The 56,252-nt window shown below is 71.3% G+C and carries 51 protein-coding genes, 2 pseudogenes and 1 riboswitch (1 of these 54 running past the window's edge); of the genes and pseudogenes, 31 read left to right on the plus strand and 22 right to left on the minus strand.

Annotated features, from left to right (window positions below):
- Positions 1–536: 536 nt before the first annotated feature.
- Positions 537–729: pseudogene (locus AB0G10_RS00005) on the minus strand (IS21 family transposase); the annotation flags it as partial.
- A 489-nt stretch (positions 730–1,218) separates the two neighbouring features.
- Positions 1,219–1,357, plus strand: a riboswitch (SAM riboswitch).
- Between the two features lie 10 nt (positions 1,358–1,367).
- Here AB0G10_RS00005 and thrC point away from each other — a divergent pair.
- Positions 1,368–2,651: a threonine synthase gene (gene thrC / locus AB0G10_RS00010; RefSeq protein ID WP_360914043.1), complete on the plus strand. Its 1,284-nt coding sequence runs from the start codon at positions 1,368–1,370 to the stop codon at positions 2,649–2,651.
- 222 nt (positions 2,652–2,873) lie between these two features.
- Here thrC and AB0G10_RS00015 read toward each other — a convergent pair whose 3' ends face one another.
- Positions 2,874–3,314: a hypothetical protein gene (locus tag AB0G10_RS00015; RefSeq protein ID WP_360914046.1), complete on the minus strand. Its 441-nt coding sequence runs from the start codon at positions 3,312–3,314 to the stop codon at positions 2,874–2,876.
- Positions 3,314–3,826 (minus strand): GNAT family N-acetyltransferase, encoded by a 513-nt coding sequence (locus AB0G10_RS00020; protein ID WP_360914048.1) that lies wholly within the window; start codon positions 3,824–3,826, stop codon positions 3,314–3,316. The genes AB0G10_RS00015 and AB0G10_RS00020 overlap by 1 nt, the downstream gene beginning before the upstream one ends.
- Before the next feature lie 364 nt (positions 3,827–4,190).
- Between AB0G10_RS00020 and groL the strand changes: the two genes are divergently transcribed.
- Positions 4,191–5,813, plus strand: a complete 1,623-nt coding sequence (gene groL / locus AB0G10_RS00025; protein ID WP_360914051.1) for a chaperonin GroEL — start codon at positions 4,191–4,193, stop codon at positions 5,811–5,813.
- Positions 5,814–6,091: 278 nt separating this feature from the next.
- Here groL and AB0G10_RS00030 read toward each other — a convergent pair whose 3' ends face one another.
- Positions 6,092–10,831, minus strand: coding sequence for an Ig-like domain-containing protein (locus AB0G10_RS00030; RefSeq protein WP_360914054.1), 4,740 nt, complete (start codon positions 10,829–10,831; stop codon positions 6,092–6,094).
- A gap of 75 nt (positions 10,832–10,906) precedes the next feature.
- The gene (locus tag AB0G10_RS00035; protein ID WP_360914057.1) at positions 10,907–15,547 is read right to left on the minus strand and encodes an Ig-like domain-containing protein; all 4,641 of its coding nucleotides are present in this window, start codon (positions 15,545–15,547) and stop codon (positions 10,907–10,909) included.
- A 91-nt stretch (positions 15,548–15,638) separates the two neighbouring features.
- Between AB0G10_RS00035 and AB0G10_RS00040 the strand changes: the two genes are divergently transcribed.
- Positions 15,639–17,477 (plus strand): glycerol-3-phosphate dehydrogenase/oxidase, encoded by a 1,839-nt coding sequence (locus tag AB0G10_RS00040; RefSeq protein WP_360914060.1) that lies wholly within the window; start codon positions 15,639–15,641, stop codon positions 17,475–17,477.
- The gene (locus tag AB0G10_RS00045) at positions 17,474–17,758 is read left to right on the plus strand and encodes a DUF4031 domain-containing protein (protein WP_360914063.1); all 285 of its coding nucleotides are present in this window, start codon (positions 17,474–17,476) and stop codon (positions 17,756–17,758) included. The genes AB0G10_RS00040 and AB0G10_RS00045 overlap by 4 nt, the downstream gene beginning before the upstream one ends.
- On the opposite strand, the gene AB0G10_RS00050 is transcribed toward AB0G10_RS00045, so the two are convergent.
- Positions 17,730–18,368, minus strand: coding sequence for a metal-dependent phosphohydrolase (locus tag AB0G10_RS00050; protein ID WP_360914066.1), 639 nt, complete (start codon positions 18,366–18,368; stop codon positions 17,730–17,732). The two genes, AB0G10_RS00045 and AB0G10_RS00050, sit on opposite strands and share 29 nt — an antisense overlap.
- Before the next feature lie 29 nt (positions 18,369–18,397).
- Here AB0G10_RS00050 and AB0G10_RS00055 point away from each other — a divergent pair, with 29 nt between their 5' ends.
- A complete protein-coding gene (locus AB0G10_RS00055; RefSeq protein WP_360914069.1) occupies positions 18,398–19,507 on the plus strand; it encodes an FUSC family protein in 1,110 nt (369 codons plus the stop codon).
- A gap of 49 nt (positions 19,508–19,556) precedes the next feature.
- Positions 19,557–21,164, plus strand: a complete 1,608-nt coding sequence (locus tag AB0G10_RS00060; protein WP_360914072.1) for a PrsW family intramembrane metalloprotease — start codon at positions 19,557–19,559, stop codon at positions 21,162–21,164.
- On the opposite strand, the gene AB0G10_RS00065 is transcribed toward AB0G10_RS00060, so the two are convergent.
- Positions 21,161–21,457 (minus strand): co-chaperone GroES, encoded by a 297-nt coding sequence (locus tag AB0G10_RS00065; RefSeq protein WP_360917901.1) that lies wholly within the window; start codon positions 21,455–21,457, stop codon positions 21,161–21,163. The two genes, AB0G10_RS00060 and AB0G10_RS00065, sit on opposite strands and share 4 nt — an antisense overlap.
- Positions 21,458–21,626: 169 nt before the next feature.
- Here AB0G10_RS00065 and AB0G10_RS00070 point away from each other — a divergent pair, with 169 nt between their 5' ends.
- Complete coding sequence (locus tag AB0G10_RS00070; protein WP_360914075.1) at positions 21,627–22,871, plus strand: AI-2E family transporter; 1,245 nt, start codon at positions 21,627–21,629, stop codon at positions 22,869–22,871.
- A gap of 47 nt (positions 22,872–22,918) precedes the next feature.
- On the opposite strand, the gene AB0G10_RS00075 is transcribed toward AB0G10_RS00070, so the two are convergent.
- From AB0G10_RS00075 to AB0G10_RS00095, 5 genes are all read right to left on the minus strand, one after another.
- Complete coding sequence (locus AB0G10_RS00075) at positions 22,919–23,254, minus strand: DUF1416 domain-containing protein (RefSeq protein ID WP_360914078.1); 336 nt, start codon at positions 23,252–23,254, stop codon at positions 22,919–22,921.
- 2 nt (positions 23,255–23,256) lie between these two features.
- On the minus strand, positions 23,257–24,105 hold the full coding sequence (locus AB0G10_RS00080; RefSeq protein ID WP_360914081.1) for a sulfurtransferase: 849 nt from the start codon (positions 24,103–24,105) through the stop codon (positions 23,257–23,259).
- Positions 24,106–24,284: 179 nt separating this feature from the next.
- On the minus strand, positions 24,285–24,413 hold the full coding sequence (locus tag AB0G10_RS00085) for an Ms5788A family Cys-rich leader peptide (RefSeq protein WP_360914084.1): 129 nt from the start codon (positions 24,411–24,413) through the stop codon (positions 24,285–24,287).
- Positions 24,414–24,438: 25 nt separating this feature from the next.
- The gene (locus AB0G10_RS00090) at positions 24,439–25,176 is read right to left on the minus strand and encodes a DUF2993 domain-containing protein (RefSeq protein WP_360914087.1); all 738 of its coding nucleotides are present in this window, start codon (positions 25,174–25,176) and stop codon (positions 24,439–24,441) included.
- 45 nt (positions 25,177–25,221) lie between these two features.
- Positions 25,222–26,220 (minus strand): hypothetical protein, encoded by a 999-nt coding sequence (locus tag AB0G10_RS00095; protein WP_360914090.1) that lies wholly within the window; start codon positions 26,218–26,220, stop codon positions 25,222–25,224.
- A gap of 235 nt (positions 26,221–26,455) precedes the next feature.
- Between AB0G10_RS00095 and AB0G10_RS00100 the strand changes: the two genes are divergently transcribed.
- The 6 genes from AB0G10_RS00100 to pstB all read left to right on the plus strand — a co-directional run bounded on the left by AB0G10_RS00100 (position 26,456) and on the right by pstB (position 33,338).
- Positions 26,456–27,178 (plus strand): response regulator transcription factor, encoded by a 723-nt coding sequence (locus AB0G10_RS00100; RefSeq protein WP_360914092.1) that lies wholly within the window; start codon positions 26,456–26,458, stop codon positions 27,176–27,178.
- Between the two features lie 18 nt (positions 27,179–27,196).
- Complete coding sequence (gene mshD / locus AB0G10_RS00105; protein ID WP_360914095.1) at positions 27,197–28,069, plus strand: mycothiol synthase; 873 nt, start codon at positions 27,197–27,199, stop codon at positions 28,067–28,069.
- A 1,186-nt stretch (positions 28,070–29,255) separates the two neighbouring features.
- Positions 29,256–30,350 carry a phosphate ABC transporter substrate-binding protein PstS gene (gene pstS, locus AB0G10_RS00110; protein ID WP_360914098.1) on the plus strand — a complete coding sequence of 365 codons (1,095 nt, stop codon included), beginning with the start codon at positions 29,256–29,258 and terminating at the stop codon, positions 30,348–30,350.
- A 40-nt stretch (positions 30,351–30,390) separates the two neighbouring features.
- On the plus strand, positions 30,391–31,467 hold the full coding sequence (gene pstC / locus AB0G10_RS00115) for a phosphate ABC transporter permease subunit PstC (RefSeq protein WP_360914101.1): 1,077 nt from the start codon (positions 30,391–30,393) through the stop codon (positions 31,465–31,467).
- The gene (gene pstA, locus AB0G10_RS00120; protein WP_360914104.1) at positions 31,464–32,549 is read left to right on the plus strand and encodes a phosphate ABC transporter permease PstA; all 1,086 of its coding nucleotides are present in this window, start codon (positions 31,464–31,466) and stop codon (positions 32,547–32,549) included. Before pstC ends, pstA begins: the two co-directional genes overlap by 4 nt.
- A 12-nt stretch (positions 32,550–32,561) precedes the next feature.
- Positions 32,562–33,338, plus strand: coding sequence for a phosphate ABC transporter ATP-binding protein PstB (pstB, locus tag AB0G10_RS00125; RefSeq protein WP_360914107.1), 777 nt, complete (start codon positions 32,562–32,564; stop codon positions 33,336–33,338).
- 274 nt (positions 33,339–33,612) lie between these two features.
- Here the strand turns inward: pstB and AB0G10_RS00130 are convergent, their stop codons facing one another.
- A complete protein-coding gene (locus tag AB0G10_RS00130; protein ID WP_360917902.1) occupies positions 33,613–34,491 on the minus strand; it encodes an NUDIX domain-containing protein in 879 nt (292 codons plus the stop codon).
- Between the two features lie 59 nt (positions 34,492–34,550).
- Here AB0G10_RS00130 and AB0G10_RS00135 point away from each other — a divergent pair, with 59 nt between their 5' ends.
- Complete coding sequence (locus tag AB0G10_RS00135) at positions 34,551–35,534, plus strand: Gfo/Idh/MocA family oxidoreductase (RefSeq protein WP_360914110.1); 984 nt, start codon at positions 34,551–34,553, stop codon at positions 35,532–35,534.
- Between the two features lie 326 nt (positions 35,535–35,860).
- Here AB0G10_RS00135 and AB0G10_RS00140 read toward each other — a convergent pair whose 3' ends face one another.
- The 3 genes from AB0G10_RS00140 to AB0G10_RS00150 all read right to left on the minus strand — a co-directional run bounded on the left by AB0G10_RS00140 (position 35,861) and on the right by AB0G10_RS00150 (position 38,514).
- Positions 35,861–36,865 (minus strand): inorganic phosphate transporter, encoded by a 1,005-nt coding sequence (locus AB0G10_RS00140; RefSeq protein ID WP_360914113.1) that lies wholly within the window; start codon positions 36,863–36,865, stop codon positions 35,861–35,863.
- A gap of 3 nt (positions 36,866–36,868) precedes the next feature.
- The gene (locus AB0G10_RS00145) at positions 36,869–37,495 is read right to left on the minus strand and encodes a DUF47 family protein (protein WP_360914116.1); all 627 of its coding nucleotides are present in this window, start codon (positions 37,493–37,495) and stop codon (positions 36,869–36,871) included.
- Between the two features lie 86 nt (positions 37,496–37,581).
- Complete coding sequence (locus AB0G10_RS00150) at positions 37,582–38,514, minus strand: hypothetical protein (protein ID WP_360914119.1); 933 nt, start codon at positions 38,512–38,514, stop codon at positions 37,582–37,584.
- Positions 38,515–38,603: 89 nt separating this feature from the next.
- Here AB0G10_RS00150 and sigJ point away from each other — a divergent pair, with 89 nt between their 5' ends.
- Positions 38,604–39,488 (plus strand): RNA polymerase sigma factor SigJ, encoded by an 885-nt coding sequence (gene sigJ / locus AB0G10_RS00155; protein WP_360914121.1) that lies wholly within the window; start codon positions 38,604–38,606, stop codon positions 39,486–39,488.
- On the opposite strand, the gene AB0G10_RS00160 is transcribed toward sigJ, so the two are convergent.
- Positions 39,471–39,977 (minus strand): DUF402 domain-containing protein, encoded by a 507-nt coding sequence (locus AB0G10_RS00160; RefSeq protein ID WP_360914124.1) that lies wholly within the window; start codon positions 39,975–39,977, stop codon positions 39,471–39,473. The genes sigJ and AB0G10_RS00160 overlap by 18 nt on opposite strands.
- A gap of 155 nt (positions 39,978–40,132) precedes the next feature.
- On the opposite strand from AB0G10_RS00160, the gene AB0G10_RS00165 reads away from it, so the two are divergent.
- From AB0G10_RS00165 to AB0G10_RS00175, 3 genes are read left to right on the plus strand one after another with little or no spacing between them, the layout of a single operon-like run.
- A complete protein-coding gene (locus AB0G10_RS00165) occupies positions 40,133–42,040 on the plus strand; it encodes an ATP-dependent DNA helicase (RefSeq protein ID WP_360917903.1) in 1,908 nt (635 codons plus the stop codon).
- Positions 42,037–42,447 (plus strand): NUDIX domain-containing protein, encoded by a 411-nt coding sequence (locus AB0G10_RS00170; RefSeq protein ID WP_360914127.1) that lies wholly within the window; start codon positions 42,037–42,039, stop codon positions 42,445–42,447. Before AB0G10_RS00165 ends, AB0G10_RS00170 begins: the two co-directional genes overlap by 4 nt.
- A complete protein-coding gene (locus AB0G10_RS00175) occupies positions 42,444–43,265 on the plus strand; it encodes a hypothetical protein (RefSeq protein WP_360914130.1) in 822 nt (273 codons plus the stop codon). The genes AB0G10_RS00170 and AB0G10_RS00175 overlap by 4 nt, the downstream gene beginning before the upstream one ends.
- Positions 43,266–43,327: 62 nt before the next feature.
- On the opposite strand, the gene AB0G10_RS00180 is transcribed toward AB0G10_RS00175, so the two are convergent.
- Positions 43,328–43,702 (minus strand): DsrE family protein, encoded by a 375-nt coding sequence (locus AB0G10_RS00180; protein ID WP_360914132.1) that lies wholly within the window; start codon positions 43,700–43,702, stop codon positions 43,328–43,330.
- Between the two features lie 14 nt (positions 43,703–43,716).
- Between AB0G10_RS00180 and mtfM the strand changes: the two genes are divergently transcribed.
- Positions 43,717–43,821 (plus strand): small membrane protein MtfM, encoded by a 105-nt coding sequence (gene mtfM, locus AB0G10_RS00185; RefSeq protein ID WP_360914135.1) that lies wholly within the window; start codon positions 43,717–43,719, stop codon positions 43,819–43,821.
- Entirely contained in the window at positions 43,818–44,417 is a 600-nt protein-coding gene (locus AB0G10_RS00190; RefSeq protein ID WP_360914138.1) for an FABP family protein, read from the plus strand. The genes mtfM and AB0G10_RS00190 overlap by 4 nt, the downstream gene beginning before the upstream one ends.
- 406 nt (positions 44,418–44,823) lie before the next feature.
- Here the strand turns inward: AB0G10_RS00190 and AB0G10_RS00195 are convergent, their stop codons facing one another.
- Entirely contained in the window at positions 44,824–45,582 is a 759-nt protein-coding gene (locus AB0G10_RS00195) for an aminotransferase class IV (protein WP_360914141.1), read from the minus strand.
- Between the two features lie 21 nt (positions 45,583–45,603).
- Here AB0G10_RS00195 and AB0G10_RS00200 point away from each other — a divergent pair, with 21 nt between their 5' ends.
- From AB0G10_RS00200 to AB0G10_RS00245, 10 genes and pseudogenes are all read left to right on the plus strand, one after another.
- A complete protein-coding gene (locus AB0G10_RS00200; protein ID WP_360914144.1) occupies positions 45,604–46,038 on the plus strand; it encodes a Fur family transcriptional regulator in 435 nt (144 codons plus the stop codon).
- A gap of 8 nt (positions 46,039–46,046) precedes the next feature.
- On the plus strand, positions 46,047–47,075 hold the full coding sequence (locus AB0G10_RS00205; RefSeq protein WP_360917904.1) for a folate-binding protein: 1,029 nt from the start codon (positions 46,047–46,049) through the stop codon (positions 47,073–47,075).
- 19 nt (positions 47,076–47,094) lie between these two features.
- Complete coding sequence (locus AB0G10_RS00210; RefSeq protein WP_360914147.1) at positions 47,095–47,928, plus strand: 3-keto-5-aminohexanoate cleavage protein; 834 nt, start codon at positions 47,095–47,097, stop codon at positions 47,926–47,928.
- Positions 47,925–48,833 (plus strand): asparaginase, encoded by a 909-nt coding sequence (locus AB0G10_RS00215; RefSeq protein ID WP_360914149.1) that lies wholly within the window; start codon positions 47,925–47,927, stop codon positions 48,831–48,833. Before AB0G10_RS00210 ends, AB0G10_RS00215 begins: the two co-directional genes overlap by 4 nt.
- An 80-nt stretch (positions 48,834–48,913) precedes the next feature.
- Positions 48,914–49,258, plus strand: a pseudogene (locus tag AB0G10_RS00220) (helix-turn-helix transcriptional regulator); the annotation flags it as partial.
- A gap of 44 nt (positions 49,259–49,302) precedes the next feature.
- A complete protein-coding gene (locus AB0G10_RS00225; RefSeq protein ID WP_360914152.1) occupies positions 49,303–49,791 on the plus strand; it encodes a hypothetical protein in 489 nt (162 codons plus the stop codon).
- Positions 49,792–49,859: 68 nt separating this feature from the next.
- Positions 49,860–50,174 carry a DUF2516 family protein gene (locus AB0G10_RS00230; protein ID WP_360914155.1) on the plus strand — a complete coding sequence of 105 codons (315 nt, stop codon included), beginning with the start codon at positions 49,860–49,862 and terminating at the stop codon, positions 50,172–50,174.
- Between the two features lie 4 nt (positions 50,175–50,178).
- The gene (locus tag AB0G10_RS00235; protein ID WP_360914157.1) at positions 50,179–51,066 is read left to right on the plus strand and encodes an alpha/beta hydrolase; all 888 of its coding nucleotides are present in this window, start codon (positions 50,179–50,181) and stop codon (positions 51,064–51,066) included.
- A 100-nt stretch (positions 51,067–51,166) separates the two neighbouring features.
- Entirely contained in the window at positions 51,167–51,595 is a 429-nt protein-coding gene (locus AB0G10_RS00240) for a hypothetical protein (RefSeq protein ID WP_360914160.1), read from the plus strand.
- A gap of 30 nt (positions 51,596–51,625) precedes the next feature.
- Positions 51,626–52,426, plus strand: a complete 801-nt coding sequence (locus AB0G10_RS00245; RefSeq protein ID WP_360914163.1) for an EI24 domain-containing protein — start codon at positions 51,626–51,628, stop codon at positions 52,424–52,426.
- Between the two features lie 5 nt (positions 52,427–52,431).
- On the opposite strand, the gene AB0G10_RS00250 is transcribed toward AB0G10_RS00245, so the two are convergent.
- The 3 genes from AB0G10_RS00250 to AB0G10_RS00260 all read right to left on the minus strand — a co-directional run bounded on the left by AB0G10_RS00250 (position 52,432) and on the right by AB0G10_RS00260 (position 55,704).
- Complete coding sequence (locus tag AB0G10_RS00250) at positions 52,432–53,436, minus strand: LacI family DNA-binding transcriptional regulator (RefSeq protein WP_360914165.1); 1,005 nt, start codon at positions 53,434–53,436, stop codon at positions 52,432–52,434.
- Positions 53,437–53,447: 11 nt separating this feature from the next.
- Complete coding sequence (locus AB0G10_RS00255; protein WP_360914168.1) at positions 53,448–54,851, minus strand: GH1 family beta-glucosidase; 1,404 nt, start codon at positions 54,849–54,851, stop codon at positions 53,448–53,450.
- A gap of 97 nt (positions 54,852–54,948) precedes the next feature.
- Positions 54,949–55,704 (minus strand): maleylpyruvate isomerase N-terminal domain-containing protein, encoded by a 756-nt coding sequence (locus tag AB0G10_RS00260; protein ID WP_360914171.1) that lies wholly within the window; start codon positions 55,702–55,704, stop codon positions 54,949–54,951.
- 68 nt (positions 55,705–55,772) lie between these two features.
- Between AB0G10_RS00260 and AB0G10_RS00265 the strand changes: the two genes are divergently transcribed.
- Positions 55,773–56,252: the beginning of a UDP-N-acetylmuramate dehydrogenase gene (locus AB0G10_RS00265; RefSeq protein WP_360914174.1), read on the plus strand. 582 nt of this gene lie beyond the right edge of the window; 480 of the gene's 1,062 nt are visible here — the first part of the coding sequence; it begins with the start codon at positions 55,773–55,775; the stop codon falls past the right edge of the window.

The raw sequence follows: 56,252 nt of genomic DNA on the forward strand, positions 1-56,252 counted from the left end.
AACACCCCCTACAACCCGGCCGAACACCGCGCCCTGCAAAACCTACTCAACCAAACCCAACCCGCCGGTTGACACAGGGCACTCACGCCGAGGGCCCACCCCGGTCCGCTGGCCGCTACGCGTCCATCCCGCGCCCGCGGGCCGGGCGTCCTGAGTGAGTGGTTGCGCCCTCCTCCTGTCAGTCCCCACCACCGCAGGACTGTCTGGCCGCCCGTACCCGGCAGCAGCAGTCCCGGGCCGCACGCCGGCGCTGCGCCCGTTTTGTCGCTCTCCCGCGCGGCCGGTCTGTCCGGCTGTACGCCGCGGTTGTATGGACGCCCGTTTTGTCGCTCTCCCGCACAGCCGGTCTGTCCGGCTGTACGCCGCGGTTGTATGGACGCCCGTTTTGTCGCTCTCCCGTGCAGCCGGTGTGTCGGGCTGCACGCTATGGCTGGGTGGGCGTCCGTTTTGCCGCTCTCCCGCACAGCCGGGTGTTCGGCTGTCAACGACCGTGTGACCTTCCCCAGCTGACGGCCGGCGGATCTCCCGCCGGCGGTCACGGACACGTCGGCGACGTGCTCGAGGGTGATCGTCTTCTCGTCGTAGGTCAGGGCATGAGCCGGAACGCCGCCCGGGCGCCGCAGGTTCGCGTCGAGGCAGGCCGCGATCGTCGGCAGGGTCTTGTCGAAGACCGGGATCGCGACCCGCGAACCGTGACCAGGCCGGCCATGCGCACCACAACGACCTGCGGGCCGACCCGAAGCCGACCGGCATCCGCTCATGATCAGCGGGGCAGTGTCCGGCCGTCCCCCGGGAAGGGCATGACCATCAGCGGGCCGCTATCCGGCCGCCAGTGGCGGGAGTGGCGGGCTGATATTCGGCTGCACGTCACGGTTGTGTAGGCGCCCGTTTTGCCGCTTTCTTGTGCAGCCAGAGTGTCGGGCTGTACGTCATGGCTGTGTGGGCGCCCGTTTTGTCGCTCTTCTGTGCAGCCTGGCGGTGGGGGAATTGCTTGGGGTGGGGACTGATAGGAGGAGGGCGCAACCACTCACTCCGGTCGCCCGGCTCGCGGGCGCGGGATGGACGCGCAGCGGCCAGCGCCCCGGGCCGGGCCCTCGGCGTGAGCGACGGTCTGTGCCACCCACCCCGCTGCGACATCTTGAGAGTAGTCGCTCACACCTCGGGAACTCGGTGTGGTGATCGCGGTGTCTCGTCGTAAGCTTCGGGAAACAACTGAATACCTCATCCAGAGGGGCAGAGGGAACGGCCCGATGAAGCCCCGGCAACCACCGCGCGTGTCTCGATGACGAGGCCTTTGTCCGCGGCAGGTGCTAATTCCGTCCTCGTTACGGCAGGTCGCCGCGGGGAAAGATGAGAGGAAGGCCTCGATGACGTCTACCGTCAGCGCACCCAGCAGCACCACCACGTCGCCCGCTCGCGGGCTCGTCTGCCGCGCCTGTGGTGCCGAATACCCGCTCGCCGCGCAGCACGCCTGTTACGAGTGTTTCGGCCCGCTCGAGGTCGCATACGACGAGGCGGCGCTCGCGCGGGTGACCCGGGCCGAGATCGAGGCGGGTCCGCAGAACATCTGGCGCTACGCGGCGCTGCTGCCGGCCGGGCAGGACCCGGCCACCCGGGTGACCCTCGACCCCGGCCTGACCCCGCTCGTGAGCGCGCCGGCCCTGGCCGCCGCGGTCGGCCTGACCGCGCCGCTCTGGGTGAAGGACGACTCGCAGAACCCGACCCACTCGTTCAAGGACCGGGTCGTCTCGGTGGCGCTCACCGCGGCGAAGGAGCTCGGCTTCAACCGCTTCTCCTGTGCCTCCACCGGCAACCTGGCGAACTCGGTCGCCGCGCACGCGGCCCGCGCCGGCGTGCCGAGCATCGTCTTCATCCCCTCCGACCTGGAGCAGGGCAAGGTCGTCACGACTGCCGTCTACGGCGGTGACCTGGTCGCGATCGAGGGCTCCTACGACGACGTGAACCGGCTCTGCAGCGAGCTGGTCGAGACCGACGAGTTCGAGGACACCGCGTTCGTCAACGTGAACGTCCGGCCGTTCTACGCCGAGGGCTCCAAGACCCTGGGGTACGAGGTGGCCGAGCAGCTGGGCTGGCGCATCCCGGCGCAGGTCGTCATCCCGATGGCGTCCGGCGAGCTGCTCACCAAGATCGACAAGGCGTTCACCGAGCTCGTCGAGATCGGACTGGTCGAAGCGCCGGAGGGCGGCTGGACCGTCTTCGGCGCGCAGTCGGCCGGGTGCAACCCGATCGCGACGGCGCTGCACGCGGACACCGACGTGATCACCCCGGTGAAGCCGACCGGCATCGCGAAGTCGCTGAACATCGGCGACCCGGCGGCCGGGCCGTACGCGATCGAGGCCGTGAAGCGGACCGGCGGCTGGATGGACTACGCCGACGACGACGAGATCCGCGCGGGCATCCGCCTGCTCGCCGAGACCACCGGCGTCTTCGCCGAGACGGCCGGCGGCACCACCGTGGCCGTGCTGAAGAAGCTGGTCGAGAGCGGCAGGCTGGACCCGGCGAAGGAGACCGTCGTCTACAACACGGGTGAGGGTCTGAAGACTCTGGACGCGATCTCCGGCCAGGTTGGACCGACCCACACGATCAAGCCGTCGCTCAAGGGCGCGCGCGAGGCCGGCCTGCTCGGATAACTCTCCGTGACCGGTTCTCTGCCGGTTGTCGAGAAATACCCCTCCTGAGGACTTGCGATCCGATCTCCGGATGGGCAGGATGCTCTCTGCGGGAGGACGCGACGCCGTACGAGGCCCCTCACCTGGACATTGGCGACAATCTCCGAGGGACCCAACGATCCAGCGCTGACCCATATGGCTTCGTGCCGGAGGCGCTGTGCGTCCGTCCTCCCGACCAAATCCTCACGCTCTCCGCAGCAGGCGCTGCACCCACGGCCTCAGGGGCAGGACCTCGGGATAGTTCCCGTCACCCAGTCCGGCCCTCTTTTCAAAGAAATTGCGGACACCGTACGACTTCGTCAGCGTGATCGACCAGCCGCAGGCGATCCAGTACGCGGGCCAGAAGAGCGGGCCGAGCACGGCGTACTGGCTCGCGTGGTGGCTCTCGTGCTTGAGCAGCCGGGCCCGGCGCTCGTCCAGCAGCCACTCCGCGGTCCGCTTCGTGATGATCACCGAGCCGACCGTGAAGCAGGACGCCGGCGGCTTGGCGAAGCGGTAGCCCTCGGCGATGTAGATGCCGTCCGGGCCCTTCGTGAGCCGCGCACCGGTCGCCTTCGCGATGAGCAGGCCCGCCGCCGTGGTGCCGTTCACGGCGGTGAGGATCGAGCGGGTCCGCGGCTTCATCAGATCCGCCGGCGCATCTGCAGCTCGGTCAGCTGCGGGACGGTCGGGTGCGGCAGGCGCACCCCGGTGTCCGCGAACCCCAGCTTCTCGTACGCCCGGACGGCCCGCCCGTTGCCGACCACCACCTCCAGCATCAGCTCGTCCCGGCCGGCCGCGAGGGACCAGTCGGCCACCGCGTCGACGAGCCGGGCGAGGACCTTGCCGCCCCGGTGCGCCGGAGTCAGGTAGACCGCGAAGACGACGGTGCAGCCCGGCTCGTCCGGCAGCACCGTCCCGCCGGCGTGCCCGATCAGGGGATTCCCGCCGTCAACCGGCCCGGCGATGAACTGGGCCGTCTCGTTGCCGGTCGACGACTGCCGGATCCGTTGCCGGTAGCTCTCGTGCGGCCGGGCCGCCGCCTGCGCCAGGGTCTCCAGGAACGCGAGCGGGCTGTCGGCCAGCATCTCCAGGCGCAGCGCACGCATCCGGCCCGCATCCTCTGGTGTGACCCGGCGTACGGTCCAGTTCTCCATGACGTCCTCACTACAGCCCTCCGGGCGGTCCGGCAACCCTGACCAGCGCTTTCAAGATCCTTACGAGAATGCCGGGCCCGTTCGAGGGTTTCGCGGGAAGATGGGGTTTCTTGCACTCGCCACCGGGGAGTGCTAAACAAGTGATTGGCACTCGCGGCTAGTGAGTGCCAGCAGGTCGGGACGGTGGGGTTCCGGTCGCCGCGCTGCCATCGGCGCTGCGACACGAAACCGGTCGTCGCGGGCTATCCGGCTCGGCCTGAGGACGTCACATCGCCAGGTGGTGACGTCCACAGACGTTCCTCAACGTGCGGAGAGCGGGGCCGACGAGGCCCGGCACCGCGGATGTCCGGGAGGACAACGCCGTATGGCCAAGATCATCGCATTCGACGAGGAGGCTCGTCGGGGCCTCGAGCGCGGCATGAACCAGCTTGCCGACGCCGTCAAGGTGACGCTCGGCCCCAAGGGCCGCAACGTCGTCCTCGAGAAGAAGTGGGGCGCCCCCACGATCACCAACGATGGTGTATCCATCGCCAAGGAGATCGAGCTCGAGGACTCGTACGAGAAGATCGGCGCCGAGCTGGTCAAGGAGGTCGCGAAGAAGACGGACGACGTCGCCGGTGACGGCACGACGACCGCGACCGTCCTCGCCCAGGCGCTGGTCCGCGAGGGCCTCCGCAACGTCGCCGCCGGTGCCAACCCGATGGCGCTGAAGCGGGGCATCGAGGCTGCTGTCGCCAGCGTCTCCGAGGGCCTGCAGCAGCTCGCCAAGGACGTGGAGACCAAGGAGCAGATCGCCTCCACCGCCTCCATCTCCGCCGGTGACTCCACGGTCGGCGAGATCATCGCCGAGGCCATGGACAAGGTCGGCAAGGAAGGCGTCATCACCGTCGAGGAGAGCAACACCTTCGGCCTCGAGCTCGAGCTCACCGAGGGTATGCGCTTCGACAAGGGCTACATCTCGGCGTACTTCATGACCGACGCCGAGCGCATGGAGGCCGTCTTCGACGACCCCTACATCCTCATCGCGAACTCCAAGATCTCCGCGGTCAAGGACCTGCTGCCCGTCCTCGAGAAGGTCATGCAGTCCGGCAAGCCGCTGATCATCATCGCCGAGGACGTCGAGGGCGAGGCCCTGGCCACCCTCGTCGTCAACAAGGTCCGTGGCACCTTCAAGTCGGTCGCCGTCAAGGCCCCCGGCTTCGGTGACCGCCGCAAGGCCATGCTGGAGGACATCGCCATCCTGACCGGTGGCGCCGTCATCAGCGAAGAGGTCGGCCTCAAGCTCGACGCCGCCGACCTGACCCTGCTGGGCCAGGCCCGCAAGGTCGTCATCACCAAGGACGAGACCACCATCGTCGACGGTGCCGGCAACGCCGAGCAGATCCAGGGCCGGGTCAACCAGATCCGCGCCGAGATCGAGCGCTCGGACTCCGACTACGACCGTGAGAAGCTGCAGGAGCGCCTGGCCAAGCTGGCCGGCGGCGTTGCGGTCATCAAGGTCGGCGCGGCCACCGAGGTCGAGCTGAAGGAGCGCAAGCACCGCATCGAGGACGCCGTTCGCAACGCGAAGGCGGCCGTCGAGGAGGGCATCGTCCCCGGTGGTGGCGTCGCGCTGGTCCAGGCCGGCAAGACCGCGTTCGACAAGCTGGACCTGGCCGGCGACGAGGCGACCGGTGCGCAGATCGTCAAGGTCGCGCTCGACGCCCCGCTGCGTCAGATCGCCGTGAACGCCGGCCTCGAGGGCGGCGTCGTGGTGGAGAAGGTCCGCAACATCGAGGCGGGTCACGGCCTGAACGCCGCGACCGGCGAGTACGTCGACCTGCTGGCCGCGGGCATCATCGACCCGGCCAAGGTCACCCGCTCGGCGCTGCAGAACGCCGCGTCGATCGCCGCGCTGTTCCTCACCACCGAGGCCGTCGTGGCCGACAAGCCCGAGAAGAACCCGGCTCCGGCCGGCGCCCCGGGCGGCGGTGACATGGACTTCTGAGTCCAGTCGTAAAAAGGGCGGTCCGCTTCGGCGGGCCGCCCTTTTCGCGTCCGGCCCTGGTTCTCTGCTGCCGCTGCCGCTGCCCCCCTGCCCGATCTTGTGACTCTCTGCAGGACCGTTCCCGCAGGAAGTCACAAGATCGGGCGAAGCGGGGGCGGGGCGGGGCAGGGCGGGTGAGGCCCGATCTTGTGATTCTGTGCAGGACCGGGTCCGCAGAGAGTCACAAGATCGGGCGAGGGGCGAGGGGCGAGGGGCGAGGGGCGAGGGGTGGGTGGGGGTTAGGCCTTGTGGCGGCCTGGGCGGTGGCGGCCTGGGGTGGTGGCGCTGTGGAGGGTTGCCGTGTAGAGGACGCCTCCTAGGAGCAGGATCGCCACTCCGGTATTGAGGACCGAGGAGATGTCGGCGCCGGTTCGGGCCAGGTGGTCGCTCACCGTGACGGTCACTGTGGCGGTGGCGGTTCCTCCGTGGCCGTCGCCGACCGTGTAGGTGAAGGTGTCGGTTCCGGTGAAGCCGTCGTCCGGGGCGTAGGTGACGTGGCCGTTGCCGTCGATCACGGCGGTGCCGTGGCCGGCCTTGCCTACGCGCACCAGGGTGAGGTGGTCGGCGTCGGGATCGCTGTCGTCGGCGGCCGGCTCGATCGAGATGGGTTTGCCGGCCGAGGTGGCGTAGCGGTCGTTCGTGGCTGTCGGCGGGCGGTTGGCGCCGGCCACCGTCACCGTGATGGTGCCGTGCAGCACGGTGCCGGAGGCGTCGACGGCGTCGTAGGTGAACGTGTCGGTGCCCCGGAAACCGGCCTTCGGCGTGTAGGTGACGGTGCCGTCGCTGTTCAGCCGGGCGGTGCCGTTCTCCGGCGTACCGATGGATTTGATCTTGATCTGGTGGCCGCTCCTGTCGGTGCTCGGCATCGTGATGAGGAGCGGCTTGCCCGGCTCGCCGCGGACGGCCTTGTCCGGGGCGGCGGGCAGCACCGGCGCGGGCGTCACGGTGACCGTGACCGTCGACGTGACGGAGTGGCCGGCCGCGTCCTTCACGGTGTAGCTGAAGGCGTCCCTGCCGGTGAACCCGGTTTTCGGCGTGTAGCGGACCCGGCCGCCGACCACCCGGGCCGTGCCGTGCGCCGGCTTCCCGGCCGAGACGACGGTGAGCGCGCCGCCCTCCGGATCGGTGTCGTTGGCGGTGACGTCGATGTCGACGGCCTTGCCCGAGGTGGTGGAGGCGGTGTCCGGCGACGCCGACGGCAGCTCGTCGATCACCACGGTCACTGTCGCCTCGTCGGTCTCGCCGCGGTCGTCGGTGATCACGTAGGTGAACGTGTCGGTGCCGGTCGCCCCCTTCTCCGGGGTGTAGACCACCGTGCCGCCGGTCAGCCGGACCGTGCCCTTGCCGGCCCGGCCCACCGAGACCACGGTCAGCGTCTGGCCGGTGTTCGGGTCGATGTCGTTCGCCAGCACCGGCAGGGTGGTCGCCCGGCCCGGCTCGACCGGGAACCGGTCGTCGACGGCGATCGGCGGGGCGTTGTGCACCGTCACGGTGACCGTGGTGGTGTCGGAGAGCCCGGCCGGGTCGACCACGGTGTACGTGAACGCGTCGATGCCGACGAACCCGGGCGCCGGGGTGTAGACGAGCGTCCCGGCGGCGGTGCGGACCACCGTGCCGTGGGCCGGGGCGGTGGTCGCCGAGACGCTCAGGGCGTCGCCGTTCGGGTCGGTGTCGTTGTCCAGGACCGGGATGGTCACGGCGGTGGCCGAGTCGGTGGCGACCGAGTCGGCGCGGGCCACCGGCGCCACGTTCAGCACGGTGATCGTGGCCGTCGCGCCGGCGCTGCCGCCCCTGCCGTCGCTGACCGTGTAGTGGAACGAGTCGGGGCCGTGGTAGCCGGCCGCCGGCGTGTAGACGACCCGGCCGCCGACCACCCTCGCCGTGCCGTGCGCCGGCGGGGTGTCGACGGTGACGGTGAGCGGGTCGTCGTTCGGGTCGGTGTCGTTGGCCCGTACGTCGATCGTCACGGGCGCGTTCGAGGTGGCCGTGACCGTGTCGTCGCGGGCGACCGGCACCCCGTTCGCGACGGTCACCGTGATCCGGGCGGTCGCGGTCCCGCCCCGGCCGTCGGCGAGCGTGTAGTCGAACTGGTCGACGCCGGAGAACCTCATGTTCGGGGTGTAGGTGACCGTGCCGTCGGCGTTGCGGACCACCGAGCCGTTGCCGGCCGCCGTGGTCGACAGCACGCTGCGCGGATCGCCGTTCGGGTCGCTGGAGCCGGCCACCGCGTCCACCGTCACCGGGGTGCCGTACGCCGTGGTCGCGGTCTTGTCCACGGCGACCGGCGGCGCGTTCGCGACGGTGACCACCACCTGCGCGGTCGCGGTGCCGCCGTTGCCGTCCGAGACGGTGTACGAGAACGTCGCGTCGCCGGAGAACCCGGCCGGCGCGGTGTACCGGACCCCGGTGCCGTCGATCACGACCGTGCCGGTGCCGCCCGCCGGCTGGGTCACCGACAGCACCGAGAGGGTGTCGCCGTCCGGATCGGTGTCGTTGGCGAGCACCGGCACGGTCACGGTGCCGAGGTATCCGGTGACGCCGGTGTCGTCGGCCGCGACCGGGACGGTGTTGCCCACGTCGACCCGGACGTTGCCGGTCGCGGTGCCGCCGTTGCCGTCCGAGATCGTGTACGTGAACACGGCCGCGCCCTGGTACGACGAGGACGGCGGGGTGTAGTTCACGTCGTCTCCGCTGATCGTGACCGTGCCGGTGCCGGGCGCCGGCTGGGTCACCGAGAGCAGCGTGCGGGTGTCGCCGTTCGCGTCGGTGTCGTTGGCGAGCACCGGGACCGTGACCGGCCGGCCGCGCGCCGTGGCGATCTGGTCGTCGACGGCGGCCGGCGGGGTGTTCCCGGTGGTCACCGTGACGGTGGCGGTGCCGGTGCCGAGCTGCGGGTCGGTGAGCGTGTACGTGAAGGTGTCCGTCCCGCGCCAGCCCGGTTCCGGGGTGTAGGTGACCGTCTGGTCGGCGTTGACAACGGTCCACCCGTGCAGCGGCGCGGTGGTCACCGACACGGTGAGGGTGTTCGTGGCGTCGTCCGGGTCGGTGTCGTTGGCGCGTACCGGGATGGTGACCGGGGTGCCGCCGTCCGCGCCGGCGGTCTCCGGCTGGGGCTGCGGCGCGGCGTTCACCCGCAGGTCCGCGGTGGCGGTGTTGTCGGCCGGGGCCGGGTCGGCGCCGATCCCGGAGACGGTGAGGGTGGCGGTGGCCGTGGTGGCCGCGCTGCCGTCCGCCACGGCCGGCACGGTCACCGTGCCGGTGGATCCGCTCGCCAGCGCGCCGAGCGTGCAGGTGATCCGCTGCCCGGACGCCGAGCAGCCGGCCGGCTGGGTGACCGACGGGGTGACCCCGGCCGGCAGGTCCAGCACGGCGGTCGGCTCGGGTTCCATGTTCGGGCCGCGGTTGGTGACGCCGATCGTGTAGTTGACCGGGTTCGACGCGACGGCCCGCTGCACGACGGACGGCGACACGGTGACGGCGGCTCGCAGGTCGGTGTCCGGCTGCCGGACGGTCCGGGTGTCCGCGTCACCGATCCCGGTGAGCACGAGCGGGCTCGTGCTGCCCTGGTAGCTGGTGTTCGGCACGTTGACGATGTCGGCGCCCGGCCGGGTGCTGTCGTTCACCCGGACCCGGTAGGTGACGTACGTGCTCTGCCCGTAGGCGAGGGTGCCGAGACCGAACGTCACCTTCCCGCCCGCGTACGGGGAGTCGTCGCTCGCCACGCCGGCGACCGCGATCGAGCCGGGTACGAAGGTCGTCCCGGTCGGGATGGCGTCGATCAGCGTGGAGTTGCCCGCCGTGTCGGTGCCGTCGTTGCGGACCAGGATCCGGTACTCGATCTCGTCGCCGGGCAGCACGTCCCCGCCGTTCATGTCGGTCGGGGTGATCACGGTGACCAGTTTCGGGGCGTACAGGGTGGTGGTGAACGTGACGACGCCCGGATAGAACGTCTCGCCGCCGGCGTTCGTGGTCAGGGTCAGCGAGGCCGAGGTGGCGCCGTTGGCGAGCCTGCCGTTCGCGTTGTACTGGTCGATGTCGACGCCCATGAGGTTCGACCAGGCCGGGTCGCGCCCGGCGACCGCGGTGTCGGCCTCGCTGACGGTGCTGTTGAAGAAGTTGTTCGCCGGGTTCAGCGTGTCGCCCATCGCGTTCGTGTCGAGCTTGAGGGTGTCGCCGGTCTTGCCCAGGTCGCCCTCGTAGACCACGGTGCCGATGTCGGTGTCCACGGCGCCGCTCTGCCGGGTCTGGAAGCCGGCGATGTCGATGGTCAGCGACGTGGAGGCACTGCTGACCACGCCGAAGCCGTCGTAGATCCGCAGGCTGCGCATCGGCTGGCCGTCGTCGTGGTAGGCGATCGCCAGCGCCCAGCCGGCGTACCTGTCCCGCCCGGTGCCGGACTGGATGTTCGCCACCTCGTAGGTGCCGCTGCGCCCGCCGGAGACCAGCGATGTCACGTCGGCGACGGCCTGGTACGCCGTCAGCGACGTGGGCGCGTAGATCCGATCCCGGGTGATCGTGGTCCAGCCGCCCCCGGCCGGCGTCCGGAACAGCACCTTGCCCTTGTCGGCGGGGGTGGTGGCCGCCGTCCCGTTGGTGCCCGCCTTGGTGTCGGCGCTCCAGTACAGGGCGGCGTAGAGCACCGTGCTGCCGGCCGGCAGGGTGACCGTCGCGGCGCTGTGGTTGAAGGTGACCGGGTCGCTGTCGGTGTTGTTGTGCGCCATGTCGTAGCCGTTGTTGTTCAGCGACTCGTTCTGGCCGGTCGTCGCGCTCCCACCCTGGCCCGCGGTGCAGCCGGTCGCGGCCGCCGGGCAGCGCAGGTTGGCGTTGCCGCGCAACATGACCGCACCGTTGGCGTTGATCCCGAACTGCTGCACGAACGGATCGGTGATCGCGGCGCTGGCCTCCCTGGTCGTCACGGCCACACCGGTCAGGGCCAGGAGCGCGACAGCCGTCAGAAAAGCCGCGAAACGGTACGTCACCAGTCGGAGGTTATGGGCCCGGAGGTGCCGGGGTGACCGCTCTCAGGTGCGGATCGGTTGCAAATCCGGAGCGTCTCAGGAGCGGCTTCGCGGCCGGAAGGCGAGGTAGAGACCCGCACCGGCCAGCACGACCGCCGCGCCGAACCGGGCCACGGCGGCCGCGCCCGTGCCGGTGGCCGGTAGGGGCGAACCCTCCGCGGGGCCCGGCGACTGCTCGTCGCCCACCCTGATGACGACGGTCGCCCGGGCCACGTTCCCGTTGGCGTCCACCACCGTGTAGGTGAAGGTGTCGGTGCCGGTGAACCCCGGATCGGGCGTGTAGGTCACCGTCCCGTCGGCGTTGAGGACGGCCGTGCCGTGCTGTGGCGTGCCGACCGCGGTCACGGTGACCGGGCGGCCCTGGTGATCGGTGCGGGGCAGCGGGACCGCGACGCGCTCGCCGGGCTTGGTGATCGCGGCCCGGTCCGGGACGACGGGCGGGGCGGCGCTGCGGGTGGGCGAGACCGTGGGCGAAAGAGTGGGCGAAAGGGTGGGCGAGGCCGTCGCAGAAAAGGTGGGCGAGACCGTGGGCGAGGCCGTCGGAGAGGCCGGGCGCGAGGGCGTGGGCGAGACGGTGGGCGAGGCCGGAGCCGGGGGAGTGGTGACCGCCGGCGGCGGTGGGACCACGATCGGCGGGACGGGCGCCACCAGCACGGATATCGAGCCGGTCGCGGTGTTTCCGGCGCTGTCACGGACGACGTACGCGAAAAGCTCGGTCCCGGCGAAGGACGGATGCGGCGCATAGCGGACGGTCCCGGGGCCGTCGATCGCCGCGGCGCCGTGCGCGGGCGTGGACACCGAGACCACGGTCAGGGCGTCCGACTCCGGATCGGTGTCGTTAGCGGTCACCGGGATCGTCACGGCCGTCGCCGAGGCCGTCGAGGCCGCGTCGGGGGCGGCCACCGGCGGGCCGTTGATCGTGATGGTCACCAGGCCGTCGTCGGTCCGCCCCAGATCGTCGGTGACCTGGTAGGCGAAGGTGTCCTGCCCGGTGCTGCCGGGCGCCGAACGGTAGGTGAGCGTCCCGTCGGTGCGCAGCACCACGGCGCCCTTGCCGGCCGCGCCGGCCGACGCCACGGACAGCGCCTGCCCGGTGTTCGGGTCGTGGTCGTTCGCCAGCACGTCCAGCACGGTCGTGACCTGCGGATGCGCCACGAAGAAGTCGTCGGCGGCGATCGGTGCGGCGTTCCGTACGGTGATGGTGACGACCGCCGAGCCGGTCAGCCGCTCCGGATCCTCGACGGTGTATCCGAGGGTGTCGGTGCCGTAGAAGCCGGCCGCCGGGGTGTACGTGAGCGTGTCGTCGGCGTTCCGGACCACCGTGCCGTGCGCCGCCGCCGTCGTCCCGGCCAGGGTGACCGCGTCGCCGTTCGGGTCGTCGTCGTTGGCGAGCGGATCGACCGTGACGGCCGTGTCCGTGTCGGTGCTGATCGCATCGGCGCGGGCTGTCGGCGCCGAGTTCACGACGCCGATCGTCACGGTGGCCGTGGACGAGCCGAGGCCGTCGCTGAGCGTGTAGCCGAAGGAGTCGGCGCCGCGGTAGCCCGCCCCGGGCGTGTAGGTGATCGCGTTGCCGGGACCGATCACGGCCGTGCCGTGAGCCGGCGATCCGGTGACGGTCAGTGTCAGCGGGTCGCCGTTCGGGTCGCCGTCGTCGTTCGCCATCACGTCGATGACCCGCGGGATGCCGGCCTGCACGGTGATCGCGTCGGCGCGGGCCACCGGCAGGCCGTTCGCCACGGTCACCGTCACCCGGCCGGTGTCCGAGCCGCCGTGCCCGTCGTCGACCGTGTAGTCGAAGTGGTCCGTACCCGAGAAGGCGGTGTCCGGGGTGTAGCGGATCGTGCCGTCGGGCCGGACCACGGTGGAGCCGTGCGCCGGGTTCGTCGCGCCGCTCACCCGCAGCGTGTCCGCCGGGACGTTGGCGTCGGTCGCGTGGCTCAGCACGTCCACGTCGTCGCTCTGCCCGTAGGCGAGGCCGACGGCGAGGTCGGCCGCGACCGGCGGGTCGTTCAGCACGGTCACCGTGACGGTCGCGGACGAGGTGAGCCCGCCGCTGTCGCGCATCGTGTACGAGAACGTGACAGTCCCGGAGAACCCGGCCGGCGGCTGGTAGCGGACCAGGCCGCCGACGACGGTGGCGGGCGGGTCCACCGCGTCGACGGCCTTGGTGTCGATCAGGTTCGGATCGGTGTCGTTGGCGAGCACGTCGATCAGCGCGGTGGTCTGGAACGGGGTCGTGTAGGCGTCGTCGGCCGCCGTGGGCGCGGCGTTCTCCACGTTCACGTGGACGGTGCCGGTCGCCTGGCCGCCACGGCTGTCCTGGATCGTGTAGGTGAAGTCCGCCCGGCCGCTGAACGACGGATCCGGCGTGTAGAAGAGCAGCGGGCCGAGCTGGGTTACGGTCCCGGCGCCGGACTGCGGTTGACCGAAACCGATCACCGTGAGCAGGTCGTTGTTCGGGTCCGTGTCGTTGGCGAGCACCGCGACGGACACCGCCGTGGCCGGCGGGGCGTTGCGCTCGTCGTCGTTCGCGATCGGCGGGGCGTTCGCCGTGGTCACGGTGACCGTGGCGATGTCGGTCCCGCCGTACGCGTCGCCCGCCTCGTAGGTGAACGTGTCGACGCCGGCCCAGCCCGGTACCGGCGTGTAGGTGATCGTGTCGTCCGCCTCGACGACGGCGGCGCCGTGTGCCGGCATCGCGACGATCGCCGTGGTGCCGGCGCCGGTGTCGTTGGCCAGCACGTCGATCGACACCGGGCTCGCATGCGTCGTGGTCGCGCTGTCGTCGGCGGCGACCGGCGGCGTGCTGACCACCAGCGCCACGGTGGCCGTGTCGTCACCCGCCGCGGCGTCCCGGCCGCTGCCCTCCGCGGTCAGCGAGGCGGAGGCGGAGGACGCCGTGGAGACGTCCGCGACGGCCGGGATCGTGACGCTGGCCAGGTGGCCGGGGAGCAGCGGGCCGAGCGCGCAGGTGATCACCTGTCCGGCCGGCGTGCACCCGGCGGGCAGCGTGCCGGCGGTCAGCCCGGCCGGCAGGGTGAGCTCGGCGACGGCGGCCGGCTCCAGGTCCGGTCCGGCGTTGCGGACGATCCCGGTCCAGACCACGTTCTCCGGCAGGTCCGCGCGCCGGACGTACGGGGGCGCCACGGTCAGCGTGGCGGACAGGTTCGCTTCCGGCTGGAGGACCGGGGTGGCCGAGGCCGCGCCGGCCGAGGCGACGGCCACGCTCGTGGTGCGGCCGGTGTAGCCGACGTTCACCAGGTTGGCGACGGCGTGCCCGGCCGGGACGCCGGCGTCCACCCGGACCCGGAACGTGACGTAGGTGGTGCCCTGGTACGGGATGCTGCCGAGCCGGAACACGGCGGTGCCGGCGCCCGTCTCGCCGCCGTCGCCGTCGGCCGCGTCGGTGACCGGCACGCCCTCGATGCGCAGGGAGGAGGGGACGTACGTGGTCCAGACCGGGATCGGGTCGGTGAGCGTGACCCCGTCGGCGATGTCCCGGCCGTCGTTGCGGACCGCGATCCGGTACTCGATCTCGTCGCCCGGCACGAGCGCGCCGCCGTTCACGTCGGTCGCGGTCATCGTGGTGACGATCTTGGGGGCGTACAGGTCGATCGCGATGGTGATGACGCCCGGGTAGTAGGTCTCGCCGTTCGTGGTCATCGTGAGGGTCGCGCTGGTCGCGGCGTTGCCGAGCACCCCGGAGGCGTCGAACCGGTCGATGTCGACGCCGAACAGATTCCGGTGGTTCGGGGTGCGGCCGCCGACGATCGACCCGCCCTCGCTGACCGTGCTGTTGAAGGCGTTGGCCGCCGGGTTCGCCGCGTCGCTCAGCGTCTGGCCGTTCAGCTTGAGGGCGTCGCCGGTCTTGCCCAGGTCACCCTCGTACGCGACGGCGCCCACCTCGGCGCGCACGGTCCCGCTGTGCGGCGTCTCGAAGCCGGTCACCGGGATCGACACGCTGCCCGAGGCGATCGAGCCGAACCCGTCGTAGACCCGCAGGCTGCGCATGTCCTCGGCGGGGTTCGCGTAGGCGATCACCAGGGTCCAGCCGGCGTACCGGTCGGCGCCCCGCCCGGACTGGATGTTCGCCACCGAGTAGACGCCGTTGCCGGCCCCGGCGACCAGGGCGGTCACGTCGGCGAAGCCCTGGTACGGCCCGGAGGCGCTGATCGTGTAGACGCTGGTCGCGGTGATCGGGTTCCACGTGGAACCGGCCGGCGTACGGAAGAGGACCTTGTTCTTGTCCGCCGGGGCCGGCGCGGCCGCCCCGAGCAGGGAGCCCACCGCGCTGCCGGCGCTCGGATCGGCGCCCCAGTAGAGCCCGGCGAAGAGCACCGTGCTGCCGGCCGGCATGCCGATCGCCGCGGTGCTGTCGTTGAAGGTGGCCGGGTCGCCGTCCGCGTCGGTGAAGGCCATCGGATAGCCGTTGTCGTTCAGCTCCTCGCCGGTCGTCGAGCCCACACCGTTGCGGGCGTTCGCACAGGTCGGCGTGAGGAGGGTGACCGGGCAGGTGAGGTTCGCGTTGCCGCGCAGCAGGATCGCGCCGTTCGCGTTCACGTCGAACCGGGTGGTGAACGGCGACGTGATGGCGGCCGCCACCCGGGCCGGCGGCACCGTCGTCAGCATCACGGCCAGGACGAGCAACAGGATCCCGGCGCAGCGTCCCCGCACGCACCCACGCTAGGGAGATGCGCCGCGATGCGTACGGGAATGCCTTTTTTCGTCCGCGTGGGGTACACCCGGGGGCGCTAACCTGGGACAGGTGCGTGATCCCTCGGTTTCCCGGAACTCGGCCGGTCGTCTCTCACCCATCCGGCGGACGGCCGACCTGCGCCGGCTCCGTGACGAGCAGTTCGACGTCCTGGTCGTCGGTGGCGGCGTCACCGGCGCCGGCGCCGCGGTGGACGCGGCCTCCCGCGGGCTCAAGGTCGCCCTGGTCGAGGCCCGCGACTTCGCGGCCGGCACGTCGAGCCGCTCCAGCAAGCTGATCCACGGCGGCCTGCGCTACCTGGAACAGCTCGAGCTGCACCTGGTGCACGAGGCGCTGACCGAGCGTGGCCTGCTCGCCACCCGCCTCGCGCCGCACCTGGTGCGCCCGGTGCCGATCCTGGTCCCGCTCCCGTCCGCGAACATCGCCCGGCGAGCCTGGCAGCGGGGCTACTACGGGCTCGGCGTGGCGGCGTACGACGTCTTCGCCGGCGTCTTCGGCCCGGGCCGGGGCATGCCGCTGCACCGCCACCTCACCCGCGACGGCGCCCGCCACCTCTTCCCGAGCCTGCGCGCCGACAAGATCGCCGGCGCGATCCGCTACTTCGACGGCCAGGTCGACGACGCCCGGCTCGTGGTCAACCTGGGCCGGACCGCGGCGAGCCTCGGCGCCGCCGTGGTCACCAGCGCCCGGGTCACCGGCTTCGTCCGGGAGGCCCGCCAGGTCGTCGGCGTCCGGGTCCGCGACCTGGAAGCACCGGGCGCTGAGCCTTCCCGCGGCGGAAAACCCATGCCAAACCACATGAACGAGTTCGAGGTCCGGGCCAAGACGGTGGTCGCCGCGACCGGCGTCTGGAGCGACGACATGTCGCAGATGCTGCGCGACGTCGGCCTGCGCCCGGGCATGAAGGTCCGCGCCTCCAAGGGCGTGCATCTCGTCGTGCCCCGCTCGGCGATCACCGGCGAGGCCGGCCTGATCCTGCGGACCGCCACGAGCGTGCTCTTCGTGATCCCGTGGGGCGGCCACTGGATCATCGGCACCACCGACACCGACTGGCAGCTGGACCGGTCGCACCCGGCGGCCTCGGCCCGCGACATCCGCTACCTGCTCGACCAGGTCAACACGGTCCTCGACCGGCCGCTCACCACCGACGACATCGAGGGCGTCTACGCCGGCCTGCGCCCGCTGCTCTCCGGCGAGGCCGACTCGACGTCGAAGCTGTCCCGCGAGCACGCCGTGGTCGAGCCGATGCTGGGCCTGCTCATGGTCGCCGGCGGGAAATACACGACATACCGGGTGATGGCCGCCGACGTGATCGACCGCGCGGTGCGCCGGCTCGGCGGGCCGGCGCAGCCGTCCCGGACCGATCAGCTGCCGCTGCTCGGGGCGGACGGCTACGCCGCGGCCTGGCGCGACCGGCACGACCTCGCGCGGCGGCACGGCGTCACCGCGGGCGTGGTCGAGCACCTGCTGGAGCGGTACGGGACGATGACCATGCACCTGCTGGCGATGATGTCCGCCGACCCGCAGCTCGCGGCCCCGCTCGCCGGCGCCCCGGAATACCTCGCCGCCGAGGTGGCCTACGCCGCTCTCGCCGAGGGCGCGCTGCACCTCGACGACGTGCTGACCCGGCGCACCCGGATCTCCATCGAGACCACGCACCGCGGCACCGAGTCGGCCGAGCACGCCGCCCAGATCATGGGGGACGCGCTGGGCTGGGACGCCACGGTCCGGCAGAAGGAGGTCGAGCACTACCTGGCCCGGGTCACGGCCGAGCGGCAGTCGCAGACCATGCCCGACGACGCGACCGCCGACGCGGCCCGGATCGGGGTGCCGGACGTGCGCGGGCTGGCCGCCGACCGCCGGGTCGAGCTGCTCGAGATCGATCTTTGATCCTCGTCGACGAACCGCTCTGGCCGGGTCGCGGCTGCCTCTGGTCGCACCTGGTCAGCGACGTGTCGTTCGAGGAGCTGCACGCGTTCGCGGAGATGCTGGGCGCGCCGCCGAGGGCGTTCGACCGGGACCACTACGACATCCCGGAGTTCCGCTTCCGCCCGGCGCTCTGGCTGGGCGCGACCCTGCTGCCGTCCCGGGAGCTGGCCTCCCGGCTCCGGGCGGCGGGCCTGCGCCGCCCGAAGCACCTGGTCAGGCCAGCTCGTCCAGCTCGACTCTGAGGTTGGCCTGCGCCCGCTCCTCCCACTCGTCCCTGATCGGCTGGTGCCGGTAGATCGAGGGGAGCTTCAGCAGCTCGGTCAGCACCTGGCTGCGGCCGGCCCGGAACGCGTCGTCCGGCACGTGCGCGTACTCGCGGCGGATCGCGCTGGTGTAGACGGCGTACCGCTCCGGCTCGGCCGCCAGGATCGCCAGGTCGGCGTCGCAGAGCAGCTCGCCGTCCGGGTCGTCCTCCTCGGTGGCGTGCCCGGCGGTGAGATTGACCAGCCGGGCCACCTCGGCGGCCACCTCCTCCGGGGCGCCGAGGCTGAGCAGCAGGCCCTCGGCGAACTCGGCGCTGTCCCGCTCGTTGGCGTCGCCCAGCGCCCGGGGGTCGTAGACGGCGTCGTGCAGCCAGGCCGCGAGGCGTACCCGGTCGGGGTGCGGCGCCAGGCCGGCGAACCGGTCGACCACGTCCAGGACGGACGCGAGATGGGTCACGTCGTGGTAGTGGCGCTGCGGTTCGGTCCAGCGTCCGAGCAGGTAGTTCGCGGCGGCGTCGAGGTCGGCGTCGCTCGTCGTGGCGCCGGCGCCGCGCGCCGCCGCCCGGAATCGATCGGGCAAAGATGTCACAGTCGCATCCTGGCACGTAGGTTGAACCCATGATCGCCGCTCTGGCCCGCGGGCGTGCGGGTCTGATGCTCGCGCTGCAGGCGGGGCTCGCGGCCGGGCTCGCCTGGTTCGTGGCGCACGACCTGCTCGGGCGGCCGGTCCCGTTCTTCGCCCCGATCGCCGCGGTGATCACCCTCGGCTCCTCGGTGGGCCAGCGGCTGCGGCGGACCACCGAGCTGGTGCTCGGCGTGGCGGTCGGCATCGGGATCGGCGACGGGATCATCCTGCTGATCGGCACCGGTCCGGCGCAGATCGGCCTCATCGTGATGCTGGCCGTGCTGATCGCGACAGCGGTGGGCGGCGGCGCCCCGCTGATCGTGCAGTCGGCCTCCTCGGCGGTCCTGGTCGCCACCCTCACCACGAGCACCGGTCAGCCCTGGTCGCGCTTCCTGGACGCGCTCGTGGGCGGCGGGATCGCGCTGGCGGTGATGAGCCTGCTGCTGCCGCTGAACCCGCTCAGGGTGGTCTCCCGGGCCGCCGATCCGGCACTGCGCGCCTTCACCGGGGGACTGCACGAGGCGGCCGGGGGCCTGGCGGCCCACGACCCGGCGAGGGTCCAGGCCGCGTTGGAGAGTCTGCGAGCCGCCGAGGGTACGTTCGAAGCGTTCCGCTCGGCCATCGAGGCGGCCCGGGAGAACGTGGCGTTCGCGCCGGCGCGGTGGCGGAGCCGCGGGGCGCTGGCCCAGTACGTCGAGGGCGCCGCCCAGCTCACGTACTCGCTGCGGAACGTCCGGGTGCTGATCCGCCGGGCGCAGACCGCGCTGAACGACCAGGAGCCGATCCCGGACGTGCTGCCGGTCGCGATCCGGCACCTGGGCGACGCGGTCGACCTGCTCCGGCAGGAGTGGGACCGGGGCGTCGAGCCGCTCGCGGCCCGGGAGCGCGCGCTGCGCTCGGTGGCCGAGGCGGGCAAGGCCTACCGGGAGGGCGTCGGATATTCGGGTGGCGTCGTGGTGGCGCAGGTCCGCACCGCCGTGGCCGACCTGCTCCGGGCCACCGGCGTCGAGTACGCCGAGGCGACCCGGCAGGTGAGGGACGCGATCGGCTGGTCCGGCAGGCCGCGCGGCGCCCGCCGGCGGCAGCGCCCGAGAAGAACCTGAGAGATCCTCGGGCACGCTTCCCGCGACGCCGGTGACTACGCTGGCTGACATGGCCGACGTCTCGACGCCGGGGTCGCCCGACCCGCAGGCAGCGACCCCTGATCAGAACCGGCCGGAAAGTCCGGAAAGTCCGGAAGTCGGCCCGGTGGTGACGGCTGATCCGGTTCCGCCGTACCCGGAGACCACCGAGGCGATGGCGAGCGCGCCGATCCCGGGCCGCCGGATGGGCTGGCGGCGCTGGCTGCCGGTCACCGCGGTGATCGCGTTGATCGCCTCGGCCGCGATCGGCATGCTCGTCTTCCTCGGCTACTCGATCGGCGTGACCGGCCTCGCCATCGGCCTGACCGCCGCGATCCTGCCCGTCCCGCTGCTGGCCAGCGCGTTCGCCTGGCTCGACCGCTACGAGCCGGAGCCGGTGAAGTACCTGGTCTTCTGCTTCGCCTGGGGCGCGGCCGTGGCGACCGCCGTGGCGCTCGTCGTGAACACCGGCGCGGCCTGGCTCTTCGACAGGATCGGGCTGCCGGACGCGCTCGTCGCCGTGCTGGTGGCGCCGTTCATCGAGGAGTCGATGAAGGTGCTCGGCCCGCTGCTGCTGTTCTGGCGGCGGCGCGGCGAGTGGTCCGGCATCACCGACGGCATCGTCTACTGCGGCCTCTCCGCGCTCGGCTTCGCCATGGTGGAGAACGTCCTCTACCTGGGCGGCCACGGATACGCGGCGGGCGCCGACGAGTACGGCCCGGCCACCGGCCTGCAGAACGTCTTCCTGATCTTCATCGTGCGCATCCTGTTCACCGGCTTCGCGCACCCGCTCTTCACCTCGATGGCCGGCATCGGCCTCGGCATCGCGGCCCGCAGCGCCGACCGGACCACCCGGTGGCTCGCCCCGATCGCCGGCCTGCTCGCCGCGATGATCCTGCACGGCCTGTTCAACCTGCTGCCGACGCTCTCGGCGGCCACCGGCGAGACGCTGATCATGCTGTACGGCTACCTCGGCTTCATGGTGCCGTTCTTCTTCGCGGTCGTCGGCTTCGCGATCGCGCTGCGCAGCTGGGAGGGCCGGCTCGCCGAGCGGGTCCTGCCGCTGTACGTGCGGACCGGCTGGTTCGCACCGCCGGAGGTGGCCTCGCTCGCCAGCCTCGGCCGCCGGCACTCGGCCCGGCAGTGGGCCAAGCGGGTGGCCGGTCCGGCCGGGCACCGGGCCATGAAGAGCTTCCAGTTCGCGGCGACCCGGCTGGCGCTGCTGCGCGACGGGATGCAGCGCGGGCTCGCGCACGACCCGAAGGACGTCGAGAAGACCGTCGCCGAGGAGCGGGAGCTGCTCGCCGCGATCGTCGGGTATAGGTCGGTCTTCGCCGGCCGCGACCCGCAGACGCCGTCGGCCTGGTGGGACGGGGAGAACTACCGGATCACGTTCCCGGACGGCGTGGTGCGCGCGGTCGCCCCGCCGGACGAGCCGGTCATGCCGGTCCCGGTGCGCCTCGCCGCGCCGCCGCCCCCGCCGATGTACTACCCGGGTTACGCGCACCCGCAGCCGGGCTACGGCCCGCCACCTCATCCGCAGAGCCCCTATCCGCAGTCGGCTCCGACGTACCCGATGGGTCCTCCGCCCTTCCCCCAGCAGAACCACCCGCAGAGCGGAGGCTGGCCGCAGGGCTAGAGGTAGAGGCCCGTGCCGTCGGAGGAGACCCGGGTCGCGGCGACGGCGTGCACGTCGCGCTCGCGCAGCAGGACGTAATCCTTGCCGTGCAGCTCGACCTCGGACCGGTCATCGGGGTCGAAGAGCACCCGGTCGCCCACGACGATCGAGCGGACGTTCGGGCCGACGCCGACGGCGGTGGCCCAGGACAGCCGGCGTCCCATCGTGGCGGTGGCGGGGATGACGATGCCCGCGGAGGATCGGCGTTCCCCCTCGCCGCCGTCCTGGCGGACGAGGACGCGGTCGTGCAGCATCCGGATCGGGAGTCCGGCCTCGGTAGCGGTATCGGCGCTCACATCCGCAGACGGTACGCCCGTGACTTCTCCCCCCTCGCCGCCGGGCGGGGCAAGCCATCCGGGCATCAGGGCACTACCGTGATGAACGCGTATCACACAGCGCGCTCAGTGCCGAGGGGGTAGGCGGTTGAACCGCTTGCAGCGAGTCCGGGAGAACTTGAAGAAGGCGTACGACTCCGGCCGGGAACAGGTCCGGACCGCCCGCGACGAGAACGCGGCCACGGAGCCCGACTTCGCACCGCGCCCACCCGAACCGGAGATCGTGCACCACTCCACGAACAGCCGGGACGACGCCGACGTGCCGCAGCCGCTGCGGGTCGCGGCGGCCTGGAGCTGGCGGCTCATCGTGGTCGGCGTGGTCGGCCTCGCGCTGCTGAGGCTGATCGGCATGGTCAGCATCGTGGTGATACCGCTCGCCATCGCGCTGCTGCTCAGCGCCCTGCTCGGCCCGGCCGTCGGCTGGCTGCTGCGGCTCGGGGTGCCGAGCTCGTTCGCCACGTTCCTGGTGCTGATCGGCGGCCTCGCGGCGGTGGTCGGCACGCTGACGCTCGTCGTGAACCAGTTCATCGACGGCCTGCCGAACCTCACCGAGAACGCGAGCGCCGGCGTCCGCCAGATCCAGGACTGGGCGCGGACCGGGCCGCTGCACCTCTCCGACGCCCAGGTCGACCAGGCGATCGACTCGGCGCAGGAGTGGGTGAACTCGAACACCACGCAGCTGACCTCGACCGGCATCGCCACCGCGGCGACCATCGCTGAAGTGGCGACCGGCCTGGTGCTGGTGCTGTTCGCGACGTTCTTCTTCCTCCGCGACGGCCGGAAGATCTTCCGCTTCGTGGTGCGGCTCTTCCCGGTGAACGCGCGCTGGTCGCTCGCGGACGCCGGGGACGCCTCCTGGGCGACCCTGGGAGCCTACGTACGGGCGACGGTGCTCGTGGCCTTCATCGACGCGGTCGGCATCGGGCTGGCCCTGCTGATCCTCGACGTGCCGTTCCCGTTCCCGCTGGCCGCGCTGGTCTTCCTCGGCGCGTTCATCCCGATCGTCGGGGCCAGCGTCTCCGGCGCGGTGGCCGTGCTGGTCGCGCTCGTCGACCAGGGCTGGGTGGTGGCGCTGCTGGTGCTCGGCGCGGTGATCCTGGTGCAGCAGCTGGAGGGGCACGTGCTCCAGCCGCTGATCATGGGCCGGGCCGTGGCCATCCACCCGCTCGCGGTGATCATCGGCATCGCCTGCGGCGTGGTGCTGGCCGGCATCATCGGCGCGCTCGTGGCGGTCCCGCTGATCGCGGTGCTCAACACCGGTGTGCGGCGGCTGTCGCGCCGCCGCCCGGAGGTGCCTCCGGACGCGGTGGTGGTCACTTCCGGCGGTTCGTAGCAGAAGGGGGCGGGATCTCCCGCCCCCTTCTGCGAACAGAGCGTGGGTCAGGCGGTGGCCACGTTGATCGCGACCTCGTTGACGCCGACCGTGGCGTCGACGGCGAGTTCGCCGTTGCCGAAGCGGCTCAGGGCCCGGACGGTCCAGGAGCCGGGAGCGGCGAAGAACCGGAAGACGCCCTCCGGGGAGGAGACGACCTCGGCCGTGAACTCGCCGGAGCCGTCGAGCAGGCGCACGTACGCCCCGCCCACCGGCTCACCCTCGGCGCTGGTCACGACGCCGGTGATGACGGTCTCCCGGGTCAGGTCCACGCTGCTGGGGAGGGGCGCGGACTGATCGGGGGCGGCGCAGCCGGCCGCGACGTTGGCAGCAGGAGAAGTCATGATCAGGCCTTTCCGGGTTCGTCGCCGAGGGCGATCGGAACGCCGATGAGCGAGCCGTACTCGGTCCACGAGCCGTCGTAGTTCTTCACGTTCTCGTGGCCGAGCAGCTCCTTGAGCACGAACCAGCTGTGCGAGGAGCGCTCGCCGATGCGGCAGTACGCGATGGTGTCCTTGCTGCCGTCGAGGCCGGCCTCGCCGTAGATCTTGGCGAGCTCCTCGTCCGACTTGAAGGTGCCGTCCTCGTTGGCGGCCTTGCTCCACGGCACGCTGATCGCGGTCGGGATGTGGCCGGCCCGCTGCGACTGCTCCTGCGGCAGGTGCGCCGGGGCGAGCAGGCGGCCCGCGAACTCGTCGGGGCTGCGCACGTCGACCAGGTTCTTCACGCCGATGGCCTGCACGACCTCGTCGCGGAACGCGCGGATCTCGAGGTCGGGCGCCTTGGCCGTGTAGGTGGTCTTGGCGCGGGTGGGGACGTCCTTGGTGTAGACGCGGGCGTCGAGCTCCCACTTCTTGCGGCCGCCGTCGAGCAGCTTCACGTCGCCGTGGCCGTAGAGCTTGAAGTACCAGTACGCGTAGGCGGCGAACCAGTTGTTGTTGCCGCCGTACAGGATCACGGTGTCGTCGTTGGAGATGCCGCGCTCGGAGAGGAGAGCGCCGAACTGCTCCTGGTTGACGAAGTCGCGGCGGACCGGGTCCTGCAGGTCCTTCTTCCAGTCGATCTTGATGGCGCCCGGGATGTGGCCGCCGTCGTACGCGGTGGTGTCCTCGTCGACCTCGACGAAGACGACGCCCGGCGTGTCCAGGTTCTTCTCGGCCCAGTCGGCCGAAACGAGTGCGGTGTCGCGACTCATCGATTCACTCCCTGATGGTGGGTGATGGGTGAGTCAGCGCACGGAGATGCGGTCGCACTCCGCGCGGACCCATGGTTGAGCTACGGATCACGGGCTGCTTTGTGCGACGGCGCCACTGCCGGGCAGAGAAGAAGTGCCCCGGGCTATCTAGAGGAGGTGCTCAGCACCGAGTGGCCCCGTCAGTTGACAGGGCGACACAGGCACGCGGCCACGCGACACAGGTCGATCGCGCGCCTTTTCGTGAGCAACAGGCTCATGCGCTCGACCATATCAGCGAGCCCAAGGCGCGGAACAGCACCGACCACCATCCGGGATCGGACGATTACCGGGTACTCATCGAGCGCCCGCTGACAGGTTCACGTTCTCGGCGCCCGCCGTGACCCGCAGGCCCTCCGGGAGGACCTGGACCTCGCGGACCACCAGGTTCAGCGGCAGGTCGGGGATCTTCAGATCGTAGGACAGCGCGTCGATCATGCCCTGCAGGAACGGGAAAGCCGGCAGGTCCTTCGACGTGACCTCGGAGAACTTCACCTTCACCGCGTCGTTCTCGACGGTCAGGTTCGTGATGCCGGTCACCTCGATCGGCCGCTGCCCGGGGATCTCCAGCTGCACCGAGGCGAGGAGCCTGCCGTCCTTCTCCTCGAGCTTCAGGCCGTCCTGGTTCACCAGGTCGGTGATCTCGGCGTATCCGATGGTCCCGGCGCCGGCGACCGTCCCCGCGATCACGTCGCCGCCGTTGCGGAGGGTGTCGATGGGCGCGTTCACGTCCCGGGCGCTGATGTCGAGCAGCGACATCCGCACCGTCCCGCCGGCGCCGTCCGGCGCCGCGAAGTCGGGCAGCGCGATCTTCACTTCCTGGTAGTCGCCGGACGCGACCTGGGTGAGGAACGGGAAGCCCTCGATCGTCACGTCGGGCGTGCCGCTCGTGGCGTTCTGCGCGGCGACCTCGCCGGAGACGCGGTTCGCGAGCTCGCGCTCCGCATAGGACTTGCCGACGCGGTCCAGCACGACGGCGCCGCCGATGAGGAGCAGCACCAGGACAACGACGACAGTCAGCAGTCTCCGCCTCATGGTTCTCCTTCATGCCCCGGCCCGGGGTTCGGTGAAACTGCCGTGTCAGGTGAGGTACAGGTGGGCCATCGCGTACGTCGTCGCGGCCACCAGCGCGAACCCGCCGAGCGGGCCCTGCATGTGCCGGGCCAGCCAGAACGTCGGCGCCTCGCCGGCCAGCCGCCGGCCGGCCTCGCCGAAGTTCACCGCGAGGTCGACCAGGATGGCCGCGACCGCCGCGACCAGGCCGACCACCGCGCCCTTCGCCGGCGTGAACGGCAGGACCAGATAGCTGCCGAGCATCGCGGAGGCCAGGGTGCCGACCATCGCGCCGAGCACGATGCCGGTCGCGCCGCGCGGCACCTGGGCCGCGATCCGCGGCTTCGGGAAGACCGCGTCGGTCAGCCGGGAGACGAGCAGGGCGAGGCCGGCGCCGGTGCAGGCGACGAGAATCGCCTGGGTGCCGACCGGCTGCCGGGTCAGGACGATCAGGACCGAGTACGCGACCGCGCCGAACACGATCATGGCGGTCGTACGGTAGGTGTCGCTGATCCTCTGCCGGTCCTCGGATTTGAAGACCTGGCCGATCAGCGCGACGACGGTCCCGGCCGCGCCCACGTAGAGCAGGGGGAGCAGCTCGGCGGTGTCGTCGGTGACCGCCAGGTAGTCGGCCGCGAGCGCGGTCACCGCCGCGATCGCCGCCGTGATCCGCGCGGCCGGCGGCTGGAGGGCCATGATCCAGGCCAGCAGGCCCAGCAGCTGCACCCCGAAGAGCACTATCGCGTACGAGGCCCGGGCGTCCGGGCCGGACGTCGCCGAACCGAGGATCAGGGCGATCGCGAGCAGCGCGGCGAACCCGGCGATGGCGACACTCAGCTTCGGCCGGACCGGGATGATCTCGATTTCTTCGAACTCGTCGTCGGACTCGCTCGAGGGCCGGTCGTCCTCCTCCTCGTCGGGGACGGCGCCGTACATGCCGGCCTTGGGCCGGCCCGGGCTCATCCGTGCGACCTGCTGGGAGGCTTCGGCATCCCAGGGATCGTCCTGCGGCATGGAGGGGAACACGACAGCGATCGTGCCAGACCTGTGTCCGCCATCCCAATTTCGCTTTTCGAAATGGGCCGTTCAGACACCTCGGAGGCGTTCTCTACGTCACTTGCAAACGCGACCCAGGTGCTCGGAGCGCTGCATCGGTTAAGGTAAGCGCAACCCACCCGTCGGTGACGCCGGGCCCCAGTCTCTCCGGTCAGTTCGCAGGACCGGGTCACCCGAGCGGCCTTTCCGCGCCGCGAGGACGGAGGTGAGTGTGGAGATCCTTCTGCTGGTGACGGCACGTGCGGGCGAGCCCTCAGCCGTGCTGCCCGCCCTGGACCTTCTGCCCCACTCAGTACGCACCGCCCCCCGTGACGTGCGCACCCTGGTGTCCGGGCCCAGCCCCGACGCCGTTCTGGTCGACGCGCGTTCCGAGCTCTCCGAGGCGCGTGCGACGTGCCGCATGCTGCACGCCACCGGCATCGGCGTCCCGCTCATCGCGGTCGTCACCGAGGCCGGCCTGATCGCGCTGAACGCCGACTGGGGTGTCGACGACGTCATCCTGGCCAGCGCGGGCCCGGCCGAGGTGGAGGCCCGCCTGCGGCTCTCCGTCGGCCGGATCACGAACGCGACGGCCGGCGCCGGCGGCTCGATCCGGGCCGGCGAGCTCAACATCGACCCCGACACGTACGCGGCGAAGCTCAAGGGCCGCCCGCTCGACCTCACCTACAAGGAGTTCGAGCTGCTGAAGTTCCTCGCCCAGCACCCGGGCCGGGTCTTCACCCGCGACCAGCTCCTCCGCGAGGTCTGGGGCTACGACTACTTCGGCGGCACCCGCACGGTCGACGTGCACGTCCGTCGCCTGCGTGCCAAGCTCGGCTCCGAGTACGAGTCGATGATCGGCACGGTCCGCCAGGTGGGCTACAAGTTCGTGGTCCCGCCGAACGGCCGCCAGCTGCCGGACAACGAGCCCGTCTCGCTCCCGGTCTGACTCTTCTCACTTTTTAGGATGGCGATGGTGCAGCCGGTCCGCGCCGCGGACCGGCTGTCCGCGTCCGAGGTGGACGACGTCCTGGCCCTGGCGGCCGCCGCTTCCGCGGCCGACGGCGTCTACCCGCTCTCCGAGGATGCCGTCCTCCGCCTCCACGGCGCAGGCTCGCACCTCCTCTCCTACGCCGGTGACCGTCTCGCCGGTTACGCCGTCCTCGCCGACGGCTCCGGCGAACTCGTGGTCCACCCGCGGTTCCGCCGCTCCGGCCACGGCACCGCCCTGCTCGCCGCCGCCGGCTCCGGCCCCCTCGCCTTCTGGGCGCACGGCGACGACCCGGGCGCCTCGGCCTTCGCCACCCGCAACGGGTTCCGCCGCGCCCGCGTCCTCTGGCAGATGCGCCGCTCCCTGCTCGAACCCCTCCCGGACATCCCGTTCCCGGACGGCATCACGGTCCGCGCCTTCCGGCCCGGCTCGGACGAGCAGGCCTGGCTCGACATCAACGCGCGCGCCTTCGCCCACCACCCCGAACAGGGCAGGTGGACGCTCGACGACCTGCGGGCCCGCGAGAACGAACCCTGGTTCGACGCGGCCGGCTTCCTCCTGGCCGTTGCCTCCGACGGCTCCCTCGCCGGCTTCCACTGGACGAAGGTCCACCCCGCCTCGCCTCCCGATCCGGCGCTCGGCGAGATCTACGTACTCGGCGTCGACCCGGACGGCCACCGCCGTGGGCTGGGGGCGGCTTTGAGCGTGGCGGGTCTTCGTCACCTGGCGGCCGCCGGCCTGACCGTCTCCAACCTCTATGTGGACGAGTCCAACGAGGGCGCGGTGAAGCTCTACCACGGGCTGGGTTTCCAGGTCCACAAGACCGACATCAGTTACCAGCGCCCCTGAGAGGTCGCCAGTCGTCGGGCTCCGCTCCCACCCCTGCGGCTGGCTGTACCGGAGAGCGACAATTCGGGCACGAGGGCGGCACTGGCGTTCAGCCAGTCCCGGGTGGCTGTACAGGAGAGCGACAAATCGGGCACGAGGGCCGCGCTGGCGTTCAGCCAGTCCCGGGTGGCTGTACAGGAGAGCGACAAATCGGGCGTCGAGACGACAGTGGCGCCCAGCCCAAGGGTGATCACCCGTCCTCGCCGGCGGCGGCTCGGTTGGGCCGGCTGCAGCTTGTTGTTGTGGCGCTCGGCGTGTCGGAGCGATGGGCTGCAGCCTGGTCGGCCATGCGTTCGCTGCGGTTCCGGCAGTGATGAGCCACATCCGGGCGAGGCTCGGCCTGCCGGAGGGTGGATTCGGCGGCCATGGACTGCAGCCGGGTCGCCGTGGCCGTGGCCGCGGCTGTCACGCGACCGGTTCGGGCAGTCATGCGCTGCAGCCGGCCACGCGGGGGCATCCCGGGCTCGAGGGCAACGCCGGCGTCCGGTCGGCCGAAGGCGGCTGTACGGGAGAGCGACAATTCGGGCGCAAGGCCAGCCCTGACGTTCAGCCGGGCACGGGCGGCTGTACGGGAGAGCGACGATTCGGGCGCAAGGCCAGCCCTGACGTTCAGCCGGGCGCGGGCGGCTGTACGGGAGAGCGACAATTCGGGCGCAAGCCCAGCCCTGACGTTCAGCCAAGCACGGGCGGCTGCACGGGAGAGCGACAATTCGGGCGCAAGCCCAGCCCTGACGTTCAGCCAAGCACGGGGCGGCTGAAGCGGGAAGGCGACGATTCCGGCCCGAAGCGCGGCTGCCGAATTCCGGCGGAGACCGGGCCTCACCCCGTACGAAATTGATGCCTTTGATTGGGCACTCTCCGTGAAATGTGACCTGCGTCCCGTAGTTCTCGCAGGTGGATGGTCACGGCGCGGACGCGGGGAAATCTCGCCCAGGTCACGGCCGCCCCGAAATACCGGATATATCGGATGGAGAGCGCGCGGTTCACTTAACGGACAACTGTCGCTCCGGGGATGGCTACCTTCTGGGGTTTACCTGTTCACCCCCAGTTCATTTGCGACCGACTAGCCGTTCTTTTGGCGCTCTTAGCTTTTCGAACGTGAGCCGGTGAGCGACGCCGGCAGCAGAAGAGAACCGAAGGGATCACCGTGAAGCTCCAGCGGTCCGGTTTCGTGGCCGGCATTGCTTTGACTGCGACGATCGCACTCACCGGGTGCGGCTCGGACAACGAGGCGCCGGCGGCGGAAGGCGGCGCCTCGGCCGCCGCCGGCAGCTGCGTCAGCGGCAGCCTGACGGCACAGGGCTCCACCGCCCAGAAGAACGCCATGGACGAGTGGATCAAGGCGTACCAGACCCAGTGTGGCGACGCGAAGGTCGACTACCAGGGCACCGGTTCCGGCGCGGGCATCGAGGCGTTCATCGCCGGCACCGCCGACTTCGCCGGCTCCGACTCCGCCCTGAAGGAGGACGAGCAGCCGCAGGCCGACGCCAAGTGCGTCGGTGGCAAGGCCCTCAACCTCCCGATGGTCATCGGCCCGGTTGCCGTGGTCTACAACGTGCAGGGCGTCGACGGTCTCCAGCTGTCGTCCGCCACCCTCGCGAAGATCTTCTCCGGCACGATCACCAAGTGGAACGACGCCGCCATCGCGGCCGAGAACTCCGGCGCGACCCTCCCGGACGCGACCATCGAGACGGTCCACCGCTCGGACGAGTCGGGCACCACCGACAACTTCACCAAGTACCTGAGCAAGACCGCCGAGGCCGACTGGAAGTACAGCAACGCCAAGGCGTGGAAGGCCCCGGGCGGCACCGGCGCGGCCAAGTCGGACGGTGTGGCTTCCAAGGTCAAGAGCACCCCGAACACCATCTCCTACGTCGAGCTCTCGTTCGCCGAGAACAGCGACCTGCAGAAGGCGAAGATCAAGAACGGCGCCGGCGAGTTCGTCGAGCTGACCGGCGAGTCGGCCGGCAAGACCTTCGAGAACGCCACCGTCAAGGGCACCGACGGCGACCTGGCCCTCGAGCTCGACTACGCCACCACCACCCCGGGCGCGTACCCGATCGTGCTGGTGACCTACGAGATCGCCTGCAGCAAGGGCTCCCCGAAGGCCAAGGAGATCCAGTCCTTCCTGAAGTACACCTCCAGCACCGCCGGCCAGACGGCTCTCGCCGACCTGGGCTACGCGCCGCTGCCGGAGACCCTGCGGGCCAAGGTCGAGACCTCGGTCGCCGCGATCTCCTGACTCATTCGTCAATCCCTCCGAGACGACAGCGAGCGCGCAGATGGGTGACTACCCTTCCCGCTCGGTGCCCAACGCCACCGCCGGCGACCTGGGCGTGACCGACAACGGTCACGTCCGGGGCGCCGGCTCCGGCGCGTCACCGAGCAGCTACCAGGAGCCCCCGCTGGGTGGCGGCACGGCCCTCCCGAAGAAGACCCGGTTCTCGATCGAGACAGGATTCCGTGGCCTGTCCACGGCCGCGGGTGCGATGGTGCTGGTCATCATCGTGGCCATCGCGGTCTTCCTGGTGTCGAAAGCGGTCCCTGCCCTGCAGGCGAACACCGCGAACTTCCTGACCGAGAAGACGTGGTTCCCGAACGACGCCGAGCCGGTCTTCGGTATCGCCGCGCTCGCCTTCGGCACCGTGCTCAGCTCGATCATCGCGCTGATCATCGCGGTGCCGATCGCCCTGGCCATCGCGCTCTTCCTGTCGCACTACGCGCCCAAGCGGCTGGCCACGCCGCTGGGCTTCGTGATCGACCTGCTCGCGGCCGTGCCCAGTGTGGTCTTCGGTCTGTGGGGCCGTGACGTGCTCCAGCAGCCGGTCCGGGACTTCTCGGTCTGGCTGAACGAATACTTCGGCTGGCTGCCGATCTTCGGTGGCGAGGGCCCGTTCGGGCAGTCGATCATGCTTGGTGGCCTGGTGCTGGCGATCATGGTGCTGCCGATCGTCACCTCGCTCTCCCGCGAGGTCTTCCAGCAGACGCCGGGCATGAACGAGGAGGCGGCGCTCGCGCTCGGCGCCACCCGGTGGGAGATGATCCGCACGGCGGTCCTGCCGTACGGAAAGCCCGGTGTCATCGCCGCGGTGATGCTCGGTCTCGGCCGCGCGCTCGGTGAGACCATCGCCCTGGCGCTGACCCTCGGCATCACGTTCAACATCTCGTTCAACCTGATCCAGAACGGCGGCAACTCCATCGCCGCCAACATCGCGAACACCTTCGGCGAGGCCAACGCCACCGGCCGCGGCGCTCTCATCGCCTCCGGTCTGGTGCTCTTCGCGATCACGCTGGTGGTCAACATGACGGCGCGCGCGATCATCTACCGCCGCCGCGAGTTCCGGGACAGTGCCGCATGAGCCTTCTTGAGCGTGAAGCCGCCGGCGTCGTGATGACGCCGGACAACATCCGGACGAAGCAGCTGCCGCTCGGCGTCAACCTCGGTGTCGCGGCCGCCGCGATCCTGGTCTCCGCCGTCGTGGTGCTCGGCACCGGCATCGGCAACTGGGTCCTGGTCGCCGTCATCGCGGTCGCCCTCTACCTGGTCGGCCTCTACTTCGCGGCGAGCCGCGTCGAGGGCAAGCGGTCCGCGAAGAACCGCACCATGAAGTCGCTGATCTACGCGGCCTGCGTGCTCGCGGTGCTGCCGCTCGCGTCGGTGGTGTGGACGCTGGTGTCGAAGGGCGCCGAGCGTCTCGACGGCAACTTCTTCGGCACCTCGATGAACAACATCAGCGCCCGGGACCCGGAGGGGGGCGCGTACCACGCCATCATCGGCACCCTGGAGCAGGTCGGCATCGCCACCCTGATCGCCGTGCCGCTCGGCGTGCTCGGCGCGATCTACCTGGTCGAGTACGGCCGGGGCCGGTTCGCCAACACGGTCCGCTTCTTCGTGGACGTCATGACCGGTATCCCGTCGATCGTCGCGGGTCTGTTCATCCTGTCCTTCTGGGTGCTCATCGTCAGCCCGTGGTTCAACGACGGCAACCCGCGCTTCTCCGGCTTCGCCGCCTCGCTGGCGCTGACCGTGCTGATGCTGCCGACGATCGTCCGGTCGACCGAGGAGATGCTGCGCCTCGTGCCGGGTCCGCTGCGCGAGGGTTCGTACGCGCTCGGCGTCCCGCAGTGGAAGACGATCCTCAAGGTCGTCCTCCCGACCGCCCTCCCCGGCATCGTCACCGGTGTCATGCTGGCCATCGCCCGTGCCGCCGGTGAGACCGCCCCGGTCCTGCTGGTCGCCGGTGGCGCCGCAGCGATCAACTTCGACCCGTTCGCGGGCAACCAGCAGTCACTGGCGCTCTTCGTGTACCAGCAGGCGGGCGACGCCTCCCGGTACGCGCCGGCCCGCGCCTGGACAGCCGCGCTCACCCTGGTGGCGCTGGTGCTGATCCTCACCATCGCCGCCAAGCTGCTCGCCCGTCGCAACAAGCTGTCCCGTTAAGAGGTGTCATCAATGGCCAAGCGCATCGAGGCGAGCAACGTCTCCTCCTACTACGGCTCGTTCAAGGCTATCGACGGCGTCTCGATGACCGTCGAGCCGAAGACCATCACCGCCCTGATCGGCCCGTCCGGCTGCGGCAAGTCGACCTTCCTCCGGTCGATCAACCGCATGCACGAGGTGCTGCCGGGAGCCCGCATCGAGGGCCGGCTCACCATCGACGACCAGAACATCTACGACGCGGACGTCGACGTGACGGCCGTCCGTCGCATGATCGGCATGGTCTTCCAGCGGCCGAACCCGTTCCCGACCATGTCGATCTACGAGAACGCGGTCGCCGGCCTCAAGCTGAACGGCGTCAAGAAGAAGGCCGTCCTCGACGAGGCCGCCGAGAAGTCACTGCGTTCCGCGAACCTCTGGGACGAGGTCAAGGACCGCCTCGACCGTCCCGGCGCCGGCCTCTCCGGCGGTCAGCAGCAGCGACTCTGCATCGCCCGCACGATCGCCGTCGAGCCGCAGGTCGTCCTCATGGACGAGCCCTGCTCCGCCCTCGACCCGATCTCCACGCTGGCGATCGAGGACCTGATGTTCAAGCTGAAGGACCGCTTCACGATCATCATCGTGACCCACAACATGCAGCAGGCGGCCCGCGTCAGCGACAAGACCGGCTTCTTCTCGATCGACAAGACGGGCGACCCCGGCCGCCTCATCGAGTACGACGACACCCAGAAGATCTTCTCGAACCCGAGCCAGAAGAAGACCGAGGACTACATCACCGGCCGCTTCGGCTGATCTCTCACGCGTCGGCACCGGTCCGGGATTTTCCGGGCCGGTGCTTTTGCGTACGAAGATCAGCGGCCGCCCCCGACCGCATCAACGGAGTCCCCGGCCCACAGACCCTGCGGCCCCCTTCCGCCGGCTAACGCCGCCGCCGGCCCCGGCGTGCCGAGCCGGCTGGCTCCGCTTCGCTCCGCTGGGCAAAACGCGTTGCGTGGCTACGCCCTTACCGGAAACGGAAACCCGTGGAATCGCGTGGTCACGGGTCGGCGGAGCGTGAGGGCGATGGTTACGGGAGTTCGAATCGGGCCTGGCCTTCAGGGTTGACGGTCAGACGGGGCTGGACCGGGTTCGCCGCGTCGCGGTGGGCGGAGGCGGCCACCACGTCGGCGATCGTGCTGTGCGCTGCGAGCTGGTTCAGCGTGTGCCTGGTCGGCGGGAGCATGGGGAGGTCCGCCGTCTCGGCGGGGGATACCCAGGCCGTCTCGTCGGCCTCGCCGGAGACGTCCCGGGTGTTCTGCGACTCCGGCAGCAGGGCCACGAAGAACCAGGTGTCGAAGCGCCGAGGCTCGAACTCCGGGGTGATCCAGCGCGACCAGGGCAGCAGCAGGTCGTCGCGGAGGCGCAGGCCCCGGCGTGCCAGCAGATCGGTCATCGTGAGCTCACGTCGCTGCACGGCGGCACGGTCGGCCTCCCACCCGTCGTCGGCCGGGTCGTCGACGTCGTCGCCGGCCGGGTCGTCGACGTCGTCGCCGGGCAGGTCGTCGACGTCGTCGCCGGGCAGGTCGTTGACGTCGTCGCGGGTCACGGCGGCGGCGGGGGTGACGGTCCGGTCCGGTTCGTCGATCGGGCCGGCCAGCAGGACGCCGGTCTCCTCGAACAGCTCCCGCGCGGCCGCGCCGACCACCGCGTGCGCCTGCTCCTCGGGGACGCCGAGCCGGTTCGCCCAATCCGAGCGGATGGTGGACGGCCGATCGGTCGGGTCCACCGCGCCACCGGGGAAGGCGTAGACCCCGCCGAAGACCATCGTCGTGGCGCGCCTCAACACGTACACATCGAAAGCGGGACCGGAAGGTCGCAGAAGGACCACCGTGGCCGCCGGACGGGCCGGCGCGGGCGGGCCGGTGAACTGACGTGCCCGCTCGAGCATCGCGGGCGGGAGGGGCATCGAGTCGGTCACCCGTCGATCCTGCCACCGAGGGCGGTGAGGGCGATACGGTATCGATCATGAGTGGACAGAAGGTGCGCTGGGGCATTCTCGGCCCCGGCGGGATCGCCAGCACATTCGCCGCCGACCTGCCCCTGGTGGAGGGGGCGGAGCTGGCCGCCGTCGGATCGCGCTCGAAGGCCACGGCGGAGGCGTTCGCCGAACGGCACGGATTCGCGCGGGCGCACGGCTCGTACGCGGAACTGGCGGCCGACGACGGCGTGGACATCATCTACGTCGCCACACCGCACGCCTTCCACCTGGAGGGCGCGATGCTCTGCGTGGAAGCCGGCAAGGCGGTGCTGGTCGAGAAGCCGATCACGGTGGACCTGGCGGGCGCGGCCCAGCTGGTCCAGGCGGCCCGGGCCAAGGGCGTGTTCCTGATGGAGGCCATGTGGATGCGCTGCAACCCGGCCATCCGCAAGATCGCCGAACTGGTCGAGGACGGCGCGATCGGCTGGGTCAGCGCCATCCACGCCGACTTCGGCCTGCAGGGGCCGTTCGCCGCCTCACACCGGCTCCGCGACCCGCTGCTCGGCGGCGGCGCGCTGCTCGACCTCGGCGTCTACCCGATCCACCTGGTGCACCTGCTGCTCGGCACCCCGGCCACCGCGCACGCCTGGGCTCACCTGACGCCGGAGCGCGTCGACGAGAACACCGGCGTGCTGCTCGGCTACGAGGCCGGCGCGGTCGCGGCCCTCACCTGCAGCATCAACGGCGCCAGCCGGAACGCCGCGTCGATCACCGGTACCGACGGCCGGATCGATCTGCCGCCGGGCTTCTTCATGCCGCGCTCGTTCGTGCTGAACCGGCCGGACAAGGCGCCGGAGACGTTCGAGTTCCCGTACGAGGGCAGCGGCTACCAGTTCGAGGCGGCCGAGGCGCAGCGCTGCTTCCTCGCCGGGGAACAGGAGAGCCCGCTGATCACGCACGCGGCGACGCTCGAGGTGATGGGCCTGCTGGACGCGCTGCGCGAGGAGATCGGCGTCTTCTATCCGTCGTAGGTCCCGCGCTCCCGCCGTCCCCGCGCCCCGGGTCCCCGCGATCTTGTGACTTCCCGCAGGCCCGTTGCTGTGGAGGGTCACAAGATCGGGGGGGTTGGCGCGCGGCTTCTCGTGCTGGCGTGGAGTCCTCCGCGATCTTGTGACTTTCGGCGGGCCCGTTGCTGTGGAGGGTCACAAGATCGGGGGGTTGGCGCGCGGCTTCTCGCGCTGGCGCGGAGCTTCCCCGCGATCTTGTGACTTTCGGCAGGGCCGTTGCTGTGGAGAGTCACAAGATCGGGGGCGGGGCAGGGGCGGGGGCAGCCGGCCGCGTCAAAACGGTCGGCCCGTCAGAACAGCGGGCGGACCACCACATAGATCACGCAGGCGATCAGGGCCGCCGCCGGGAACGTGGTGACCCAGGCGATCACGATGTTGCCGGCCACGTTCCAGCGGACCGCGCTGAGCCGCTTCGTCGCGCCCACGCCCATGATCGCCGAGGTGATCGTGTGGGTGGTCGAGATCGGCGCGTGCAGGACCTGCGCGTTGAAGTAGAGCACCGAGCTGGCGACCGTCTCGGCCGCGAAGCCCTCGGCCGGCCCCAAGTCGATGATCTTGCGGCCGAGGGTGCGGATGATCCGCCAGCCACCGGCGTAGGTGCCGAGCGCCAGCATCGTGGCGGACGCCCAGTAGACCCATTCCGGGATGTGTGTGGCCGAGCTCTGGTAGCCGCCGGTGTAGAGCGCCAGCACCACGATGCCCATGGTCTTGGCGGCGTCCTGCATGCCGTGCCCGACCGACATGGCGGCCGCCGAGAACGTCTGCGCGAGCCGGAAGCCGCGGTTCAGCTTGCCCGGATGCCCGCGCCGGAAGATCCACATGATCGCGACCATCATGATGAAGCCGAGGATCAGGCCGACGATCGGCGAGAGCACCATCGGGATCAGCACCTTGCTGACGATGTTGCCCCATTGGACGGCGCCGAACGACGCCAGCAGCGTGGCGCCGACCAGGCCGCCGAAGAGCGCGTGCGACGAGCTGGACGGCAGCCCGAAGTACCAGGTGATCAGGTTCCAGGTGATCGCGCCGAGCACGCCGGCGAAGACCACGCCGAGGCTGGGTACGCCGACCGGCAGCGAGACCAGATCGTCGCCGACCGTCTTGGCCACCTCGGTGCCGAGGTGCGCGCCGATGAAGTTGCCGACGGCCGCCATGGCGAGCGCGACCCGCGGCGTGAGCGCCCGGGTGCTGACGCTCGTGGCGATCGCGTTCGCGGCGTCGTGGAAGCCGTTGGTGTAGTCGAAGGCCATCGCGGCGACGATGACCGCCACGACGGCTATGAGCTCGGGATCCAAGATCTAGGACTCCTTGACCGCGATGGTCTCGACGGTGTTCGCCACGTGCTCGAACGCGTCACAGGCGGCCTCGAGCTCGTCGACGACCTCCTTCATCTTGAGCACGGTCAGCGCGTCGTACTCACCGGAGAAGAGCCGGACGAGCAGCATCCGGTAGGCCCGGTCGCCGTCGTTCTCCAGCCGGTTGATCTCGATCCAGTACTCCTCGAGGTTTTTCATCGACCGCAGCCTCGGCATGGCGTCGGCGGTGACCTTCGCCTGCTGGTCGAGGACCGTGACGAGCTCGTGCATCTCCCGGGGCAGCGACGGCAGGTCGGTGAGCCCGTAGAGGTAGAGCAGGTTGCCGGCCGCCTCCAGGTGGTCCATCACGTCGTCGAGCTGCGAGCCCAGCGAGTAGATGTCCTCCCGGTCGAAGGGCGTGATGAACGTGGAGTTGATCTTTTTGTACAGCTCGTGCGTGATCGAGTCGCTGTCGTGCTCCACGTCGCTGAGCCGATCCGCCACCGACTGCACGTCCACACCGGGCAGTGCGAGCTCGTTGAGGAGCTCGGTCCCCTTCACCAGGTTGGATGCCGCCTTGCTGAAGAGGTCGTAGAAAGCGCCCTCGACGGGACGGAATGAAAACTTCACGGCGTGGACCCTCTATCGACGGCTTTTTGTTGGATCTCCGTTGGGCATGCTATCGGTCCACGCAGGTTGCCTCGTCCGGCGCGTCTTTAAACGAGAGGCCGGGGCGAAGGCCTCCGGGTCACCCGGGCAGGCGCGTGCGGCGGAGGTGGCGATGGGGTGGCGGTCACCGGATGGTGGCGCAGATGTTTGGCGAGTCCACCGAGGTCGGCGTCCGCGATCGCGTCGACGCCGGCGGCGCCCAGTTCGCTCCAGATCGCCGCGCGGGCCCTGCGGGACCCTTCGGGCAGACCCGAGATCCGTACGGATCGACCGTCGGCGTGCGCGGCCCGGACGAGGGCGTGCAGCTGGTGCCGTTCCTCCGCGGTGATCGGGTCGCGGCCGTCCCAGCCGAACCGGCGGCTCCACGGCTCGCTGACCGCGGGGACCAGCGCCGGCGGGGCGGACCGGGAGCCGATGTCGTCGAAGGTGCCCTCGGCGAACGCGTACCTGTCGCGCTGTGCGGCCAGCAACTCGCGGACGTCCACGATCCCGGTCACCGTCACGGTCACCACGCCGGGCGTGACGACGCCGTCCCGGCAGCGGGTCAGCAGGCTGCCGTGGTCGCGCAGCTGCTGGTCGAGCATCCGGTAGGCGCGGAGGAGCGTCTCGGTGTCCCGGCTCCGCCCGCCGAACTCGACGACCAGGCGGAACGGCGTGCGCTGATCGCGGAAGAGCCGCCCGGAGCCGGCCTGGCCCCGGGTGAACAGCGGCGCGAGGACGAGCCGCCGCAGGGTGCGGCCGGGCTGCGGGGTGCCGGCGCCGAGGAAGAGCTCCCCGTGCGGGCCGGGCACCACCGGCACGGTCATCCCGGTCAGCCGGAGCCGCATCACGCCGGGCAGCGGGTCGATGTCGGTGTCGCGGATCAGCGCGTGGCCCGCCGGGATGCTCGAGCGGTTCCGGCGGCGGACCGCGACCGAGACCGCGCCACCGGCACCGGCGAGCCCGGCCAGGCTGCCCGCGATAGTAGCTGCGTCTTTCACGCGTCACCATTCCGATAAGTGCGATTTGCCTGTTTCAACTGTGGCACAGGTGCTACCCGCAACCGGTGATCTCGCGCAGAATTCCTCCTATGCCGCCCGGGAACGCCGCCGAGTTCGAGGCCCAGCGCACGTATCTGACCGCCGTCGCGTACCGGATGCTCGGCAACCGGTCCGAGGCCGAGGACGCGGTGCAGGAGGCCTGGCTGCGCTACGCGCAGCAGACCGAGGAGATCAGGGACGTGCGGGGCTGGCTCACCACGGTCACCGCGCGCATCTGCCTGGACCAGCTCAATTCAGCCCGGGTACGCCGTGCCGCGTACCCCGGACAGTGGCTGCCGGCGTACGTGGTGGACCCCGACGCCGGCCCGGCCGAGCTGGCCGAACGGGCCGACCAGATCAGCGTGGCCCTGCTCGTGGTGCTCGAACGGCTGACCCCCGAACAGCGGGTGGCGCTGGTCCTGCACGACGCGTTCGCGGTGCCGTTCGACGAGGTCGCCACGGTCCTCGACACCACGCCGGCGGCCGCCCGGCAGCACGCGAGCCGGGCCCGGCGGGCGGTCGCCGACGGCGGGATCAAGCACACCGCCGGCGTCGCCGAGCAGCGCAGGGTGCTCAACGCGTTCCTGACGGCGGCGCAGAGCGGCGACGTGGTGGCGCTCGCCGCGGTGCTCGCCCCCGAGGTGGTCGCGATCAGCGACGGCGGCGGGCTGGTCCGCACCGCGCTCAACGTGGTCGGCGGCGCCGACAAGGTGGCCCGCTTCTACACCGGGCTGCTCGGCCGCAAGCTGGCCGGCGTCACCGACATCAAGGTCGACCCGGTGCTGGTGAACGGGGGTGCCGCGATGCTGCTGCGGGGCACCCGCCCGGACGGCGTGCCGCTGCTCGCGGTGCTCACGGTCGCGGTCGACGAGGGCCGGATCACGGGCCTGTTCAACCAGCAGAACCCGGAGAAGCTTCTACTGGGTGACCTCTGAGAGGTGCTTGCGGTAGTGCGTGGCGAACGGCTCGGTGCCGTCGCCGAGCGCCACGATGAGCTGCTCGGCGGCCGCCCTGGCGTTCGACACGACGTCGTCGGTGTACCCGAAGGCCTTACGGTGCTCCTCGAACTCGTCCTCGTCGCGGAGCTCCACGAGACCGGTCTCCCGGCGCCGCACGGCGTCCAGGTCGAGGTCGATGATGTGGACCGTGTCACCCTCCCAGCGCGCCGGGGTGGTGACGTCGCAGTAGACCTCACTCGTACGCGGGGGTGGGTTGAACATCCCGGTCCACCACGCGTAGTGGGGGATGAGCAGCACGAACGGAATCTGCTCCACCGAGGGGCGGCCGTGGTAGACCGACGGGGTCCCGCGGGTCACGCCGACCCAGATGCCCAGGTCGTCCTCGGCCAGGCGGCGGGCCGGGTAGTCACGATGAGCCGATCCGTCGTACTTCGTGTAGATGACCCGGACCATCTCGCTCGGCATGAGGTGCACCCTAGCGGTGGTCCGGTTATGTCGGTGGTGGCGGGTACGGTTCCTCCGTGCCCGCAGCTACCCGAAAAAAGGCGACCGCCGAGCAGCTCCTCGCCGCAGCGGTCGGCGCCGTCCCCGGCGGCAGCACCCGCCCCGGTCAGCAGGCCATGGTCGAGGCCATCGACAAGGCCATCAAGGACAAGCGGCATCTGCTCGTCCAGGCCGGCACGGGCACGGGCAAGAGCCTCGGATATCTGACACCCTCGCTCCTCGTGGACGGCCCGGTCGTCGTCTCGACGGCCACCCTCGCCCTGCAGAACCAGCTGGTCGAGCACGACCTGCCCCGGCTGGCCCAGGCGGTCGAGCCGGTGCTCGGCCGCAAGCCCAGCTTCGCCGTGCTGAAAGGGCGCCACCACTACCTCTGCGTGGCCAAGCTGGAGCACGCCGACGAGGAGGCCCCGGCCGACACGCTCTTCGACGACGCCCCGGCGCCCCGGGCCGGCCAGTGGCTCGGCGAGGCGGGCCGGCTCGGCAAGCAGATCCAGCGGATCCGCTCCTGGGCCGACAAGACCGAGACCGGCGACCGGGACGAGCTCGACCCCGGCGTCGACGACACCGCGTGGAAACAGGTGTCGATGCCGGCGCGCGACTGCGTGGGCGCGGGCCGCTGCCCCTACGGCGCCGACTGCTTCGCCGAGGCGTCCCGGGTGCGCGCCCGTGAGGCCGACATCGTGGTGACCAACCACAGCCTGCTCGCCGTCGACATGCTCGCCGAGCACCAGATCGTCCCGCCGCACAAGCTCCTCGTCGTCGACGAGGCGCACGAGCTCGCCGACCGGGTCTCCTCGGCCGCGCAGGCCGAGCTCACCCCCGAGGCGATCGAGCGGGCCGGCCGCCGCGCCCGCACGATGATCCCGCCGTCCGCGGCCGAGCAGCTCGCCGAGTCGGCCGACGCGCTCACGGTCGGCCTCGCCGAGACGCCCGCGGGCCGGATCACCAGTGGGCTGCCGGAGCAGCTGCGGATGGCGCTCACCCTGCTCGAGTCGGCGACCAGGGCCGGGCTCAGCGCGATCGGCGAGGTGAAGTCCGACGACTCCGACCCGGTCGGCAAGCAGCAGGCCAAGGCCGTGCTCGACGAGCTCTCCACGACGTCGCAGCGGATCCTCGAGGAGGACGACTTCGACGTCGCCTGGGTCGAGAAATCCGACATGGGCAACGGCCGGCGCGCGCTCGTGGTGGCCCCGCTCTCGGTCGCCGGCACGCTGGGCCAGAGCCTCTACAACGACCGCACCGTCGTGGTCACCTCGGCCACGCTGACGCTCGGCGGCAAGTTCGACACGGTGGCCCGCTCGCTCGGCCTGCCCGCCGCGACGCCCGGCCCGGAGGGCGCCCCGGCCTCCGGCGAGGGCTGGACGTCGCTCGACGTGGGCTCCCCGTTCGACTACCCGAAACAGGGCATCCTCTACGTCGCCTCGCACCTGCCCCGGCCCGCCCAGTCCGGCCTGCCCGACCCGGCGGCCGAGGAGCTGCTCAAGCTGGTCCAGGCGCTCGGCGGCCGGACCCTCGGGCTCTTCTCCTCGCGCAAGGCGGCGACCCAGGCGGCCGAGCTGCTGCGCGCCAAGACCGACCTGCCGATCCTCCTGCAGGGTGACGAGACGCTGCCGATCCTGGTCCGCAAGTTCCGGGAGCAGAAGGAGAGCTGCCTCTTCGGGGTGATGTCGCTCTGGCAGGGTGTCGACGTGCCGGGCGACTCCTGCCAGCTCGTGGTGATCGACAGGCTGCCCTTCCCGCGCCCCGACGAGCCGCTCGCCGCCGCCCGCTCGGCCGCCGTCGACGCGAACGGCGGCTCCGGCTTCTCCTCGGTGAGCGTGCCGATCGCGGCGGTCCGGCTGGCGCAGGGCGTCGGCCGGCTGATCCGGTCGAGCGGCGACAAGGGCGTCGTGGCGGTCCTCGACTCGCGTCTCGAGACGGCCCGGGGCTACGGCGCCTTCCTGCGCAGGTCGCTGCCCCCGTTCTGGTATACGACCAGGTCCGACGTGGCGCTCGGCGCCCTCAACAGGTTGGCGAAAAGTTGAAGCGGGTCGCCTGCACCTTCCTTGTCGACGCGTCCGGCGCGATCCTGCTCCAGCTGCGCGACGAGCACGCGCCCTACTACCCGAACGTCTGGGGGCTGCCCGGCGGCGAGATCGAGCCGGGCGAGACGCCGGAGCAGGGTGCGGCCCGCGAGCTGCTCGAGGAGGCCGCCCTGGTCGCCGACGGCCCGCTGCGCCTCTTCGCCCGGCAGGACCTGCCCGAGCACCGGCGCGAGAAGCACTACTTCTACGCCGTGACCGGCGCGTCCCAGGCCGACGTGGTGCTCGGCGAGGGCGCTGCGATGATCTTCGTACCGGCCGGTGAGGTGCTGGACCGGCCGTTCACCCCGGGCAGCGCCGAGATCATCGAGCGGTTCCTGGCCTCCCCGGAATACGCCTCGCTGACATGACGCCGCCGAGGGGGAGCGGGCGCCGGCGCCTGTGGATCGCGGCGGGGGTGACCGCGTGGATCGCGGTGCTGGCCGGCGTGAGCTTCTGGTCGGTGCGCGACGACCCGCCGACGGTCCCCGAGCAGCGCGACATCGCCGACGCCGTGACCGAGCTGCGGCGGGCCACGGGCGCCCTGGCAGCGGCGGCGACCGACGACCGCTGGGCGCTGCGCCTCGGTGAGCTGCGGATCGAGGACTGTTCGGTCACCCCGGTGCGGCCGGGTTCGGTGGCGAGCCGGGAGCTGGCCGTCTATGTGCCCGAGGGCGACGCCCGGATCGCCCTGGACGACATCGCGGCCGGTCTGCCCGCCGGCTATGCCGCGTCGGTCACGGCGGTGCGTGGCGGCACGCGGCTCTCGCTCTACGCCGACGCGGGCTCGTTCATCGCGATCGACGCGGAGGCTCTCTCCGTCGATCAGATCTTGAGGGTACGAGTGGAGTCCGGCTGCCGCCCGCGAGCGGGAACGATCGGGGCGGCCGATCCTGCGGCGGGGCCGGCCCCGGCCCTGCTGGCCGAGACGCTCGCGGCGCTCGGCGCCGATCCGGCCGTCACCCCGCAGGCCCGGTCGGTGGCCTGCCCCGAGGGCGGGACGGCGACCACCCACCTGGCCGACGCCGGCGCCGGCGACGCCGAGGACGGCCCCCGGGGCGTGCCGCCGGGGACGACCCCGGTGTGGTCGGGCGCGGCCGGTTGGGCGTACCGATCAGGTCCTGACTCGGTCGTGGTGACCACCGACGGTGGGCGAATGCAGGCGAGCGTGACCACCGGCTGCTCCTGACCACCCGATGGAGAACTGATCGGTCCGATGGAGAACCGACCGCCCGATGGAAGCGGCGCGGGTCAGTAGACGAGCGCCTGCGCGCCCTCGGACATGATCTCCTCGACGAAGACCGCCGCGCCGGCGACGCGGATGCCGGGGATGACGTCGTCGGGGCCGATGCCGCGGCGGGCCGCGCACTGGGTGCAGAGCGTCACCCGGCCGGCCGCGAGGATCGCCTCGAGCAGGTCGGGGAGCGGCGCGGCGTGCGGCAGCTCGAACTCGGCGGCCCGGCCCGGCAGGGCGAACCAGGCGGACTCCCCGGTCAGCCAGAGCGAGACGTCCACGCCCGACGCGACGGCCGTGCCGGCCACCGTGAAGGCCTGTGAGCAGCGCTCGGCCGCATCCGCTCCGGAGGTGGCCTTGACGACCAGCAAACGTGCCATACCGGCCAGCATAAGATGGGCGCGTCATGGTTACGGAGATCGGGTTCGTGAGCCTGCTTGTCGCCGCCCTGGGCGCGATGGCGGGCGGTTTCGGCTATCTGGCCGTTCGTATTTCGAGGGGGCGTTGGTGAGCACCGAGCAGGAGAACCCGCTGGGACCACCGCCGTGGCTGAACGCGCCGCCGGTCGACCCCTACCCCTACGAGGACACCCACGACCTGCGGTCCGGTCCCGACCTGAACGGCGCGCTGCTCGGCCTGCTGCCGTTCGTCGGGCTGTGGCGCGGGCGCGGGCAGGGCGGGTTCCCGGCGGAGGAGGACTACAACTTCGCCCAGGAGATCCGGATCAGCCACGACGGCCGGGACTTCCTGCGCTACGAGTCGCGCGCGTGGCTTCTCGACGACGACTCGCAGCCCACCGGCCTGTGGCTGACCGAGTCCGGCTTCTGGCGTCCGGTGCTCGTCGACGGCCGGCCCGGCGACGAGATGGAAGCCACGATGATCCGCCCGGACGGGGTGGCCGAGCTCTACATGGGCAAGGCCGCGACGACCCGCCTGGAGATGGGCACCGACGCGGTCGCCTACACGCCGTCCGGCCTGCACGTGACCGGCGGCCACCGGCTCTTCGGCATCGTCGAGGGCGCGCTGCTCTACGCCCACGAGATCTCCATCGACAACAGCGGTCTCCAGCCGCACATGTCAGCCCGCCTCCTGCGCATCGGAGGCTGACCCTCCCTCCCCGCGCCCTCTCCTTCCCGCCCGCCGTCCCTCCCGTCCCGTCCTCCTGCCTCTCCGCCCCTCCCCGTGTCGATCTTGTTGATCTGTGCAGGAACGGTCCGTGCTGAATCAACAAGATCTGTGAGGCTGGGGGCGGGACGCGGGCGAGCGGTGCGAGTAGGCGATCTTGTTGATCCGCACAGGGACGGGCCCGCCCCAATCAACAAGATCTGGGACGAGGCTGGGGGTGGGGCGCGGGCGAGCGGTGCGAGTGAGCGATCTTGTTGATCTGCGCGGGAACGGTGCGTGCTGAATCAACAAGATCGGGCACGAGGGCGGGGGCGGGACGGGGTCGAGCGTGGACGGGCGCGGACGGGCGCGGCGGTGTGGGCGGAGGCGCGCGGGCTTGGGCGTCGGGCTAAGGGGCGGGCGCTGGGAGTGGGAAGCCGAGCAGGGTGAGCAGGCGCGGGGTCCAGGGGGATCGAGGCCGGGGCACCCCGTCGAGTTCGGTCACCTCGGCCAGGCCACGCAGGGAGGACGCCAGCCAGATCGCGTCGGCGGCGGCCAGTTCGGGCAGGGTGATCATGCGTTCGGCGGATTTCAGGCCGACTTCGCCGGCGACCGCCAGCAGGTGGGCGGCGGTGATTCCGGCGAGGATTCCGGCCTCGGCGGGCGGGACCGTGCAGAGCATCCCGCCGGTCAGCCAGACCACTGAGGAAGTGGGTGCTTCCAGCACGTACCCGTCGCTGGAAAGCCAGACCACCTCCTCGGCCCCATGCCGCGCCGCCCAGCGCCGCGCCGCGAGATTGCTCGCGTAGGAGAGTGACTTGGCCGCGGCGATGGACCACGGCGGGGCCTGACCCAGACCGGCGCTGACCGCGCGGACGCCGTCGCGGCGCTCCCGGAGCACGGCGGGCGGGATGGCGCTCACCGAGACGTTCACCAGCCCGCCACGGGTATAGATGATCCGCAGCGCGCCCGACAAATCGGAAATATCCGAAATGTGGGAGCGGATCACAGAGTCCGGCGGCGGCGCCATCTCCAAGAGTGAAGCGGACCGCGACAACCGCGCCAAGTGCTCGGGCAACAGCCATGGCCCCGAAGGACGCAGGTCGAGGGTCTCGAAGACACCGTCCCCGAGAAGGTCGCCGGGAGACACCAGGATCCGCTCGGTCACAGCTGTTGAAACTAGCGAACTATGCTCGACAGCGTGTCCGCCACATCGCTAGCCGCCATGCTGCGTGAGCGTGGTCTGCGGCTCACCCCGCAGCGTCAGCTGATTCTGGAAGCGGTGCACGAACTCGGTCACGCGACACCGGAGTCCGTGCACAACGCGGTCCGCGAGCGCGCGGCCGGCGTCAACATCACTACGGTCTACCGGACCTTGGAGCTCCTCGAGGAGCTCGGCCTGGTGAACCACACCCATCTGTCGCACGGCTCCCCGACCTACCACGCGGCCGGCGAGGACCAGCATGTCCACCTGGTCTGCCGGGCCTGCGGCTCGATCGCCGAGGTCGACCCGGCGGTCATGCTGCCGGTGACCGACCGGCTGCGCGACGAGCGCGACTTCCGGGTCGACGTGGGTCACGTGTCCCTGTTCGGGGTGTGCGGCGACTGCAAGGAGAACGCGTGACCACCGTGATGGTCGAGGATCTCGACCCGACTTCCGCCGACGCCGGGGTTCCGGCCCACTTCGGCGACCCGATGCGCGAGCAGCGCCTGCTGGAGACCGCGGCCGGGGTGATCGACCGGTCGAACCGTGAGGTGATCGCGGTTCCCGGCGAGGAGCGGGCGAGCTGGCTGCACACCCTGACAACTCAGCATTTGTCGGATTTGTCGGCGAACCAAGGCAGCGAACTCCTGGTCCTGTCGCCCAACGGGCATGTCGAGCACCACGCCTACATCACCGAGGACGGCACGACGGCCTGGCTCGACACCGAGCCGGGCGCGGGTGCCGGCCTGCTGCGATACCTCGAGATGATGCGCTTCTTCACCAAGGTGGAGCCGCGCGACGCGACGTCGGAGCTGGCGGTCCTCTCGGTGGTGGGGCCGGCGGCGGCCGATCTCTTCCCCGATCTCGGGGCGCCCCGGGTGGGTGCGGTGCCGGGTCCGAAATTCGCCGCCGGGTCCGTGCCTCCCGAGCCGACGAGCCTCTATTCGGTACGGGAATTCGAAGGCGGACTCGCGCGACGCGTGCCGCTCGGCGTCGACCTGCTCGTGCCGCGCGAGGCCAAGACGTCGGTCATCGAAAAGCTGGGCGTGCCGAGGGCGGGGCTCTGGGCGTACGAAGCGGTGCGGGTCGCCGCCCGGACGCCGCGGCTGGGCTGGGAGACCGACCACCGGACGATCCCGGCCGAGGCCGGGCTGATCGCCACCGGCGTCCACCTCGACAAGGGCTGCTACCGCGGCCAGGAGACGGTGGCCCGGGTGCACCACCTGGGCCGGCCGCCGCGCCGCCTGGTGCTGCTGCACTTCGACGGGGTCGCCTCCGACCACCCGCCGGCCAAGGGCACCCCGGTCGAGCTGGACGGGCGTGCCGTCGGTTTCGTCGGCACGGCGGTCCGGCACCACGAGCTCGGCATGATCGCGCTGGCCGTCCTGAAGCGGAACGTCGCCGACGACGCCCGGCTGACCGTGGGGGAATCGGCGGCGGCGATAGACACGGCGTAGACCTGGCAATATGAGCCGCATGACCGGGACCTTGATCACCGTCGCCCCGACCGGCGCGGAGAGCAGCAAGGCGGACGTGCCGGCTCTGCCAGTGACCCTGGATGAGCTGGTCTCGACCGCGAAGGAATGTGAGGCGCTGGGCGCCTCGATCATCCATGTGCACATCCGGGACGACGCCGCCGAGCCCACCCTCGACCAGGGCCGGCTGCGGGCGACCGTGGCGGCCCTGCGCGAGTCCACCGGGCTGATCGTGCAGCTCTCCTCGGGCGGCGCGGTGACCGACCCGGAGGCGGACCGCCTCGCGGTGCTCGACGCACGCCCGGAGATGGCCTCCTGCACGATGGGGACCGTCAACTTCGGCGACGGCGTCTTCATGAACCGCTGGGAGTTCATCGTCGACCTGCACACCCGCATGCAGGAGCGCGGCGTCGTGCCGGAGTACGAGATCTTCGACCTGGGCCAGCTCACGTCCCTGCAGCGGCTGCTCGGGAAATACGGCCTGCCGTTCGGCGGCCACGTCCACGTCGACCTGGTGATGGGCGTGCCGGGCGGGATGCCGGGCACGGCGGCCGCCCTGGTCGCGTGCGAGCAGGTCATCCGCGACCTGCCGGCCGGCACCACGTTCTCGGCCACCGGCATCGGCCGCAGCACCCTGCCGGTGATGCTGGCGTCGCTCGCGGCGGGCGGGCACCTGCGGGTCGGGATGGAGGACACCCTCACGTACGCGAAGGGCCGTGCCGTCGAGTCGAACATGCAGCTCGTGGCGCGGGCCGTCGGCTTCGCCCAGCTCGCCCAGCGCCCGCCCCTGACCCCTGCTCAAGCCCGTGACCTGCTCGGAGTGCCCCAACCGTGATCGTCGCTGAAGTAGTCCGTTCGGGGTTCGTCGAGAGCGTCCACCACGGCGTCGTCGCGCTCACCGCGGGGGAGGGCTTCGGCGACGTCGAGAGCCCGTTCTTCCCCCGATCCTCCAACAAGCCGCTGCAGACGGTCGGCCTGCTGAACGCCGGTCTCGTCCCGCGCGAGGAGGCCGATCTCGCGCTGATGAGCGGCAGCCACGACGGCGAGGGATTCCACGTCGAGCGGGTCCGGCACATGCTCGCGGCGGCCGGCCTGACGCCGGGCGCGCTGCGCTGCCCGGCCGACCTGCCGCTCGGCGAGACGCCCCGGAACGCCTGGCTGCGCGCGGGCGGCGAGGCCGAGCCGATCCTGATGAACTGCTCCGGCAAGCACGCCGGGATGCTCGCCACCTGTGTGGTCAACGGCTGGCCGCTGGATTCGTACCTCGAAGTTGATCACCCGTTGCAGAAGGCTCTCGCCGACGCGGTGAGCCGGCTCGCCGGCGAGCCGATCGCGGCGCTCGGCGTCGACGGCTGCGGCGCGCCGATCTTCGCGGTCTCGCCGATCGGGCTGGCGCGGGCGTTCCAGCGGCTGGTCGAGGCCGAGCCGGGCACCCCGGAGCGCCGGGTCGCCGACGCCATGCGGGCGCATCCGGAACTCGTCGCGGGCACCGGCACCGAGGACACCGTGCTGATGAACGCGATGCCGGGCCTGCTGGTCAAGAAGGGCGCCGACGGGGTGGCCGCGGCCGCGATGCCCGGCTTCGGCGCGGTGGCGCTGAAGATCTCCGACGGGGCCACCCGTGCCCGGGTGCCGGTGCTCCTGGAGGCGCTGCGCCGGCTCGGTGTGGAGACGCCGGACCTGAGGGAGGTCGTGCTGGGCGGCGGACGCCCGGTCGGCGAGGTTCGCGCGGTTTGGTGAATGGCGGGGTGACTCGGTTCACGCTAGCTGGAGCAAGCGTTTTGCTTGCAACAGCTAGCACTCCGCGCTAACTTCGACGCATGGCCACATCCAAGGACCTGCCCGAGGACATCGGATCCTTCATCCGTGACCTGCGGCAGACCGCGAAGATCTCTCTTCGCCAGCTCGCCGACAAGGCCGGGGTGTCCAACCCCTACCTGAGTCAGATCGAGCGTGGCCTGCGCAAGCCGAGCGCCGAGGTGCTGCAGCAGATCGCCAGCGCCTTGCGAGTGTCGACGCCCGCGATGTACCTGCGGGCTGGGCTGCTCGATGGCGAGGGCCAGCAGGGTGTGCTGGCCGCCATCGCGGTCGACCCGGAGCTCACGGTCGCACAGAAGCAGTCCCTGTCGCAGATCTACGAGACGTTCCGCAACGAGAACGCGCGCAACGAAACGCCGCCTTCTGAAGACCCGATCACTGAGGAGTCCAAGTGACCGAGCAGACCAAGACCAAGATCCCCGCCCCGCTCTACGCCGCCGCCGGCGCCGGTGACCTGGCTTACCAGCAGCTGCGCAAGCTCCCGGCCGTGCTGACCGAGCTGAGCGACAAGGCCGCCGCCTCGCTGAAGGTCTACAACGACCAGGCCGGCACCAAGGCCGCCGAGCTGCGCGAGAAGGCCGGCACCACCGACTTCGTGGCCATCCGGGAGAACGCGGCCAGCGCCGCGAACGCCTTCGCCCAGGTCGCCCAGGAGCGGGCCGTGGCGCTCTACACCGAGCTGGTGGCCCGCGGCGAGCGCGTCGTCGGCACCGGTGTCGTCGAGGCCGCCGACGTGGTGAACGCCGACATCGAGGCCACCGAGGAGCCGAAGGCCGTCGAGGCCACCCCGGCCGTCGTGGCCGAGGCCAAGGCCGTCGAGGCCGCTCCGAAGGCGCCGCGCAAGCGGGCCAAGCCGGCCGCCCCGAAGTCCGCGGAGTAACGAGCCGAGCAACGACATGCATCGCAGGCCCCGGCAGTCGCCGGGGCCTGCGGCATAGAATCGCCGTCATGGCCTCTTCCGCGCCGATCTTCTTCGACGACGTCCGCAACTACATCGACCTCGTGGTGCTGCTGGTCTCGCTGATCGTGCAGTCGGTGGCGCTGATCCACTGCCTGATCCAGCGAGGCGCGGGTTTCCAGGCCATCGGCACCCTGCCGAAGGGCGCGTGGGCCGCGATCATCGGCGTCTGCCTGGTCATCACGTTCCTGACCGCCGGCCAGCTCCTGATCTTCAGCATGATCGGCATCGCGGCGGCCCTGGTCTATCTGCTCGACGTCCGTCCCGGCCTCAAGGACCTGTCCGACGGCAAGGGCTTCTGGTGATCCGTTGAGGGGCCGCTTCGGGCCTCCCCCTCCGGATGGAGGCCCGCGCCTGCAGCGCGGAGATCGGACCGGGCCGCGGACTGGTCGCCCTACGCTGCCGGGTCCGGCCACCGAGTTGGTCACTCTCCCTTCGGGCGTACGAGTGGAGCAACTCGTCACCGGCACCGGCGAACCCGTGACCGTCTTCGCCCACGGGCTGGCCGGTGACCTGAGTGGCACCCGCCCGCTCGGCAGCGGGGTGACCGGGCGCCGGGTGTTCTTCCACTTCCGCGGCCACGGGCGCTCCGACGTACCGCCCGGCCCCTGGTCCTTCGCCGACCTCGCGGCCGAGCTGTCCGCCGTGGCGGGCCTGCACGGCGCCACCCGCGCGGTCGGCGTGAGCATGGGCGCGGCCGCCCTGTGCCGGGTGCTGGCCGCCGAGCCGGCCCGGTTCGACCGGGTGGTGCTCTACCTGCCCGCCCCGCTCGACGGCACCCGCCCGGCCGCGGCCGTCCAGCGCCTGGAACGGCTGATCGCCTCGGTGGAGTCCGGGGAGGCCGCGATGATCGCCGAGGCCGTGGAGGCGGAGCTGCCGCCGGCCGTGCGCAACACCCCGGCCGGCTGGAGCCACCTCCGCCAGCGGGTCGAGCAGCTGCAGCGGGACGGCCTGGCCCAGGAGCTGGAGTCGATCTGGTCGGCGCCGGCCGTGCCCGTGGTCGAGGCGCTCACCGCCTTTCCGGGGCGGGCGCTCGTGATCGGCTGTCAGGGCGACGAGGTGCACCCGGCCGCGTGGGCGGAACGCCTCGCGGGTCTGCTGCCGGACGCCGAGCTCGAGATCTTCGACCGGCCCGCGATCCTCTGGAACAACCGCCGCGAGTTGCGGGACCGGATCTCCACGTTCCTCAACGCCTGAACGACATATGGGCCAGATGTCCGAAAAGCCGTAACTTTTTGGGCGTTTCGCGCGTCTTCAGTACGTGCGCTTGTCCCCTAAATCCCTCTTTTTCGGTTTGGTGATCGTCGGTCTGCCGTTCGCGGTCGTCGCCGGCTGGACCCTCGGCGCTCCGGCGATCAAGTCCGCCGCGCTCGGCGCCGCAGGTGTTCCCGACGGCGTCGGCGGCATCGGCACCGCCCCGGCGACCGCCACGAGTGCGCCCGCCGGTGGCTACACGGCCCGCCCGCCCCGCACCACGGCGGCCCCGGCCACCACCGTGCCGGCCGCGTCGGCGCCGTCCGCCGCCCCCGCGGTCACGATGACGGTGACGGTCGTCACCTCCGTACCCCCGCCGCTCTTGACCCCCACGTCATCGCCGCCGCTGCTGAACGAGCCGCCGGTGCCGACACCCACCCGGATCACCGAGGACCCGGACCCGTCCGACACGCCGCCGCTCCCGAGCGAGACGCCGTCGGCCTCACCCAGCCCGTCCCCCTCCGGCTCCTGAACTGGCGGGCAGGCCTTAAGCTCACGGACCGTGAGCGGTGATCGAAGTCGAGTGTCGTCGGCGTTCCGGGATTTCGCGACCGGGGCCGGTCTGCTCGGCCGCGGCCTCGGGCTGATCCTGCGCAGTCCGCGGCTGCTCCTGCTCGGACTGGTGCCGGCCCTGCTCTCCGGAATCCTCTACATCGTCCTGCTGGTCCTGCTGATCCGTTTCCTGCCCGACCTGTCGGAGCAGGCGACCTGGTTCGCCGACGGCTGGACCGCCTGGCTGCGCGACGTCGTGCAGGTCTTCGCCGGCGCCGGGATCCTGGGCCTCTCGGTGCTGCTCGGCATCCTCACGTTCACTGCGGTGACGCTGCTGATCGGCGACCCGTTCTACGAGACGATCTCCGGCCGGATCGAGGAGCGCTTCGGCGGCGTACCGGACGAGGTGCAGGTCGGCCTGCTGGAGTCGCTGCGCCGCAGCCTCGTCGACTCGCTCCGGCTGATCGGCATCGGCGTGCTCGTGGCGATCCCGCTCTTCTTTCTGGGCCTGCTGCCGTTCGTCGGCCAGACCGTGATCCCGGTGATCGGCGGTGCGGTCGGCGGCTGGCTGCTGGCGCTCGAGCTGACCGGCGTCCCCTTCCAGCGGCGCGGTCAGCGTCTCCGCCACCGCCGGGCGGTGCTCGGCGGGAACAAGCCGCTGACGCTCGGCTTCGGCGTCGCCGTCTTCCTGGTCTTCCTCATCCCGCTCGGCGCGATCCTCTTCATGCCGGCCGCGATCGCGGGTGCCACGCTGCTGGCCCGCAGGTCGCTGGGCAAGCCGATAGCGATCAGCTCGACGCCGTCGCTCTGAGCCGGTCAGGCCGACTCGCGCAGGACCAGTTCGGTGGGGAGGACCACCGACTCCGGGATGTCCTCGTCGCCGGCGATCAGCCGGAGCATGAGCTGCGCCATCGTGCGCCCGGCCTCGGCGATCGGCTGCCGGACCGTGGTGAGCGGCGGGTCGCTGTAGCGGCTGATCTCGAAGTCGTCGAAGCCGATCACGGCGACGTCGTCCGGGACGCGGCGACCGGCCGCGCGCAGCGCCTGGAGGGCGCCGTGGGCCATCAGGTCGGAGGCGGCGAAGACGGCGTCGATCGCCGGGTCGCGGTCGAGGAGCTCGCGCATCGCGGTCACGCCGGAGTCGCGGGTGAAGTCGCCGTTCGCGACCAGGGCGGGCAGGCCGGCCTCGTCGAGGGTGTCCCGGTACCCGGCCAGGCGGGCCTGGCCGGCGACCATGTCCTGCGGGCCGGCGATGGTGGCGATCCGGCGGCGGCCGCCGGCGACCAGGTGGCGCACCGCGGCGGCGACCCCGCCGGCGTGGTCGACGTCCACGTAGGGCACCGCGGCGGGCGGGCGGCCGCTGCAGACGACCGGGATGCCGCGCTCGGCGAGGAGACCGGGCAGCGGGTCGGCGCCGTGGATCGAGGCGAACAGGACGCCGTCGACGTGGCCGGCGACGGCGTACCGCTCGACGCGATGATGACCGGCCTCCGAGCCGGTCATCATCAGGACGAGCTGCTTGTCGGCGGCTTCCAGCTCCACGCCGACCCCCCGGATGATGGCCGGGAAGAACAGGTCGTCGGAGAAGACCCGGTTCGCGGTCTCCGGCAGGATCAGCGCGATCGAGTCGGTCCGCTGGGTGACGAGGCTGCGGGCGGCCTGGTTGGGTACGTAACCGAGCTCGTCGACGGCGCGATTCACCGCGTCCCGGATCGTGGCGGCCACCGTCGTGGAGCCGTTGACGACGCGGGACACTGTCGCGCGGGAGACCCCGGCGCGACGGGCCACAGCTTCCAGAGTGGGCCGTTCCCGCGTCGTCACCAAGCTACTCCCTACTCGAGACCGTTGCGCCGGATCACCTCGCGGTACCACTTCGCACTGTCCTTGAGCACACGCTGCTGCGTCGTGTAGTCGACGTGCACGATACCGAAGCGCTTCTTGTATCCCTCGGCCCATTCGAAGTTGTCCATCAGCGACCAGGCGAAGTAGCCGCGCAGGTCGACTCCGGCGGCCAGCGCGTCGTGGCAGGCGCGCAGGTGGGCGTCGATGTACTCGATGCGGCGCAGGTCGTGCACCTCGCCGTCGGAGTTCGGGCCCTCCGGGTACGCCGCGCCGTTCTCGGTGATCATCAGCGCGGTGCCCGGGTAGTCCCGGTGGATGCGGGTGAGGAGGCGGGTCAGCGACGCCGGCTCGATCTGCCAGTTCATGTCGGTGACCGGGCCGACCGGCGGCCGGAACGCGATGCCCTGGCTGCCCGGGTAGTCGCCGGCGCCGGGCGCGCCGGGCTTCGCCGAGACGTACGACGGGGTGTAGAAGTTGATGCCCAGCACGTCGAGCGGCTGGTGGATCAGCTTCTCGTCGCCGTCGCGGATGAACGACAGGTCGGTGATCCGGGCGATGTGCTCGAGCACGTCCACCGGGTATTCACCACGCAGCAGCGGGTCGAAGAAGATCCGGTTGGCGACGCCGTCGATCACCCGCGCGGCCTCGATGTCGGCCGGGTTGGCCGGGTCGAGCGGGGAGACCTCGCACGGGTTCAGCGTGATGCTGATGTTCTGGGCGCCGGCCGAGCGCAGCGCGGCGGCGGCGAGGCCGTGCGCCAGGTTGAGGTGGTGGGCCGCGGTGAGGGCCTTGGCCGGGTCCTGCACGCCGGGCGCGTGGATGCCGTTGCCGTACCCGAGGTAGGCCGAGCACCACGGCTCGTTCAGCGTGGTCCAGGTGGCGACCCGGTCGCCGAGGCGGCGGTGGACGATCTGGGCGTACTCGGCGAACGCCTCGGCGGTCTCCCGGTTGGCCCAGCCGCCGCGGTCCTCGAGGGTCTGCGGCAGGTCCCAGTGGTAGAGGGTGACGACCGGGTTGATGCCCTTGGCGAGCAGTTCGTCGGTGAGCCGGTCGTAGAAGTCGAGGCCGCGCACGTTGACCGGGCCGGTGCCGTCCGGCTGGATCCGGGGCCAGGCGACCGAGAAGCGGTACGCGCCGAGGCCGAGGCCGGCCATGAGCGCGACGTCGTCGGCGTACCGGTGGTAGTGGTCGCAGGCGACGTCACCGGTGTGGCCGGCGTACACCTTGCCGGGAGTGCGGCTGAAGGTGTCCCAGATGGACGGGCCGCGACCGTCCTCCCGCGCCGCGCCCTCGATCTGGTACGAGGCGGTGGCCGCGCCCCAGACGAAACCTTCGGGGAAGGTGATCCCCGCGGGCGCTGGTTGCGCCGACGTGGACGTGACGGTTGCCGTCATACTGCACCGCTTCCTGCTCTTGATCAGGTCCGACTACTTAACCGGTTCAGAGAATACTTGCTCGGGAGGCACTGAAAGCCGCCGAGAGAGCGTTTTCTCAAAAAACCCGGGTCCGGAGGGCCTGAACGAGCCGGGGATCGCCGGCCAGGGCGAGCTGGTCGGTGCGCTTGCGCCCCATCAGCGCCAGGAGAAGGTCACCGGCCGTGCCGGTCGCCTTGGCCCGGGCGTGATGGTCGTCGCTGTCCAGGATCGTCATGGTGTCGAGCAGGGCGATGCCCGGGCCGCGGAGCCGGACGAACCACTCGTGCGCCGCGTCGGTGGCCACCAGCTGGACCACGCCGCGCACGTCGTCGGGCCCCTGCCGGCGCCCGGCCGGCAGCCAGGTGTCGAGCACCTCGCTCACGCCGTCGGCGGCGAGTTTCGTCTCGATCGGGGTGGGCCGGCCGGCGGCCGACTCGGCCTCCCAGCGGCGCAGCGAGATCTCGTGGGCGACCCGGCGCTGCCAGAAACTCGCGCGCTTCGGCTGCGGCGCCCAGTTCCACGCGGGGAAGTCGGGGTCGAGCGCTTCCAGGGTCTCGATGGTGCCGGTGATCTCCCGGCGCAGCGCGTCGAGCGCGCCGGGCCACTCCAGCGGCGCGGCCGGGTCGGCCGCGGGCGGCGCGTCCGGGACCGGCCGGTCGGTCACGCCGCGCGTCACCGTGGCGCGCACCCAGCGCAGCAGCGCGGTGAGCTCGCCGGCGAGGCCGGCCATCCCGTGATCGGGGCCGGTCTCGGTCACGGCGTCGACAAGCGCCGGCCCGTCGGCGCGCAGCGCTGCGAGCCAGAAGTCCTTCGTCGCGTGCAACCTGTTCATCGGACCCGTCTCCCGCTCGGCCGGACCGCCGGTGTCATCCCCCGGTGTCTGAGCTTAGGGTGAACCCCGTGCCCGACGCATTCGCCGACCATCTGAATGACACACCCCCTGCCGGAAACACCTTGGCGGCGTACACGACGCTACGCCTCGGAGGCCCGGCCGGCACCCTGACCACCGCGGTCCACGCGGACGAGGCGATCGCCGTGGTCCGTGCCGCGTCCGCCGCCGGGCGTCCGGTGCTGGTCCTGGCCGGTGGCAGCAACGTCGTGATCGGCGACGCCGGTTTCCCCGGCGAGGTGCTGCTGCTGCGCACGCGCGGGATCCGGGTGGTGGGTGAGGACCCGGCCGCCGTCGTGGTCCGGGCCGCGGCGGGGGAGACCTGGGATGATTTCGTTGCGTACGCGGTGACGAACGGCCTGTCGGGCGTCGAGTGCCTGTCCGGCATCCCGGGCTCGGCGGGCGCCACCCCGATCCAGAACGTCGGCGCGTACGGCCAGGAGGTCGCGCACACCATCGTGGCGGTGCACGCGTACGACCGGATCGCCGGC

Origin of the sequence: Actinoplanes sp. NPDC023714 (assembly GCF_040639855.1) — a bacterium.
Classification (GTDB): Bacteria; Actinomycetota; Actinomycetes; order Mycobacteriales; family Micromonosporaceae; genus Actinoplanes.

Bases quoted from the DNA above. Each gene is read 5' to 3' on its own strand.
- thrC (WP_360914043.1), top strand. From the start codon at position 1,368: ATGACGTCTACCGTCAGCGCACCCAGCAGCACCACCACGTCGCCCGCT.
- AB0G10_RS00015 (WP_360914046.1), bottom strand. From the start codon at position 3,314: ATGAAGCCGCGGACCCGCTCGATCCTCACCGCCGTGAACGGCACCACG.
- AB0G10_RS00020 (WP_360914048.1), bottom strand. From the start codon at position 3,826: ATGGAGAACTGGACCGTACGCCGGGTCACACCAGAGGATGCGGGCCGG.
- groL (WP_360914051.1), top strand. From the start codon at position 4,191: ATGGCCAAGATCATCGCATTCGACGAGGAGGCTCGTCGGGGCCTCGAG.
- AB0G10_RS00055 (WP_360914069.1), top strand. From the start codon at position 18,398: ATGATCGCCGCTCTGGCCCGCGGGCGTGCGGGTCTGATGCTCGCGCTG.
- AB0G10_RS00060 (WP_360914072.1), top strand. From the start codon at position 19,557: ATGGCCGACGTCTCGACGCCGGGGTCGCCCGACCCGCAGGCAGCGACC.
- AB0G10_RS00065 (WP_360917901.1), bottom strand. From the start codon at position 21,457: ATGCTGCACGACCGCGTCCTCGTCCGCCAGGACGGCGGCGAGGGGGAA.
- AB0G10_RS00075 (WP_360914078.1), bottom strand. From the start codon at position 23,254: ATGACTTCTCCTGCTGCCAACGTCGCGGCCGGCTGCGCCGCCCCCGAT.
- AB0G10_RS00080 (WP_360914081.1), bottom strand. From the start codon at position 24,105: ATGAGTCGCGACACCGCACTCGTTTCGGCCGACTGGGCCGAGAAGAAC.
- AB0G10_RS00085 (WP_360914084.1), bottom strand. From the start codon at position 24,413: ATGGTGGTCGGTGCTGTTCCGCGCCTTGGGCTCGCTGATATGGTCGAG.
- AB0G10_RS00090 (WP_360914087.1), bottom strand. From the start codon at position 25,176: ATGAGGCGGAGACTGCTGACTGTCGTCGTTGTCCTGGTGCTGCTCCTC.
- mshD (WP_360914095.1), top strand. From the start codon at position 27,197: ATGGCGATGGTGCAGCCGGTCCGCGCCGCGGACCGGCTGTCCGCGTCC.
- pstC (WP_360914101.1), top strand. From the start codon at position 30,391: ATGGGTGACTACCCTTCCCGCTCGGTGCCCAACGCCACCGCCGGCGAC.
- pstA (WP_360914104.1), top strand. From the start codon at position 31,464: ATGAGCCTTCTTGAGCGTGAAGCCGCCGGCGTCGTGATGACGCCGGAC.
- pstB (WP_360914107.1), top strand. From the start codon at position 32,562: ATGGCCAAGCGCATCGAGGCGAGCAACGTCTCCTCCTACTACGGCTCG.
- AB0G10_RS00130 (WP_360917902.1), bottom strand. From the start codon at position 34,491: ATGCCCCTCCCGCCCGCGATGCTCGAGCGGGCACGTCAGTTCACCGGC.
- AB0G10_RS00135 (WP_360914110.1), top strand. From the start codon at position 34,551: ATGAGTGGACAGAAGGTGCGCTGGGGCATTCTCGGCCCCGGCGGGATC.
- sigJ (WP_360914121.1), top strand. From the start codon at position 38,604: ATGCCGCCCGGGAACGCCGCCGAGTTCGAGGCCCAGCGCACGTATCTG.
- AB0G10_RS00160 (WP_360914124.1), bottom strand. From the start codon at position 39,977: ATGCCGAGCGAGATGGTCCGGGTCATCTACACGAAGTACGACGGATCG.
- AB0G10_RS00165 (WP_360917903.1), top strand. From the start codon at position 40,133: ATGGTCGAGGCCATCGACAAGGCCATCAAGGACAAGCGGCATCTGCTC.
- AB0G10_RS00175 (WP_360914130.1), top strand. From the start codon at position 42,444: ATGACGCCGCCGAGGGGGAGCGGGCGCCGGCGCCTGTGGATCGCGGCG.
- AB0G10_RS00180 (WP_360914132.1), bottom strand. From the start codon at position 43,702: ATGCTGGCCGGTATGGCACGTTTGCTGGTCGTCAAGGCCACCTCCGGA.
- mtfM (WP_360914135.1), top strand. From the start codon at position 43,717: ATGGTTACGGAGATCGGGTTCGTGAGCCTGCTTGTCGCCGCCCTGGGC.
- AB0G10_RS00200 (WP_360914144.1), top strand. From the start codon at position 45,604: ATGCTCGACAGCGTGTCCGCCACATCGCTAGCCGCCATGCTGCGTGAG.
- AB0G10_RS00205 (WP_360917904.1), top strand. From the start codon at position 46,047: ATGGTCGAGGATCTCGACCCGACTTCCGCCGACGCCGGGGTTCCGGCC.
- AB0G10_RS00210 (WP_360914147.1), top strand. From the start codon at position 47,095: ATGACCGGGACCTTGATCACCGTCGCCCCGACCGGCGCGGAGAGCAGC.
- AB0G10_RS00230 (WP_360914155.1), top strand. From the start codon at position 49,860: ATGGCCTCTTCCGCGCCGATCTTCTTCGACGACGTCCGCAACTACATC.
- AB0G10_RS00255 (WP_360914168.1), bottom strand. From the start codon at position 54,851: ATGACGGCAACCGTCACGTCCACGTCGGCGCAACCAGCGCCCGCGGGG.
- AB0G10_RS00260 (WP_360914171.1), bottom strand. From the start codon at position 55,704: ATGAACAGGTTGCACGCGACGAAGGACTTCTGGCTCGCAGCGCTGCGC.